Source organism: Bradyrhizobium sp. 18BD, assembly GCF_054185225.1.
Window position 1 is genome coordinate 166,586 of sequence record NZ_JAVAYL010000011.1, and the last position, 56,173, is coordinate 222,758.

The window sequence follows — 56,173 nt, forward strand, 5'->3', positions numbered from 1 at the left end:
GGCGGCTTCACCTCGCCCCGCTTGCGGGGAGAGGTCGGATTGCATCGAAGATGCAATCCGGGTGAGGGGGTACAGCTATCTCGACACTCGCACGCGCAGAGAGAAGCCCCTCACCCCAACCCTCTCCCCGTAAGAACGGGGCGAGGGAGCGCAGCGTCTGTGTGGCGACGGCCTTGTGCTAGCGTGCAGCAACCTTCGACGGCGCCTTCGCCTCCGTCCGTCCCGCCGTCAGCGCCATCGTCGCGACGCTGACGACGCGATCGACCACGTCCTCGACGTCGTCGAGATCGCATTTGCCTTCCGACAGTTTTGTCAGGCGCTCGCTTTCGCGGATGGTGTGGTGCGCCATGGCGAGCGCGAAGTTGAGGCCCCAATAGATGTCGACGTCGCTGCGGTCGGGCAGGGAGCGGCGCATTGCGCCGGCGAATTTCCGTAAGTGGTCGATCTCGCGGTTCTTGATGCGGCGGATCGGCGGCACGGATTCGATCGAGGCGCGGATCATGAAGCGCGCTGCGGTGGAGCGCTGGTTCTCAGGACCTAAGCAGCCGCGCAGCGTCGGCCCGACGAGGGCGCGCAAGATCACCTCGATCGGCGCACGGCCACCGCCTGCTTCCTCCGCCGCCTTCAGTTCGCGCAGACGTTCGCGATTGGTCGCGATCGAGCGGGTGACAAATAATTCCGCGATCAGCTCGTCCTTCGAGCCGAAATGATAGTTCACCGCGGCCAGATTGACATTGGCCTCCGCGACGATGTCGCGCAGCGTCACGTCGCCAAAGCCGCGATCGGCGTAGAGCCGTTCGGCGGCGGCGAGAATGGCAGACCTCGTATGATCGCTGGCCATGGATTGCCCTGGGGAGAGGGGAGTTGCAATTCAAACAGTTGTATGAAACTATCGTTTGAAGGCCGGGAAAAGTCAATCCGCAATCGGGACTCGTTCGCAACTGGCGAAGAGGTTCCGGAGCGCTTCGCAAGCCGCACTCGCGCTTGCGGGCCGCGCGCGGCGGGAGGACGATCCGGCGCAAAACGATCAGCGAGAGAGAAACGAGGAGCGTCCCATGGATTTCGATCTGTCCCCCAAGCAGAAGGAATGGCTCGACCGCGTGCGGTCCTTCATGGCCAAGCATGTGCGTCCGGCGGTGCCCATCTATGACGAGCAGGATCGCACCGGCGAGCGCTGGAAGGTCATCCCGGTGCTCGAGGACCTCAAGAAGAAGGCGAAGGCCGAAGGCCTCTGGAACATGTTCATGCCGCCGTCCGAGCACGAGGACGATGAATTCCGCGGCGCGGGATTGACCAATCTCGAATACGCGCTGCTGTCGGAAGAGATGGGCCGCATCAGCTGGGCCTCGGAAGTGTTCAACTGCTCCGCGCCCGACACCGGCAACATGGAGGTGTTCATCCGCTACGGCTCCAGGGAGCAGAAGCGCAAATGGCTGCGTCCGCTGATGGACGGCGAGATCCGCTCGGCATTTCTGATGACGGAACCGGCGGTGGCCTCGTCCGACGCCACCAACATCGAGACCCGCATCGAGCGCGACGGCGATCACTACGTCATCAACGGCCGCAAATGGTGGTCGTCCGGCGTCGGCGATCCCCGCTGCAAGATCGCGATCCTGATGGGCAAGACCGATTTCAAGGCGGCCAAGCACCAGCAGCAGTCGCAGATCCTGGTTCCGCTCGACACGCCAGGCATCAAGGTCGAGAAGATGCTGCCGGTGTTCGGCTTTGACGATGCGCCGCACGGCCACGCCCAGGTGCTGCTCGAGAACGTGCGTGTGCCGAAGGAGAACATCCTGCTCGGCGAAGGCCGCGGCTTCGAGATCGCGCAGGGCCGCCTTGGACCGGGCCGTATTCATCACTGCATGCGCACCATCGGCAAGGCCGAGGAGGCGCTGGAGAAGATGGTGAAGCGGCTCACCTCGCGCACCGCCTTCGGCAAGAAGATCGTCGAGCACTCTGTGTGGGAGCAGCGCATCGGCGAGGCCCGCACCAACATCGAGATGACGCGTCTTCTCTGCCTCAAGGCCGCCGACATGATGGACAAGGTCGGCAACAAGACCGCGCAGGCCGAGATCGCCATGATCAAGGTCGCGGCGCCCAACATGGCGCTGAAGATCATCGACGAGGCGATCCAGTCCTTTGGCGGCGCCGGTGTCTCCGATGACGCAGGCCTTGCCAAGGACTATGCCCACATCCGTACCCTCCGTCTCGCCGACGGTCCGGACGAGGTGCACAATCGCGCCATTGCAAGGCTCGAAGTTCGGAAGTATGCAAACTCTCCCAGTCATTGATAGGGAGGGTCGCACGACGCTCCCGATTTGAAGAAACGACAGGGCGTGGTCCCATTCGGAATGACCGCTTGACGCAAGTGCGTCAGCGGTTACCGATTAGGATCATGCTCGACCTGCACAAGGTCAGGACTGAAGAGGGAGCGTCACCGTGGCTGACGGCGTCAGGAAAGACGAAGAGTTCTCGGGCACCAAGCCGGTCGAGGAGCGTCATCGCTTCGACGAGCTGCGCCTCGAGGCGTGGATGCGCGACAATGTCGAAGGCTATGAGGGCCCACTGGTCGTGCTCCAGTTCAAGGGCGGCCAATCCAATCCGACCTACAGGCTCAACACGCCGAAGCGCTCCTATGTGATGCGCAGAAAGCCGTTCGGCAAATTGCTGCCGTCGGCGCATGCGGTCGATCGCGAATACCGCGTCATCGCGGCCCTTGGAAAACAGGGCTTTCCGGTCGCGCGCGCCTATGCGCTGTGCCAGGACGACAGCATCATCGGTGCTGCTTTCTACATCATGTCGATGGAAGAGGGCCGGGTGTTCTGGGATCCGACGCTGCCGAGCCAGGACAACGACGCGCGCCGCAAAATCTTCACCAGCAAGATCGAGACGCTGGCCAAACTCCACATGTACGATCCGGTCGCAATCGGCCTCGGCGATTTCGGCAAGCCCGGCAATTATTTCGCGCGGCAGATCGATCGCTGGACCAAGCAGTACCGCGCGTCCGAGACGCAGCACATTCCCGAGTTCGAGAAGGTCGCCGAATGGCTGCCGAAGACCGTGCCGGAACAGGCGCGCGTCTCGATCGTTCACGGCGACTATCGCCTCGACAACATGATTTTCCACGCGACGGAACCGCGCGTGCAGGCCGTGCTCGACTGGGAGCTGTCGACGCTCGGCGACCCCATGGCCGACTTCACCTATCTGTTGATGCAGTGGATCATGCCGGGGCTCGATGGCGTCGACCTCAAGGCGCTCAACATCCCGAGCGTCGAGGAAGCCGCGCAGATCTATTGCAACGTCACCAAGATGACGGTGCCCGATCTCAACTGGTACTTCGCCTACAATCTGTTCCGCCTCGCCGGCATCACCCAAGGCATCGCCGGCCGCGTCCGCGACGGCACCGCCGCGAATGCAAAAGCGCTGGAGTCCGCCAAGCGCACCGTGCCGCTGTCGAAAGCATCATGGGAATACGCGCAGAAGGCGGGCGCGGTGTAGGAACGTAGCTTCGTAGCCCGGGTGAGCGCAGCGATACCCGGGACGGCGGCCCCGCATGTCGCTACGCTCATGCGGGCTACGGGACTTCACCACACGCGCCGTCATTGCCCGCGAAAGCGGGCAATCCAGTATTCCAGAGACGCCAGTGCTTGAATCGAGAAGCCGCGGCGTACTGGGCTGCCCCGGTCAAGCCGGGGCATGACAGCGGTGATGAGGTGAGCTCGCACCATCGTCATTGCGAGCGAAGCGAAGCAATCCAGAGAGTCTCCGCGGCGTCAGTCTGGATTGCTTCGTCGCTTCGCTCCTCGCAATGACGAGGAAGAGCGCGTGTGGCTTGTCCGGCCACCAAGCTTGACCATATCTCCTTTGCAAGGAGACGGTCATGATCCAGCAACTGCGCATCTACGAAATCTTCGAGACAAACAAGGCCGCATTCCACGCCCGGTTTCGCGACCACGCCGCGCGCATCATGCAGGCCAAATACGGCTTTGAAATCGTGGCGATGTGGGAGACGAAATTCGGCGATCGGACCGAGTTCGCCTATCTGCTGCAGTGGCCAGATGAAGCGGCGAAGACGTCCGCGTGGGCTGCCTTCATGGCGGACGCCGAGTGGAGCGAGATCAAGCGTGTGACCCATGCCGAGCACGGCCTGATGGTCGGCCAGATCGAGGACCGCCTGCTTGTGCCGGTCGACTATTCACCGTCGCTCAGCCCGTCACACTAATTCGCCCTCGGGACCACGCACATGACCGATCACACGACTCTCATCACCTACATCCTTCGTGCTCGGTTTCGTTTTCATTCCGGGCCCGGCAACGCTGCTCACCATGGCGCGGGCGGCGAGTTCGGGAACGCGAGTCGGCATCGCGACCGGGGCGGGGATCGCGGCCGGCGACGTGATCCACACCAGCATGGCGATCGTCGGCTTGTCGGCGATCATCGTCACGTCGGCGCTGTTGTTCAGCGTCGTCAAATATGCGGGCGCAGCGTTCCTGATCTACCTCGGCATTCGCGCCATGCTCGACAAGGCGCCGATCGAGTTGAACGGCGCGCCGGCGATCAGCGCTGGCCGCGCCTTCCGGCAAGCCGTGCTGACCGAGGTGCTCAACCCCAAGACGGCGCTGTTTTTCCTGGCGTTCCTGCCTCAGTTTGTCCGGCCGGAGCACGGCTCGACGGCACTTCAGCTCGCCACTCTCGGTGCTGTCTTCGTGCTGCTCGGACTCGTCAGTACGGTCGTATTCGCAGTCGGCGCCGGCCGTCTCGGCAATCTGCTGCGCCGCCATCCCGCTGTGGTGAAGTGGCAGGGGAAGGTGGTCGGGACCATCTACTGTGCCGTCGGCGTGCGACTCGCGTTGCAGGAGAGGTGAGGCGCAGCCCGCTCGCCCGGATGCCAGCTCTCGTAGGGTGGGCAAAAGCGCGTAGCGCTGTGCCCACCATGTTCGTTCGGCGATCGCGGTGAAAATGGTGGGCACGCTTTCGCTTTGCCCACCCTACGGCGCCTACGACGCCGCCTTGGCGCAATACGCGATCAGCTTCTCCACGAAGCCCGCGCATTTCTCCAGCTCCGCCATCTCCACGAACTCGTCCGGCGTGTGCGCCTGCGCGATCGAGCCCGGGCCGATCACCACCGAGGGGATATCGGCCATGCTGGCGAACAGGCTGGCTTCGGTGCCGAAGGCGACCTTGGCGTGCTCGTTGCGGCCGGCGAGGCTCTTGGCGAGCGTGACGATCGCGTCATCGGCTTTCGTGTCGAGCGCGGGGTAGTCGAGGATCTCCTCGAAATCGATGCCGCATTCGGGATGTCTCGCCTTCATCGCGGGCTCGAGCTCGGCTTTCGCCCAGGCGACGATCGCATCCGTCACCTCCCTGGACTCCGTGATGCCGATGCCGCGGCATTCGAAATCCACTGTGCAGGTGTCGGGCACGATGTTCAGCGCGGCGCCGCCATGCACGATGCTGGTGAGCAGCGTCGAATGCGGCACGTCGTAGAGGCTGTTGCGTTCGGCCTGGCCTGCGAGCTTCACCGCGCGGCGGCGGATCTCGATGATCAACTCGGCGGCATATTCGATCGCGTTGACGCCGTCGGGCGCGATCGAGGAGTGGCGGGCGAGGCCCTGGAACGTCGCGCGCACGCCGTGCTTGCCCTTGTGGCCGATGATGACCTTCATCTCGGTCGGCTCGCCGATGAAGGCGCCGAGCGGTTTGATCCGTTTCTTCGCGACCTCGTGCAGCATCGGGCGTACGCCGACGCAGCCGATCTCCTCGTCATAGGAGATCGCGAGATGGATCGGCGTGGTCAGCTTCGCCTCCAGCATCTCCGGCACCATGGCGAGGCACACGGCGACAAAGCCCTTCATGTCGGTGGTGCCGCGGCCATACAGCTTGCCGTCGCGCTCGACCAGCTTGAACGGATCGTGGCTCCAGTCCTGGCCGACGACAGGCACGACGTCGGTGTGGCCCGACAGCACGAGGCCCGGCCGGTCTTCCGGCCCGATCGTGACCCACAGCGAGGCCTTCTGCCCTGTTACGTCGACGATGCGCTCTCCTTTGACGCCGAGGAAAGCGAGATAGCTCTCGATGTGGGTGATCAGGGGCAGGTTGGTGCGATCGCTGATCGTGTCGAAGCCGACGAGGTCGGCGAGGAGGTGGCGGATGCGATCGGGTCTGGAACTCGGGAAGATCGGGTTTGGCATTGTCTTTTCTGTCGGAGATTGCAGAGGCTGAGGTTGCTTGCACGAACCATACCAACGCGGGGGCAGGTGGCGCAAATCAACACAGGCCCGTAGCCCGGGTGAGCGAAGCGACACCCGGGACCGCTCGTACCGCGAATCCCGGATGTCGCTTCGCTCATCCGGGCTACGAGACCTTGCGTTGCCCGACGGGCAAAACACCCCATCCATTGGTCGAGGCTGCCCGCCAAAAATATTCCACTTTACCGAAATTCGGAAACGGCGTATGTGTCGCGACAACCCGGCCCAAGGAAGAGGGGCGTATCGCGATCGTCACGAACGCGGGCCGGGCGGCGGTGGACGTGGGCCACATCGGCGCGAAAAAGCTTCGCAGGGCGGGCAACCGTGAGCGAAGACCTCGCGCCAACGACAGATGCGCTCCGCGTACGGCAAAATCGTGTGGTCCTGACGCCCGGGGTCTGTGCGTCAAGCCTTGTGGTGATGCGGGCTGTCCAACCGGATATGCGCATCAGCCATCGGCAAGGCGACGGGGGCAATAGTGCATCGCTCCCCGGGGAGCGCACGACATAAGCCGTTCCAACCATCGCGCAGGGAAGGCCGGGATGCTCCGGCTGCCCTGTTTCCCGCTGTGCATTGTAGCGCAACCTACTTTGGGCATGGCGGTCAATGGGAGCCAGCCGGCTCCCGGCCTTCCCTGCGCCCTCTTTCAATAGGGGGTGAGGCGACGAAGCAAAGCTCGGGCGAGATCAGCCGCGAGGATGCGAAGGTGTGTCCATAGTTGACGATCGAATGCGGATGTTGTCGCGAGCAACAATCTATCACCGTCACCCTGAGGTGCCGGAGCGAAGCGGAGGCCTCGAAGGGCGACGGCCCCGCTGCATCCGGGCCGCTCATCCTTCGAGGCTCCCCACGGGACGCGTTGCGTCCCGTGGCTCGCACCTCAGGATGACGGGGCCTTAGTGAAGGCGCCGCTAAACCGGCTTGCCCGTATACGGCATCGACGCGGTCAGGCCGCCGTCCACCGGGAACGCCTGGCCGTTCACATACGACGCCTCGTCGCTGGCCAAGAACAGTCCCATCGCGGCGAGCTCGTGCGGCTGGCCGGGGCGCTTGAGGGGATTGAGCTGGCCGATCTTGTCCTGGGTGCCGCGCTCCTTGGCGCGGTCGAAGATCGGCTTGGTCATGCCGGTTTCGATCAGGCCGGGGCACACTGCGTTGATGCGCACGCCGGTGCCGGTGAGCGAATACGCCGTGGTCTGCACCAGGCTGATCACGCCGGCCTTGCTTGCGGCATAGGGATGTCCGCTCGCGCCGGCCTTGAGGCCCGCGACCGATGCGGTCAGCACGATCGCGCCGGACTGCTGCTTCACCATGTGCGGCATCGCATGCTTCACCGCGAGGAACGGCCCGATCAGATTGACGCGCAGCACCTCCTGCCACTGTTCCACGGTCTGCTCGCCGAGCGGAACGAGCCCGCCGGAGACGCCGGCATTGGCCCAGATCACGTCGAGCCGTCCGTGCGTCTTCACCGCCTTGTCGATCACGGCGATGACGTCCTTCTCGGAGCCGGCATCGGCGATCATCGCTTCCGCAATGCCGCCGGCCTTCTTCACCTTGTCGACGGTCTCCTTCACCGCCTCGGTGCGGTCGACCGCGATCAGCTTTGCGCCTTCCCTGGTGAACAGCAGCGCGGCCGCACGGCCGATGCCGCTGCCGGCGCCGGTGATGATGACGGATTTGCCTTGCAGACGGCCCATGCGTTTCTCCCTTTGGTTCGTCGCGACGCTTGCCGCGCGACGGAATTTCAAACAGAATTTCAAACGGTAAAGTGTCTTGAGACACGTTCACACCTGACGTACAGCGACATCACACGGGATGGAAGAGGCTCATGACAACCGCAGACAAGCCGAAAGTGGTCACGACACGGTGGTGGTGGGTTCGTCATGCGCCGGTGCGCAATGACGGCGGCAACATCTACGGACAGAGCGATCTCGCCTGTGACACCAGTGATACCTACGTGTTCAACGCTGTTGCCAAGGTGCTGCCACGCAAGGCGGTCTGGTATTCGAGCAATCTGATGCGCACGCATCAAACGGCCGAAGCGATCTGGGATGCGGGCTATCCGCGGCCGGCGTCGATGAAATGGGAGGCGGATCTCGCCGAGCAGAATCTCGGCCGCTGGCAGGGCATGAACCGCGCCGAATTCATCGCCAGCCGTCCCGTCGGCTCGAGCTGGTTCGCCGACATCAACGAGCCCGCGCCCGGCGGCGAGAGTTTCATGGATCTCTACAACCGCACACGCCGTACCGTAGAGCGGATCAACAATGAGGCGGCCGGGCAGGACGTGATCGCGGTCGCGCATGGCGGCACCATCAAGGCGGCGATCGGCCTCGCACTCGACGGCCAGGTGGAGCGGGCGCTGTCGTTCGACATCGACAACGTGTCGATCACGCGGCTCGATTATTTCACAAGCCCCGAGCGCTCGGTCTGGCGGCTGCCGATGGTGAACCAGCAGCCCTGGATCGCCGATGATGCGCACGCGGAGATGCATCAGCCGGCGGGGCCGGAAGTCAAGAAGCTCGCCTAGAGCCACTGTCCGCGCGCGCGGACGCGGCGTAAGGTTCAAGCAATCAAATCATACTCTGGGAGAGAAACATGACCTTGTTCGACATGAAGGGGAAAGTCGCCGTCATCACCGGCTCGACGCGCGGCATCGGGCTTGCGATCGCCGAGCGCATGGCCGAGCACGGCGCCAAGGTCGTGATCTCCTCGCGCAAGGCTGACGTGTGCGAGCAGGTCGCGAAGGACATCAACGACAAGTTCGGCAAGGGCACCGCGGTCGCGGTCGCCGCCAACATCTCGTCGAAGGAAAATCTGCAGAACCTCGTCGACGAAAGCAACCGCGCCTTCGGCAAGATCGACGTGCTGGTCTGCAACGCTGCGTCGAACCCGTATTACGGTCCGCTCGCCGGCATCTCCGACGATCAGTTCCGCAAGATCCTCGACAACAACATCGTCGCCAACAACTGGCTGATCTCGATGGTGGTGCCGCAAATGATCGAGCGCAAGGACGGCTCGGTCATCATCGTCTCCTCGATCGGCGGATTGAAAGGCTCGACCATCCTCGGCGCCTACGCGATCTCGAAGGCCGCCGACATGCAGCTCGCGCGCAACCTCGCCTGCGAGTACGGCAAGCATAACATCCGCGTGAACTGCATCGCGCCCGGCCTGATCAAGACCGACTTCGCCAAAGCGCTGTGGGACAATCCGGATAATTTGAAGGCCTCGACCTCGCGCTCGCCGCTGCTGCGCATCGGCATCCCCGACGAGATCGCGGGCGCCGCGGTGTTCCTGGGCTCGAAGGCCGGCGACTTCATGACCGGCCAGACCATGGTGATCGACGGCGGCGCGACGATTAGTTGACGGTCTCGTGTCCCGGACGCAGTGCGGTGCGTAGTACCGCACTGCTGAGCCGGGACCCAGAAAGCCGAGTGTAAAGCGGAGACATGGGCCCCGGCTCTGCGACGCACCGCTACGCGCTGCGTCGCGTCCGGGGCACGCAAGATCAATCCACCGCCGCGTAAACCAGATCCCGCACCAAGGTCCGCGTAAAATCACGTTGTCCCGGGCCCTGCGTCATGAACACCGTGAACAGATCCTCCTTCGGATCGATCCAGAAGAACGTCCCCGCAATGCCGCTCCAGAAATACTGGCCGACGCTGCCGGGGAAGGGCGCGATGCCGGCCTCGCGGCGCACCGCAAAGCCGAGACCGAAGCCGTGGCCGGGTGACAGCAGCGTGCCGTTGGTCACGACGTCAGGTCCGAGGTGATCGGACGCCATCAGCTCCAGCGTCTTGCGGCCGATGATCCTGTTACTGTCGAGCGTGCCGCCGTTGCGCAGCATCAGCGCGAAGCGGGCATAGTCCATTGTTGTCGAGACCAGACCGCCGCCGCCGGACTCCATGATCGGCTGCTCAAGCATGTTGAAGAGGGCGACCTTGTCACCGGTCCAGGGATCGGCTTCGAACGGCTGGGCGAGCCTGTTGGCATTGGCTTCGCTGGTGGAGAAGCCGGTCTCGGTCATCTGCAGCGGCGCGAGGACGCGCTCGGTGAGGAAGGCGCCGAGCGACTTGCCGCTGACGACCTCGATGATGCGGCCGAGGATGTCGGTGGAGCGGCTGTAGTTGAACTCCTCGCCGGGATGGCAGACCAGCGGGAAGCTCGCCACCAGCGCGGCGTGCTCGGCATTGGTGATCTTGCGGCTGCGGACGCGGGACTCCTGATAGAGCTTGTGCACCGGGCCGTCGCCCTGGTGCTCATAGGTCAGGCCCGAGGTGTGGCGGAGCAGGTCCTGCACCGTCATCGGCCGCTTCGGCGGAACCAGTTCCAGCCTGCCGCCGCTGACGACGCCGACCTTCTGGTCTGCGAACTCCGGGATGAACTTGGCGACGGGATCGCCAAGCACGAGATGGCCGTCTTCGACCAGCGCCATGATCCCGACCGAGACGATCGGCTTGGTCATCGAGAAGATCCGGAAGATCGAATCAAGCGCCATCGCCGGCCCCGCCGGGCCCTGCTTGCCGAGCGCCTCGAACCAGCCGACCTGGCCGCGCCGGGCCACCAGCACGGTCACCCCGGGCACGGTTCCCCTGTCGATCTCGCGCTTGAAGGCGTCCGACATCGCCTGGAGGCGGGGGCGCGACAGGCCCAGCGTTTCGGGCTTGGCTTCGGGGAGGAGCGGGGTTTTCGGCGCGGTCGAGGGGCGGGTGGCGGTGGCGGTCGTCGCTTGGGCAGTCATGGGGCTCCCGATTGTTCTTGATTGTCGGGAAGGGACTGTGGCCCAGAAGCCGTTGCACAAACAAGCGAAGCCAGCGCGCTTCACCCTTGCAATCCGGCCGTCCCCTGTGCTTGAAAGCGCCGTGACCCATGGCGACGCGGGTCCGTAGGAGTGTAGCTCAATTGGTAGAGCACCGGTCTCCAAAACCGGGGGTCGCAGGTTCGAGCCCTGCCACTCCTGCCACCTTGTTTCTTTCCTCATATTTTTCAATTACTTAGTGAAGGTGCGATTCCGGTGCGATTCAGCCTGTTCGTCTTCTGGGTGAATTCACGAGAACTGAAAGCTAGATTTGTCGATTTTGCAGCCTTTTTTCGGGCTGAACGGCGCTTTTTCGACTAACAAGTCTCAGTTCGCGTCGCACGACTCGGACGTGGAAAACGCAGTAGTCCTCGAACCCCGTCGGCACTCATGGACGAGGTCAATTGCAACCCGAAGCGGACATGACTGAACGGCGCACCATCGAATTATCGTGATGGATTAAGGCGGCGCATTCGTCTTGGACGAAAAGGCGAACCGATAAACGCATTCTCCCAACTAGATTAGCTCAGCCTCGCGCTATCAGCCGATGGAAAGCGCAGACTGTAGATATTGCAGTTGCACCCCCTCGTTGACACTATCTCTGAACAAGAGAGGGCGGCGGGGCACATGACAATTTCAATCGCTTGGATTCGAAAATCAGGAATGTCGCGCGAGCTGATTGTGGCGAGCGACAGCAGACTTACGAGCGTTGGCCATGTCGATATCTGTCAAAAGGTTTTTCCTTTGCCGAGGGGCGATGCGTTCTTGGCGTTCTGCGGCGAAACAATTCTCGCATTTCCGTTTTTATTTCAGGTTGAATCCGCCATCGAGGATTTCCATAAGTCGTCCGACCGCAGTCAGGATGTAACAGCTCTCCTCGGCAGGGTGCTGGAGCTATTAAATTTGTATAGAAATGCTTGGCGCGATACTGACGTTGCGGACTTTGAGCAGGGAATAAAAACAACTCGCTTTCTCTTCGGAGGCTGGTCGTGGAGGTTCAAACGCTTCTTCATTTACCCGATCCACTTCAGCAAACACACGCAGCGGTTTCAAACTTTCACTCACTCCAAACAGAAGCGACGACTCAAGCTGCCTGTGGGTGAGACATGCGTCTGTATCGGAAACTATACCGCCGAATTTCGAGAACGGTTGGGCGCAATAATCGCTGAGGGCAAGCTGAAGTCCCTCAACTACGAGCCTCTCGATGTGCTTTGCGGCATGCTGGGCGATGAGAAGTTTACCGACAGACGCCGGGGTGGGCCGTTTTATGGCAGATTTGACAAACTCGGCGCGATAGGCGGTGCCCCTCAAGCGATAAAGATATATGAGCACTCAAACACGAAGCCGATCGCGATACGATGGCGAGTGAACCGCGAGCAACGAGTGACTCTCTTTGGCAGGCCGCTCTTCGACTGGGAACACACGTTCAACCCGATCTACAATCCAGAGGATCGCGATTTTTTTTATCCGTTGGCGACCATCACAGATCGAGGCAACTAGCCGAATGCGGGCACTGTGATCGCTGAAAAGCCGTCCTCATCAGTGGTTTAGAGGTTTCGGACCTAGAACAATCTACCCTGTGTTGGCTCTACGGGAGCATTGTAGTTGACCACCAGCTTCTCACACTTGCTGACATTCTTGCAGAGACTGGCGAGATATTCGTTCTGGTGATTGGCCTCTAAATAGCTAGCGACCCTTTTGAATGTCGGGGCTACAAGCTTCCGACCCGCCTCTATGAGCAGGGACTCTGATGCGGCGTCGTGCAGCAGTGGTTTTATTTCCGACGCTTGAAAGACGAGATGCAAGATCACTCGGTTCATATGAATTGCGACCATATCAGCTCTTGGCGATGGCGACGTTCGCAATTTCAATAACTCTTCATCGACCGCCCGCATGACCTGAACGAGCCGCCATACTCGCGTGCTCGAAAGATTGTCGTGAAATATCTCGGTATATGGCGCGGCATCCGTATCGGCCCAAAGGGCTCCGATCTCTCGCTTCGCCTGAACAGCCAATGCGGCAGACTGAGCGCAGGCTAGGGCTTGAGTCGCCTCAACAATGCTGCAGCCCTCGTTCCCCTTCGGATCAGCTTCTCCCGCCTTGTAGACGTACTTCCGGCGATCAAGTGCAAAGTCGGTGGCAAGTCTGTGTTGCACCGGGTCCATCGCAGCAAACTCTCGATTGCCGACTGCGTTTTGAAGATTTGCGGCCCGAGTTATGCGGCGCACAAACTCCGGTGGGCCTCGTTCAAGGGAGACGATCCTCACTTGAACCCAAATTTGGGGAACATCCGGATCGGTCGTGTCCGGTATCCTCACGCCCGCATTACCAATCGTTCCGACGGTTTGTGCGCCATTTACAATGTTGGCGTTCTCACAGGTAAAAAGCCCGAGCTTGTGCGCCGGTGACCCTGCGAGATTCTTCCCTATCGTGTCGCAGACAATGGTTATGCCGTTGTTGAAGTACCAGAAGCTTTCGGGGTCCGATTTCAGTGTGTCCTGCAGAGCATTGTTCACATCGGAGTTGAACTTGAACAGACGCAAATTCTGACTGAAGAGTGCGTTGCCATGATCGTTCCACCATTTGGCGACCTCGGCAACGTGAACACGTCCATAGAAAGCAAGGAATGGACGGTCGATTTGGCCCCAGTCGTTCAGCGGTATTTGCAGTTTGATTTTGGGCGGCTGAGATTCGGCAGTAATCAACCCGTACACACCAGACTGATCAAAGTGATCAACCCTCGCTATTGGGACCGGGTCGTTCAACTCGGTGATCAGGTCGTCGAGTTTTCGCGTGACGTGGAGGGGGGTCGGCTGGACAGCCGTATGCGCCGTAATCAGCCTCAGTTTGATCGGCCGGTCGGAATACAGAACGGCTCTTACCTCGGCCTCTTTCGCGCGAATCTTTTCATTGAAGCGCTCAAACTTGCCTTGCAACAGATCGCGGATGCCCGCCACAAAAGCAGATGCGCCATCTTGGTCCATCGGCTTGTTGCCATTTTGGCTCCATTTGGATTGAACCAGCAGAAGAGTGTCGGTGTTCTGGTCGAAGCAAATCGCGTCCAACCCACCGTCTCCAAAGCCGTCAGTTACAGCCGTTGAAGCAACCGCTGGCGGAACACTGGCAAAGCTTTTGATACAGAGAGCGGCCAAGGCGCGCGTTAGAAACTGGGTCTGCTTATCTTCTGGCGATCCGCCCCTCACATCTGAAAGGTCGATTAAATTCTGAAACTGGCTTTCAAGAACATGAGTAATGCGAGAAATAGTTAGTTGACTCATCTACTCCTCATCCGTCGGCATTGAGTATCGTATTGGAACCGGCGCTCTCGTGTTGGCACCAAGATAAACCTCATTGTTATACTGGACTGGAACTTCGCGAGATAGTTGTGGAATGGCCTTGTGGTGCGATACTACTCTTAGGCCATGGCGCGTGCCTGTCCCGGACTGTCGCGAGATGGGCAAAAATGTCGGGGCTCGAACCCACCGAAGGTGCGATTCAGGTGTCGAATTCCTCGGGTATTCTTCGGGGTTCGATCTTCAAAAAAGTGAATCGCACCCGTTGATATTGTTGAGAAACCGAAACCCTGCCACTCCTGCCAGCGTCGCTTTATCCCATTGATTTAATGCCGGCATTGTTGGTGCGACAAGCTTCGTTGCGCCATCGCGCGAGATGTTGCGGACAGCCGCTTGGAAGCCCAGCGACCGTGGGCGCCGGGAGCGGAGGGCCGCGAAACCATTCCAGCGCGCGTACGACATGGTCCCGAAACACATGCCTTCAATAATCGCCGGTAGGCGCTGGGGGATTTGATCATGAAGCGGATGCTGTAAGTGCGCCGCTTGCAAGCCTGAAGCGCGGCCGTCGAAAGTTGCCCCGCCGACGTTACCTCGCGGCGGGCTCGAAAGTGTCCATGCCGCCTTCCCGTTCTATTCCCACCACGAATTATTTTGGAGGTTCAATGAAGCTTCGTGTTTGCCTATTCGCACTTGCCTTCTCACTCGCCGCTGTCTGCAATTCTTCGGCAGCACCACTCGCCTACGGCAACTATTACGACGAGTCCGCCACGATGTTTTGCAGTTCCGCTGCGACTTGTCAGCTCGTTTTCGGTCAAACCCCGTCAGACAAGCTCGTCATGATCCGCAATGTGAATTGCGCGATTCGTTCCGGGATTCCCGTGAATTCGGGCTACCTGTTGATCTCGACGACAGTTGGCGGTGCTACAATCTCGCGTTGGTTGCCACTGCCAATCCCGTCTCCCATTGTTGCTGGTAATAGTTACGCCACGAATCTCGAGTCCGGCGGTCGTTTGCTAATAGGTCCGGGGCGATTCCCGACCCTGTCTTTTAATGCCACCGCTGCAACGGATATTTCCCTCATCTGTACCATCAGCGGAGATCTCATCGCCCCAGTTCAGTAGCGATTGATCCTGCCCGTAAACGGTTGACGAGGCCCGGCCCTAACCAGTCCGAGCCTCGTTTTGATTTGGTCGCGCTCGGTGCGGCCCTTGTTGATCATGCCGCCCTGGCGATGTCCCCCTGTCTGCACCAACGGCCGCCACGGACGGGAGCGGGGGAAGCGCGTATGGAGCTCTTCGTCCGGGTCAGATAAACCCTTGATCCTGATCGGCTCTCGCGGGCCTGCCGTGGAGCCGGGCGGGTCGGGGGCCGACCGCTCGCACCTTGACCTTTGGCCCCATCCGCAGTAGATACCCCGCACTCGCAGCCGGCCCGTTAAACGCGGATTTCCGGCGCGGCTTTGAAATCCCCCCGAACAATCGAGCCCGGTTTTCCGGCTCATCCTTCGAGACAGAGGGCTGGGCCACAGGCGGCTGTTCGGATCCCTGAAATCCTTAATGGCGTCTCAAACGATGGCAGTCAGCCCGTTCAAGTTCTTGCAGGAAGTGCGCTCGGAGACCGCCAAGGTCACCTGGCCGACCCGTCGTGAGACCACGATCACCACCATCATGGTGTTCGTGATGGTCGCCGTGGCCTCGGTCTTCTTCTTCGCCGCCGACCAGATCATCCGTTACCTCATCACCTTCCTTTTGGGCATTCACTGATGGCTACAGCAACGGCTCAACTGTCCGACAAGCGCTGGTACATCGTCCACGCCTACTCGAACTTCGAGAAAAAGGTCGCCGAATCGATCCGCGAGCAGGCCAAGCAGCGTGGGCTCGAGGAGCTGTTCGAGCTGGTGCTGGTTCCGACCGAGAAGGTCACAGAAGTGCGCCGCGGCCGCAAGATCGACGCCGAGCGCAAGTTCTTCCCGGGTTACGTGCTGGTGAAGATGAAGCTGACCGACGAGGCGTTTCATCTGATCAAGAACACGCCGAAGGTTACGGGCTTCCTCGGCGCCGAGAACAAGCCGATGCCGATCTCGGAAGCCGAAGCCATGCGCATCCTGCACCAGGTGCAGGAGGGCGTGGAACGGCCGAAGGCGTCGGTGTCGTTCGAGATCGGCGAGAACGTGCGCGTGGCCGACGGCCCGTTCGCCTCGTTCTCGGGTGTGGTCGAGGAAATCGACGAGGCGCGCTCGCGCGTGAAGGTCGCAGTGTCGATCTTCGGCCGCGCCACGCCGGTCGAGCTGGAATTCGGTCAGGTCGAGAAGGTCTGACCGGGTAACGCGGGAAGCCGAGAGGCTTCCGGCAAAGAGAGGCCGTGGGAGGGAGAGGGCGGTTGCCAGCCGCATCCGACCCAGACCACGAACCTGAAACCGCCGGCAATCGCCGGCACAACAGGAGTGATACATGGCAAAGAAAGTGACCGGATACCTGAAGCTTCAGGTCCCGGCCGGTGCGGCGAATCCCTCGCCCCCGATCGGTCCCGCGCTCGGTCAGCGCGGTCTCAACATCATGGAGTTCTGCAAGGCGTTCAACGCCCAGACCCAGAAGGAAGAGAAGAACACCCCGATTCCCGTCGTGATCACGATCTACGCCGATCGTTCATTCACCTTCGAGATGAAGACCCCCCCGATGTCCTTCTTCCTCAAGCAGGCTGCCAAGATCCAGTCCGGCTCGAAGGCGCCGGGCCGTGACAAGGCCGGCAAGGTGACCAAGGCGCAAGTGCGCGAGATCGCCGAGAAGAAGATGAAGGATCTCAATTGCGACACCATCGAATCGGCCATGAAGATGGTCGAGGGCTCTGCCCGTTCGATGGGTCTGGAAGTGGCGGGGTAAGCGGTCATGGCAATCGGAAAGCGTTTGAACAAAGCCCGCGAAGGTGTTGACCGCGAAAAGCTTTACCCGCTCGCGGACGCCATCAAGATGGTCAAGGAACGCGCGAAAGCGAAGTTCGACGAGACCATCGAGGTCGCGATCAATCTCGGCGTCGATCCGCGTCACGCCGACCAGATGGTCCGCGGTGTCGTGACCCTGCCGAACGGCACCGGCCGTACGCTGCGCGTCGGTGTGTTCGCCCGTGGCGCCAAGGCTGACGAGGCCAAGGCTGCAGGTGCCGACGTCGTCGGTGCCGAGGACCTGGTCGAGAAGGTGCAGAACGGCTCGATCGATTTCGACCGCTGCATCGCCACTCCCGACATGATGCCGCTGGTCGGCCGTCTCGGTAAGGTGCTGGGCCCGCGCGGCCTGATGCCGAACCCGAAGATCGGCACCGTGACCATGGACGTCACCGGTGCGGTGAAGGGTGCCAAGGGCGGCTCGGTCGAGTTCCGTGTCGAGAAGGCCGGCATCCTGCAGGCCGGCGTCGGCAAGGCCTCGTTCTCCGAGGACAAGCTGGTCGAGAACATCAAGGCTCTGGCTGACGCTGTCACTAAGGCGAAGCCGGCTGGTTCCAAGGGCACCTACATCCAGCGCGTTGCGGTGTCCTCGACGATGGGCCCGGGCGTGAAGGTCGAGCCGGGCACCATTCTCGGCTAAGGTTTGGAAATTGCATGAGGCGAGGGGCGGAATTGGGCAACCGATTCCGCCCCTCGTCGTTTGTGGCGGCGCTTACCGGAAACAAGAACAATGGCTGACAAGGTCCTGATCTATTCGCGCTTTCCCAAGACGATGATGGCGCGCTTCGCCGAGCGGTTCGAGCTGCTCGACACCGGTGGCAAGCCTGCTCATGAGGTGTTTTCGGCGGACGAGCTCGGCGGCATTCGCGCGATGCTGACCGCAGGCGGCTCGCCGCTGGGGGCCGAGGCGATGGACCTGTTTCCAAAGCTCGGCGCCATCGTCTGCTACGGCACCGGCTATGACGGCGTCGACCTCAGGGCCGCCGTCGCCCGCAACATCGCGGTCGGCCACAGCCCAGGCGCCAATGCGGCCTCGGTTGCCGACATCGCGATGACACTGATGCTGGCGACGACCCGCCGGATCCTGGTCGCCGACCAATATGTCCGCAGCGGTGATTGGGCCGCCTCAAAGCAGTCGCCGATGATGCGCCCGCAGGCCGGCATGCCCGGCCGCCGCATCGGCGTCTACGGCATGGGCGAGATCGGCCGCAAGATCGCCGCCCGCTGCGCCGCCTTCGAAAGCGAGGTCGGCTATTTCAGCCGCACCAAATACGATTTGCCCTATCAGTATTTCTCCTCGCTGGAGGCGCTGGCCGACTGGTGCAGCGTGCTGATGATCGCGGTCCGGGCAGGGGCGGACACCCAGCACGTCGTCAGCGCCGATATCCTGAAGCGCCTCGGCGCGGACGGCTATGTCGTCAACATCTCGCGCGGCTCGGTCATCGACGAGAAGGCCCTGGTCGCGGCCTTGACCGACAAGGCCATCGCAGGTGCCGGCCTCGACGTGTTCGAGAAGGAACCGCACACCCCCGACGCGCTGACCGCGCTCCCGAACGTGGTGTTCGCCCCCCATATCGGCGGCCACACGCTCGAATCGCACGTCGCCATGCAGAACTGCGTGCTGGCGAACCTGAGCGCGTTTTTCGAGGGCAAGCCGCTGCCCCATGGGGTCAAATCGGCCTGAATCGGCCCTTATCGGGCGGCCTCAAGCCCCGCCGGCAACGAATTGGAACTGGTGCGAATTTTGCTCTTGGCAAGCCGGCGGAGAGCGGTTAAAGAACCGCTTCCGGACGCGCCGGCCTCGGCTGGCGCGTTCGTGCACGCATTCCGAAAACCCGACACGACAGGAGATCATTCCTTTTCAGGACGTCCGTAAGGATTTGCCGGAAAAGGAAGGAAAATCCGTCGGCCGGTTGGGATGCGGGCAGGGGTCGGGCGGTTCGCCGGCTGACCTTGTCCTGTCCAAGACTGCAGGCGCCTGCGGGGAATTTCGATTTCTCAACGGCTTAATCGCATGGCCTGCATAGACGGGTGAAGACCGGATTTCACTTCGCACCCAGCTCTAAAGGCTGGTTTCGCGAAATTGGTCTGGTTCGGACCTCGACACGCCGTGGGCCCCAAACGGGCTCCCGGAGGGCAGGCTTTGAATTGTCGTCTCGCCCGGCGCGTGTCCGATGGGTTTTGACCCTGAGGTTCAGGTTTTGGGTGGGACGATGGGTGCAACCCGGCGGTCCCGCTTTCGCGATGACCGCCAACCGGAAAGAGCTTGCTGTGGAACGAGCGGCAAAAAAAGACGCGGTCGAACAGCTCAATGGGGTCTTCAAGACCACGAGCGTCGCGATCGTTGCTCAATATTCCGGCCTGACCGTTGCCCAGATGCAGAAGCTGCGCATGCAGATGAAGCAGGCTGGCGCCTCGGTGAAGGTCTCGAAGAACCGTCTCGCCAAAATTGCTCTTGAAGGCACTGACGTCGTTGCCATCGGCCCCATGCTGAAGGGACCGACCGTGATCGCCACTTCGAGCGATCCGGTAGCGGCGCCAAAGGTCGCCGTCGAATTCGCCAAGGCGAACGAAAAGTTCGTCATCATTGGCGGCTCGATGGGAAAGACCGTCCTGAATGTCGACAGCGTGAAGGCGCTTGCCTCGCTGCCGTCGCTTGACGAACTGCGCGGCAAGATCGTCGGCCTCATCGTGGCCCCGGCGACCAAGCTGGCTCAGCTCGCCAACGCGCCCGCGGGCAAGCTCGCGCGCGTCATCCAGGCTCATGCCTCAAAGGGCGAAGCGGCCTGACGCCCTTCGCAAAACTCAAACCCGAACCAGACTTACACCTAAGGAAACTGAACAATGGCTGACTTGCAGAAGATCGTTGACGACCTCTCGAGCCTCACCGTGCTCGAAGCCGCTGAACTCGCGAAGCTCCTCGAAGAGAAGTGGGGCGTTTCGGCTGCCGCGGCTGTCGCCGTGGCCGGCCCGGCTGGCGGTGGCGCTGCCGCTGCTCCGGCGGAAGAGAAGACCGAGTTCACGGTCGTTCTCGCCTCGGCTGGCGACAAGAAGATCGAGGTCATCAAGGAAGTCCGCGCCATCACCGGTCTCGGCCTGAAGGAAGCGAAGGACCTCGTCGAGGGTGCTCCGAAGCCGCTGAAGGAAGGCGTGAACAAGGAAGAAGCCGAGAAGATCAAGGCCCAGATCGAGAAGGCTGGCGCCAAGGTCGAGCTCAAGTAAGCACCGCTTACTGGTACGAGATCCCGGGCGCGCTTCAGGCGGTGCCCGGGATCTTGGTCCCCTCGAGAGGGCGGGCCGGATGCAAAAGGCGTGCGACGGAACCTCCCGACGTAGGCCGAACACGAAAAAGTGTGGGGATTTGAGGGTTTGACCCTCGAATCTGCACTATTGTCGCCCCATATCGGGTCGACAGCACGAAAGCGCGGTGGGCAGGGAGGCCGGATTTCCCTGTAAGCCGTTGGGAGAGCAGGCTATTTCGGGCTTTTGCAGTCCGTGAAGACGATCGTTGTGACGGGCGGGCGCGCCTATGCGCCCCGCGCGTCGTTTTGCGTTTTGAAGGTCTGAAGAACAGATTCAGGACATTCCCGCCTGAGACTGAGCCTCCGGCCCCCAAAGCGGGTTCGAAAAATTCAACCCGGGGAGCGGCGGCAGCCGCGTTCCGGACGGTGCGCCCAGAGCGGGCGACGAAAATGAGAGGCCACGATGGCGCAGCAGACATTCACCGGTCGCAAACGTGTTCGCAAGTTCTTCGGACACATCAAGGAAGTCGCCGAGATGCCGAACCTCATCGAGGTTCAGAAGGCGTCCTATGACCAGTTCCTGATGGTGGATGAGCCCACCGGCGGCCGTCTCGACGAGGGTCTGCAGGCGGTGTTCCGCTCGGTGTTCCCGATCTCCGACTTCTCGGGCACCTCAATGCTGGAATTCGTCCGTTACGAGTTCGAGCAGCCGAAATACGACGTCGACGAGTGCCGCCAGCGCGGCATGACCTTCGCGGCTCCCCTCAAGGTGACGCTGCGCCTCATCGTGTTCGATATCGACGAGGAAACCGGCGCGAAGTCGGTGAAGGACATCAAGGAGCAGGACGTCTACATGGGCGACATCCCGCTCATGACAATGAACGGCACCTTCATCGTCAACGGCACCGAGCGCGTCATCGTCTCGCAGATGCACCGTTCGCCCGGCGTGTTCTTCGACCACGACAAGGGCAAGACTCATTCCTCGGGCAAGCTGCTGTTCGCCGCCCGCGTGATCCCGTATCGCGGCTCCTGGCTCGACATCGAGTTCGACGCCAAAGACATCGTCTATGCGCGTATCGACCGTCGCCGCAAGCTTCCGGTGACGTCGCTGATGTTCGCCCTCGGCCTCGACGGCGAGGCGATCCTGTCCACGTTCTACAAGAAGATCCTCTACAAGCGGACCAAGGAAGGCTGGCGCGTTCCGTTCGATGCCAACCGTTTCCGCGGCTACTCGACCGTCAACGATCTGATCGATGCCGATACCGGCAAGGTCGTGCTCGAGGCCGGCAAGAAGCTCACTGTCCGTGCCGCCCGCCAGCTCCAGGAGAAGGGGCTGAAGGCGCTGCGTCTGTCGGATGAGGAGCTCGTCGGCAACTATCTCGCCGAGGACCTCGTCAACCCGAAGACCGGTGAGATCCACGCCGAAGCCGGTGAGGAAATCACCGACAAGAACATGAAGGCGCTCAACGAGCAGGGCTACAAGGAGCTGCCGCTGCTCGACATCGACCACGTCAATGTCGGCCCCTACATCCGCAACACGCTCTCGGCCGACAAGAACATGACGCGCGAGGACGCGCTGTTCGACATCTACCGCGTGATGCGTCCGGGTGAGCCGCCGACGCTGGATTCGGCGCAGGCCATGTTCCAGTCGCTGTTCTTCGACGCCGAGCGTTACGACCTCTCCGCGGTCGGCCGCGTCAAGATGAACATGCGCCTCGACCTCGATGCGCCCGACACCCAGCGTACGCTGCGCAAGGAAGACATCCTCTCCGTCATCAAGACGCTGGTGGACCTGCGCGACGGCAAGGGCGAGATCGACGACATCGACCATCTCGGCAACCGCCGTGTGCGCTCGGTCGGCGAGCTCATGGAGAACCAGTACCGCATCGGCCTCCTGCGTATGGAGCGCGCGATCAAGGAGCGCATGTCCTCGGTCGACATCGACACGGTCATGCCGCAGGACCTGATCAACGCGAAGCCGGCGGCTGCCGCCGTGCGCGAGTTCTTCGGCTCCTCGCAGCTCTCGCAGTTCATGGACCAGACCAACCCGCTGTCGGAGATCACCCACAAGCGCCGCCTGTCGGCGCTTGGACCGGGCGGTCTGACCCGCGAGCGCGCCGGCTTCGAAGTGCGCGACGTGCATCCGACCCATTACGGCCGTATCTGCCCGATCGAGACGCCGGAAGGTCCGAACATCGGTCTGATCAACTCGCTCGCGACCTTCGCGCGCGTGAACAAGTACGGCTTCGTCGAGACGCCTTATCGCAAGGTGAAGGACGGCCGCGTCACCGACGAGGTCGTGTACCTCTCGGCGATGGAAGAGGGCCGCTACACGGTCGCGCAGGCCAACGTGCCGCTCGATCCGAAGGGCCGCTTCACCGAAGACCTCGTGGTCTGCCGTCACGCCGGCGAAGTCTTGCCGGTGACGCCGGACAAGGTCGACTACATGGACGTGTCGCCGAAGCAGCTCGTTTCGGTCGCCGCGGCGCTGATCCCGTTCCTCGAGAACGACGACGCCAACCGCGCGCTGATGGGCTCGAACATGCAGCGCCAGGCGGTGCCGCTGGTTCGCGCCGAGGCGCCGTTCGTCGGCACCGGCATGGAAGGCGTGGTTGCGCGTGACTCGGGCGCTGCGATTGCGGCGCGCCGTTCGGGCGTGATCGACCAGATCGACGCGACCCGCGTCGTCATTCGCGCCACGGAAGATCTCGATCCGACCAAGTCGGGCGTCGATATCTACCGTCTGATGAAGTACCAGCGCTCCAACCAGTCGACCTGCATCAACCAGCGTCCGCTGGTGAAGGTCGGCGACATCGTCAAGAAGGGCGATATCATCGCCGACGGTCCCTCGACCGATCTCGGCGAACTCGCGCTCGGCCGGAACGTGCTCGTCGCGTTCATGCCCTGGAACGGCTACAACTTCGAAGACTCGATCCTGCTCTCCGAGCGGATCGTGAAGGAAGACGTCTTCACCTCGATCCACATCGAGGAGTTCGAGGTGATGGCCCGCGACACCAAGCTCGGGCCTGAGGAAATCACCCGCGACATTCCGAACGTCTCGGAAGAAGCGCTGAAGAACCTCGACGAAGCCGGTATCGTCTACATCGGCGCGGAAGTGCGCGCCGGCGACATCCTGGTCGGCAAGATCACGCCGAAGGGCGAAAGCCCGATGACGCCGGAAGAAAAGCTCCTGCGCGCCATCTTCGGCGAAAAGGCCTCCGACGTTCGCGACACCTCGCTGCGCGTTCCCCCGGGGGTGCAGGGCACGATCGTGGAAGTCCGCGTGTTCAACCGCCACGGCGTCGACAAGGACGAGCGTGCGCTGGCGATCGAGCGGGAAGAGATCGAGCGTCTGGCCAAGGACCGCGACGACGAGCAGGCGATCCTGGACCGCAACGTCTACAACCGTCTTGCCGAGCTGCTCGAAGGGCGGCAGGGCATTGCCGGTCCGAAGGGCTTCAAGAAGGACACCAAGATCACCCGTGCGGTGCTCGAGGAGTACCCGAAGTCGCAGTGGTGGCTGTTCGCCTCGCCGAACGACAAGCTGATGGCCGAGATCGAGGCCATGCGGAAGCAGTACGACGAGTCGAAGAAGGGGCTTGAGCAGCGCTTCCTCGACAAGGTCGAGAAGCTTCAGCGCGGTGACGAATTGCCGCCCGGCGTGATGAAGATGGTCAAGGTCTTCGTCGCGGTGAAGCGCAAGATCCAGCCCGGCGACAAGATGGCCGGCCGTCACGGCAACAAGGGCGTGGTGTCGAAGATCGTGCCGATCGAGGACATGCCGTTCCTCGAAGACGGTACGCACGCCGACATCGTGCTCAATCCGCTGGGCGTGCCCTCGCGCATGAACGTCGGACAGATCCTCGAGACCCATCTCGGCTGGGCCTGCGCCGGCCTCGGCAAGCGTATCGGCCAGACGGTCGATGCCTATTTGTCGAAGCAGGACATCAAGCCGCTGAAGGAAACCTTGAAGAAGGTCTACGGCGAGGACGAGACCATCAAGACGCTCAACGACAACGAGCTGCTTGAACTCGGTCACAACCTCAGCCGCGGTGTTCCGATCGCGACGCCGGTGTTCGACGGCGCCAAGGAAGCCGACATCGAGGAGATGCTGAAGCTTGCCGGTCTCGACGCTTCGGGTCAGTCGACCGTCTATGACGGCCGCACCGGCGATGCCTTCGATCGCAAGGTGACGGTGGGCTACATCTACATGCTCAAGCTGCACCATCTCGTCGACGACAAGATCCATGCGCGTTCGATCGGTCCGTACTCGCTCGTCACTCAGCAACCGCTGGGCGGCAAGGCGCAGTTCGGCGGCCAGCGCTTCGGCGAAATGGAGGTGTGGGCGCTCGAGGCTTACGGCGCGGCGTACACGCTCCAGGAAATGCTGACGGTGAAGTCGGACGACGTCGCCGGCCGTACCAAGGTGTACGAGGCGATCGTGCGCGGCGACGACACGTTCGAGGCCGGTATTCCGGAATCGTTCAACGTGCTGGTCAAGGAAATGCGCTCGCTCGGCCTCAACGTCGACCTGCACAACTCCAAGGTGGGACCGGCGCCGACGTCGGAAGCCGCCGAGTAATACGACCTTTCATGCCCGGCCCTCTCACGGCCGGGCATTGGCGCCCTTCCCGAGGCCTTGAGGGCAGGGCGCCCCGCTAAGTGATTTTCGAATTTGCGGCCGGAGGCGACCGGCACGCGAGGAGAAGACGATGAACCAAGAAATTATGAATCTCTTCAACCCGACGACGCCGGCTCAGGTCTTCGACCAGATCCGGATCTCGATCGCGTCCCCAGAGAAGATTCTGTCCTGGTCCTACGGCGAGATCAAGAAGCCGGAGACCATCAACTACCGTACCTTCAAGCCCGAGCGCGACGGCCTGTTCTGCGCCCGCATCTTCGGACCGATCAAGGACTATGAGTGCTTGTGCGGCAAGTACAAGCGCATGAAGTACAAGGGCATCATCTGCGAGAAGTGCTCGGTCGAGGTCACGCTGTCGCGCGTCCGGCGCGAGCGCATGGGCCATATCGAGCTCGCGGCCCCCGTTGCCCACATCTGGTTCCTGAAGTCGCTGCCCTCGCGCATCGGCCTTCTGCTGGACATGACGCTGAAGGATCTCGAGCGGATCCTCTACTTCGAATATTACGTCGTTCTCGAGCCGGGTCTCACCGCGCTCAAGGACCGTCAGCTGCTGTCGGAAGACGAGTATCTGAAGGCGCAGGACGAGTACGGCCAGGACAGCTTCACCGCCATGATCGGCGCCGAAGCGATCCGCGAGCTGCTCAAGGGCATGGACCTCGAGAAGCTCGAAGCTTCCTTGCGCATCGAGATGCAGGAGACCGACTCCGACATCAAGCACAAGAAGCTCGCCAAGCGCCTGAAGATTGTGGAAGCGTTCCGCCACTCCGGCAACAAGCCGGAATGGATGATCATGACCGTGGTTCCGGTGATTCCGCCGGACCTGCGTCCGCTGGTGCCGCTCGACGGCGGCCGCTTCGCGACCTCGGACCTCAACGACCTCTACCGCCGCGTCATCAACCGCAACAACCGCTTGAAGCGGCTGATGGAGCTGCGCGCGCCTGACATCATCATCCGCAACGAGAAGCGCATGCTTCAGGAAGCGGTCGATGCGCTGTTCGACAACGGCCGCCGCGGCCGCGTCATCACCGGCGCCAACAAGCGCCCGCTGAAGTCGCTCGCCGACATGCTCAAGGGCAAGCAGGGCCGGTTCCGTCAGAACCTGCTCGGCAAGCGCGTCGACTATTCGGGCCGTTCGGTGATCGTGGTCGGTCCCGAGCTGCGCCTGCATCAGTGCGGCCTGCCGAAGAAGATGGCGCTCGAGCTGTTCAAGCCGTTCATCTATTCGCGGCTTGACGCTAAGGGCCTGTCCACCACGGTGAAGCAGGCCAAGAAGCTGGTCGAGAAGGAGCGGCCCGAGGTCTGGGACATCCTGGACGAGGTCATCCGCGAGCATCCGGTGCTGCTGAACCGCGCGCCGACGCTGCATCGCCTCGGCATCCAGGCGTTCGAGCCCGTGCTGATCGAGGGTAAGGCGATCCAGCTTCACCCGCTGGTCTGCTCCGCGTTCAACGCCGACTTCGACGGCGACCAGATGGCCGTGCACGTCCCGCTGTCGCTCGAAGCGCAGCTGGAAGCGCGCGTGCTGATGATGTCGACCAACAACATCCTGCATCCGGCGAACGGTCAGCCGATCATCGTGCCGTCGCAGGACATCGTGCTCGGTCTCTACTACGTCTCGATCATGCGCGAAGGCCTGCCCGGCGAGGGCAAGGTGTTCGGCGACATGGCCGAGCTCGAGCACGCGCTGCACGCGAAGGTCATCCACCTCCACACCAAGATCAAGTACCGGTGGGAAGGCATGGACGAGACCGGCAAGGTCTCCAAGCGCTGGATCGAGACCACCGCCGGCCGCGTCATGCTCGGCAATCTGCTGCCGAAGAACCCGCGCGTCACGTACGAGATCATCAACAAGCTGATGACCAAGCGCGAGATCTCGGGCGTCATCGACCAGGTCTACCGTCACTGCGGTCAGAAGGAGACTGTGATCTTCTGCGACCGCATCATGGCGCTCGGCTTCTACAACGCGTTCAAGGCCGGCATCTCGTTCGGCAAGGACGACATGGTCGTGCCGAACTCCAAGTGGAAGATCGTCGACACCACCCGTACGCTGGCGAAGGATTTCGAGCAGCAGTACAACGACGGTCTGATCACCCATGGCGAGAAGTACAACAAGGTCGTCGACGCCTGGTCGAAGGCCACGGAAGAAATCGCCAAGGCGATGATGAAGGAGATCTCCTCCACCAAGAAGACGGCGAGTGGAGCGGATGCCGACATCAACTCGATCTACATGATGGCTCACTCCGGTGCCCGCGGTTCGCCGGCCCAGATGCGCCAGCTCGCCGGCATGCGCGGCCTGATGGCCAAGCCGTCGGGTGAGATCATCGAGACGCCGATCATCTCGAACTTCAAGGAAGGCCTCTCGGTTCTCGAGTACTTCAACTCGACCCACGGCGCCCGTAAGGGCCTCGCGGACACCGCGTTGAAGACCGCGAACTCGGGTTACCTGACCCGTCGTCTGGTCGACGTCGCGCAGGACTGCATCATCACGCAGTCGGACTGCGGCACCAAGCTCGGCATCAAGATGCGCGCCATCGTCGATGCCGGCACCGTGGTCGCTTCGCTCGGCTCGCGCATCCTCGGACGCACGGCCTGCGAAGACATCCGTGACAGCTCCGGCAAGGTGATCATCAAGCGCGACACGCTGATGGAGGAAAGCCATCTGGACGCCATCCAGCAGGGTGGTGTGCAGGAGGTGAAGATCCGCTCGGCACTGACCTGCGAACTCGTCAACGGCATCTGCGGCAAGTGCTACGGCCGCGACCTCGCCCGCGGCACGCCGGTCAACCACGGCGAAGCGGTCGGCGTCATCGCGGCGCAGTCGATCGGCGAGCCGGGCACCCAGCTCACCATGCGCACCTTCCACATCGGTGGTGCGGCGCAGCTCAACGAGCAGTCCTTCGTCGAAGCCAATTTCGACGGCAAGATCGTGATCAGGAACAAGGCCATCGCCCGCAACAGCGAAGGTCACCTGGTGGCGATGGTGCGCAACATGGTGGTGGCGATCGTCGATGCCGACGGCACCGAGCGTGCGACGCACCGCGTCCAGTACGGCTCGCGTCTGCATGTCGACGAGGGCGACATGGTCAAGCGCGGCCAGCGCGTCGTCGAGTGGGATCCCTACACCCGTCCGCTCCTCACCGAAGTCGAAGGAACCATCGGCTTCGAGGATCTGGTCGAGGGGCAGTCGATCTCGGAAACGCTCGACGAGGCCACCGGTATCGCCAAGCGCGTGGTCATCGACTGGCGCTCGACCCGCGGCGGCTCGGACCTGCGTCCGGCCATCGTGGTCAAGGGCAAGGACGGCAAGGTGCTCAAGCTCGCCCGTGGCGGCGATGCCCGCTACATGCTGTCGGTCGACGCCATTCTCTCGGTCGACGTCGGAGCCAAGGTCAATCCGGGCGACATCCTCGCCCGTGTCTCGACCGAAAGCGCCAAGACGCGTGACATCACCGGCGGTCTGCCGCGGGTGGCGGAACTGTTCGAGGCACGGCGTCCGAAGGATGCGGCGATCATCGCCGAAATCGCGGGCACCATCCGGTTCGGGCGCGACTACAAGAACAAGCGTCGCATCTCGATTGAGCCGATGGACAAGACCGAGGAGCCGCGCGAGTACCTGATCCCGAAGGGCAAGCACATCCACCTTCAGGACGGCGACGTCGTCGAAAAGGGCGACTTCATCGTTGAAGGCAACCCGGCGCCGCACGACATCCTTGCGGTCAAGGGCATCGAGGAGCTTGCGGCCTACCTGGTCAACGAAATCCAGGAGGTCTACCGGCTCCAGGGCGTGCTCATCAACGACAAGCACATCGAGGTGATTGTCCGTCAGATGCTCCAGAAGGTGGAAGTCACCGACCAGGGCGACACGGACATGATCTCCGGCGAGCAGGTCGACAAGATCGAGTTCGACGCGCTGAACGAGAAGGCCAAGGAAGAGGGCAAGAAGCCCGCCACGGGAACGCCGGTTCTGCTCGGCATCACCAAGGCGAGCCTGCAGACCCGCTCGTTCTTCTCGGCGGCTTCGTTCCAGGAGACCACCCGCGTCCTCACGGAAGCGGCGGTCAACGGCAAGGTCGATCCGCTCGAGGGCCTCAAGGAGAACGTCATCGTCGGCCGGCTGATCCCGGCGGGCACTGGCGCCTCCATGGCCAAGATCCGCGAAGTCGCGATGAAGCGCGACAAGCTGATCCTGGACGAGCGCGAGAAGCAGGCGGCCGTCGTGCCGCCGGCCGCGCCGGAAGCCGAGCCCATGGCACTGCCGCCCGCGGAATAATGGTTCATCCGTAGGAATACGAGGACAACGAAAAGGCCGGCGAAAGCCGGCCTTTTTGCTGCTTTGTTTGCCTGTTGCGGTGCAGGATCAACCTTTGTTCATCTTTCCTTCAGACGCAAAAGCGCTTCTGCTAGGGGAGCTTAGACCGGTGGATCCCGTGACGGGGGCAGGGCCGGAGACCACGGAACTGATATGCTTGATCTCGCAATCGTAGGCGGCGGCCCCGGCGGGCTGATGAGTGCCTGGTACCTGAAGCGTAAGCTCGGCGACCTCTGCCGCATCACCATCTATGAAGCGTCCGACCGGCTCGGCGGCAAGATCGTCACTCGCAAATTCGATTCGGCGCCCGCGATGTACGAGGCCGGCGTTGCCGAGATCTACGACTACTCGATGACGGGTCCCGATCCGCTGCGCGAGCTGATCCAGCATTTCGGCCTGCAGACGATTCCGATGGACGCCGAGCAGGTGCAGTTCGGCGGCGAGCTGCTCAACGACGTTCCGGGCATGCGCCGCAAATACGGCGCCAAGACCGCGGATGCGATCGAGTCGTTCCGCAAGCGCTGCGCCGAGGCGATGTCGCCGATCGAATATTACGAAGGCGTCGGCGCCCACGACAACGAGAATCCCTGGGCCTACAAGACCGCCGAGCAGGTGCTCGACGAGGAGGTCGAGGACGAGACCGCCAAGCGATTCTTCAAGGTGATGGCGCGCTCGGACATCGCGACCGAGAGCCACAACACCAACGGCCTCAACGCGCTCAAGAACTACCTGATGGATGTCGACGGCTATATCGGCCTCTATTCCATCCAGAACGGCAACGAGCAGCTGGTTGAGTGCCTGCAGTCGGAAGTGAATGCCGACATCCAGCTCAATCATCGCGTGCTCACCGTCGGCAAGGCGCCGACCGGCCGCTACCAGCTCAAGATGATGAACGGCAAGGGGCCGGAGACGCGCGATTTCGATCTCGTGCTGGTCTGCCTGCCGCATTCCTGGCTCGCCACGCTCGGCTGGGAAGGCGAGCAGCTGCGCAAGTCGATGGTCAAGCACGTCTCCTATTTCGACCGTCCGGCGCACTATTTGCGCGTCTCGATCCTGTTCGATACCCCGTTCTGGGGCGAGAAGATTCCCGGCGCCTGGTTCATGTCGGAAGCCTTCGGCGGCTGCTGCGTCTACAACGAGGGCGCGCGCCACGACGTCGGCAAGCACGGCGTGCTGAACTGGCTCATTCCCGGCTCCGACGCGCTGGCCTTCGCGAACCTGACGGACCAGGAGCTGATCGACGCCGCGCTGAAATCGCTGCCGGCCTCGCTCGGCGATGCACGTGCGCATTTTCTGGAAGGCAAGATCCACCGCTGGCTGTCGTCGGTGAACGCGCTGCCGGGCGGTCTGCCCGTGCGCGACGTCATGACCAACCACCGGCCCGAGCCGAAGGAACATCCCGGCATCGTCGTGGTCGGCGACTATCTGTTCGATTCGACACTGAACGGTCTGCTCGACTCCTCTGATGCGGCGACCGACATCATCCTCACCGAGATGATGCGCCTGCGCCGCGAGCGCGCGCAGGAGGAGGGGGAGGTCTCGGACAAGATCGACCGCGACTATTTCGAGAATTATCGCGGCCTCGGCCCCTATAGTGAGGTGTGGAAGCAGTTCACCGATCCCGATTACCTCAGCGAGCTGATCGGCATCGTCTGGGGCAAGGCCAAGGGCGCCAAGCTGCTGGTCGCGGGCTCGGCCAGCGGCGAGCTGGTCGGCGCGCTGCGCGATCGCGGCATCGACGCCTGGGGCATCGAGAACAACCGCGCCATCCACGCCAAAACGCCGAAGGCGCTGAAGAAGTACAACAAGCTCGGCTCGATCACCGACATGCCGTTCAAGGACGGCTCCTTCGACTTCGTGTTCGAGACCAGCCTCTGCCACATTTCCCCGAAGCAGGTGGTCCGCGCAATCCGCGAGCTCAACCGCGTGGTCAAGACCGGCCTCGTGTTCGGCTCGATCACCTCGGACATGGCATCGGTGGTGATCGACCGCTACGACCTGCTGCGCGGGGTCAAGAAGCTCGGCACCTGGTGGGAATGGTCGGAACTGTTCTTCGGCAACGGCTTCGACCTGTCGATGCACCGCAAGGACTGCACAGATGCGCTCTGGGAGGCGACGCTCGCCGCGGGCAAGGGCCCGGGCCAGTGGTACGCCGACGCCGATAGTCTGCGCTATTCCTTCTTCGACAAGGTCGAAGACGAGGACGACGACTAGTCGCAAGGGTCGGGTGAATTCGCCAATTGCTTTGCCGAATTCATCCTGATCGCATAGAATCGGTGCGATAGCGGTTGCCGCTATTTCCTGCGTTCTCTGCGGTCATGCCGGCCGTCAACATCGGTTGGTTTCATGGCGTCCAAGCCTCTCTCGCCCGACAAACAGAAGCTCGCCGCCGACGAGGCGGCCGAGCTCGACGACAAGCTCGCCGTCGCCAAGCCCGATCTCGAAGACGACGAGGACGACGAAGACGAGGAGGACGACGAGCTGGAGATCGATGACGACGATGAGGATGAGGACCTCGTCGTCTTTACCGCACGCGAGGCCGCCGGCGCGCTTGCGACGATCCTGGGTTTCGTCAAGCCGTTCCTCGCCGACTACAAGCGGATGCTGTCATTCGTGGCGTTCGGCGTCGTCGTCGAGACGCTGTTCAACGTCATCATGCCGCTCAGCCTGAAGTACCTGATCGACGATGCGCTCGGCGAGGAGGACTTCCATGCGCTCTACAAGATCCTCGGCGTGCTCGCGGTCGCCGGCATCTTCACCTCGATCATCGCGGTCTGGTACGAGCGTTGGGACGCGCGGCTGGCCGCCTGCATCATTTCCGACGTCCGCAAGCGCCTGTTCGAGCACGTCCAGGATCTGCCGGCGGCCTATTTCGGCCGCACCAAGCGCGGCGAGATCCTGTCGCGTTTCTCGGTCGACCTCTCGGCGTTCGAAGGCTCGGTGAAGACCTTCGCCAACAGCGCGGCGCTGCCGTTCCTGGAACTGATCGCCGGCATCATCCTGATGTTTTTTTTGAACTGGCAGCTCGCGGTCGTCGCGCTGCTGGTGTTCCCGATCACGCTGATCGGCCCGCGCATCCTCACCCCGAAGGCGGTGCAGGCCAATTACGAGCAGAAGCAGAACGAGAGCGCGCTGCTCGGCATGGTGCAGGAGAACGTCGCGGCGCAGGCGGTGATCAAGGCGTTCAGCCTGCAGCGCAAGATGTTCGGCTTCTTCCGCTTCCGCAACGACGAGACCCGCAACAAGATCGCCTCGGCGGCGTTCCTGTCGACCATGGTGGAGCGCACCGTCACCATCTCGGTGCTGATGCTGCACCTCGTGGTGCTCGCGATCGGCGCGTATCTGGCGACCAAGGGCCAGATCACCATCGGCACCTTCGTCACCTTCGAGAGCGCGTTCTGGGAGGTGTCCTACAACATCGCCCATGTGATGCATTTCATCCCGGTGTCGATCTCCTCGGCCGCCGCGATCCGCCACATCCAGGAACTGCTGGACGAGCCGACCCGCGGCGCCGATCGTCCCGGCGCGCCCGATCTGCCGCGCATCACCAACGACATCACCTTCGACCACGTCACCTTCCAGTACGAAAACAGTCAGACGCCGGTGCTGGACAATCTCAGCCTCAAGCTCAAAGTCGGCAAGAGCATCGCCGTCGTCGGCCCCTCGGGCTCCGGCAAGAGCACGCTGCTCAACCTGATCCTGCGGCTCTACGTGCCCGACGAGGGGCGCGTCACGATCGACGGCGTCGACGTGCGCAAGGTGACGCTGGATTCGCTGCGCCGGAGCATGGCGGTGGTGTTCCAGGAGAACATGCTGTTCAACATGTCGATCCGCGAGAACATCCGGCTCGGCAAGGAAGGCGCGACCGACGAGGAGGTGGAGGAGGCCGCCAAGAAGGCCGAGATCCACCGCTACATCATGAGCCTGCCGCAGCGCTACGACACGCCGGTCGGCGAGCGCGGCGATACGCTGTCGGGCGGCCAGCGTCAGCGCATCGCGATCGCGCGCGCGATCATCCGCAATCCGTCGGTGCTGCTGCTTGACGAGGCCACCTCGGCGCTCGACCAGACCACGGAAGCTGCGATCAACCGCACGCTGCTGAAGGTCGCGAAGGGCCGCACCATGATCTGGTCCACCCACCGCCTGACCTCGGTGGTCGAAATGGACGAGATCATCGTGATCTCAGGGGGCAGGGCGATCGAGCGCGGCTCGCATGCCGAGCTTCTCGCCAAGAACGGCACCTATCGCAGGCTGTGGAACGACCAGATCCACCAGCCGCATGGCGCGGCGGCTCAGGCCGACGACGACAGCGACGATGATGACGACGAGGAAGAGGACGACCTCGACGAGGATGATGAGGACGAGGACGACGAGGAGGAGTGACCGAGGAAGTTCGGCTCCAGATGGAAGGCTCCTCCAAGCGGCCGCAAGAGTCCCTGAACCGACCAGGCCATGAAGCGCGCCCAGCGTTGCGCCGTCCAATAGGGGCTCGTGTCGATCGAGACCGAGCGGAAGGCGAATGCCTTCGCCGCCGACCATTCGTCGCAATCCCGCTTGACCGGATCGGCGTAGAAGCCAGCGATCTTGCCCGCATCCATGCCGTCGGACGCGAGCCATTGCGGGATATGGACGTTACAGAGCCGCTCGACGTCGGTGAAAACCTTGTCGCAGCCGGTGCCGGCGGCGGGGCAGGAGGTCGCGAACGCATCGCCCACCAAAACGAGGCCCGGCTGGCCGCTTGAATCATTCACATAGAGATCGACCGGGCGGATCTTGATCTCGCCGGGAATGTCGAAGGCGCCGGTGATGCGCTTGAGCCGGGGCAGGGCGGCGTTCAGCGTCTCGCTTGGGGCACGACGCAGCTCGCGCAGCCAGGAATCGTCGAAGCCGCGGTACACGAACAGATTGGCGCGCATCCGTGTGCCGATCGGAAACAGCGTGATGTAGGGGATGCGGTCGCTCGGCCGCTCCGAGAAATAGGTCAGCGCCGGGAAATCGAAGGCATTCCGCCCGGCCGGCAAGACGTCGAACCCGACCGAGATCGAATGGCAGGCGCTGACGACCTTTCGCGCGATGCCGAGCTGGTGGCGCAGGCTGACATTGAGGCCGTTGGCGAGCACGACCAGGCGGGCAGAGATCGTCTCGTCATTGGAGAGGGTGATCCTCTGCCGCTCGGGGCTCGTCTCCACCGCGATCGCCTTCGCGCAGATGCGCGCGACGCTTGCAGGGATTTCGTCGCGGATGGCGTTCACCAGGGAATCGTAGAGGATGTTGAACTGCCGGCTCGGTGCCTTGTCGAGCAGGCGGCCGAAGCGGGCGATCCAGTTCTCGCCGGCAAAGGTTGCGCGGCGCAGCACCGATTCTCCGATTCCGGTCTTCAGGAATCGCTCGACCTGCAGCTGGCCACTGAGTTTTTCGACCCGAAAGTCCGCCGGATAGCTCTCATGCGGATCGATGAGCACTGCCGAAATGCCGGCGCGGCCGAGCATCGCGGCGGCGGTCGAGCCGGATAATCCTCCGCCGATAATGGCAATGTCGGTGTACCGCATGGCGCAAATCTCTGCCGAAGGTGGCAGATTGACGCATCAACAGGAAAAAAAGCCTTAGCAAGAGATATAAAAGTATATTTCTCCCGGGTATAAATTGGTCGGAGGGTAGCGGAACACGGCGGGGGTGCCCATATCGGGGAGGCGCGATGAGTTCGGTAAACGTCGATTTCGGCAGGCGCGGGAAGCGTTTTGAGACTGTCGTTTCACCTTGACTTGACCGATTCTCACTTATAGAAAGCGCCTCACTTAACGACAGGCGGTGAGCATCGCCAAACGTCGGAACGGGCCACCCGTTGACCCTCAGGGATCAAATCCCAAGGGTTGTTGTAAACGGGCACCAACCTCGACGAATGCCGCTCAAACGCTGTCGCTCATAGCTAGGCAATGCCAGTGCGATTCTAGTTCTCTTGAGCTTGTTCTCTTGAGATCGAATTCGGATGCATGACCTCAGTGCGCGGCCCGCGGCTTCAAGCTGACCGGCCTCGATACTGCGGTCCTCTGTGGCGTCGAAGCGCTTTCTGCTCTGCAATGGAGCGGATGGCGCGATTTCGCTTTGTGCGGATTGTTCCGCGGAAGGTGGCCTCGTCGAGCGGGTGGCTCGAAAAGAATTTGCGGTCCCGGCAACGGGCCGCGGCAAAGACAGCGGACCTGACAGGGGCCGCGGCAGAACAAAGGGTAAGGCCAGGATGCCGACGATCAACCAGCTGATCGCTCAACCGCGTGAAGTGCAGAAGTCGCGCAAGAAGGTGCCGGCGCTGCAGCAGTCGCCGCAGAAGCGTGGTGTTTGCACCCGCGTCTACACGACGACCCCGAAGAAGCCGAACTCGGCGCTTCGTAAGGTCGCCAAGGTGCGCCTGACCAACGGCTTCGAGGTGATCGGCTACATCCCCGGCGAAGGTCATAACCTCCAGGAGCACTCGGTGGTCATGATCCGCGGCGGCCGCGTCAAGGACTTGCCCGGCGTGCGCTACCACATCCTCCGCGGCGTTCTGGATACCCAGGGCGTCAAGAACCGTAAGCAGCGTCGTTCGAAGTACGGCGCCAAGCGTCCGAAGTAAGCGGGAACCAAGCCTATGTCTCGTCGCCACTCAGCGGAAAAGCGCGAAGTTCTCCCGGATCCGAAGTTCGGGAACATCATCGTCACCAAGTTCATGAACTCGGTGATGTACGCCGGCAAGAAGTCGGTCGCCGAAGGCATCGTCTATGGTGCGTTTGGTATCATCGAATCCAAGACCAAGCAGAATCCGCTCGGCGTGTTCGAGCAGGCACTCGAGAACGTCATGCCGACGATCGAAGTGCGCTCCCGCCGCGTCGGCGGCGCGACCTACCAGGTTCCGGTCGAGGTTCGTTCGACCCGCCGTCAGGCGCTGGGCATCCGCTGGCTGATCTCGGCTGCGCGCGAGCGCAACGAGAAGACGATGACCGAGCGGCTCTCGGCTGAGCTCCTGGACGCATCGAACAACCGTGGCAACGCCGTCAAGAAGCGTGAAGACGTGCACCGGATGGCGGAAGCCAACCGCGCCTTCTCGCACTATCGCTGGTAACGGCGAAACAAACGGACTCGCAAGGAACACCCCATGCCCCGCCAACATGCCATCGAAGACTACCGTAACTTCGGTATCATGGCGCATATCGACGCCGGCAAGACGACGACGACCGAGCGCATCCTCTATTACACCGGCAAGAGCCACAAGATCGGCGAAGTGCACGAAGGTGCCGCGACGATGGACTGGATGGAGCAGGAGCAGGAGCGTGGCATCACGATCACCTCGGCTGCGACCACCGCCTTCTGGGCCGGCAAGCGCCTGAACATCATCGACACCCCCGGCCACGTCGACTTCACCATCGAAGTCGAGCGTTCGCTGCGCGTGCTCGACGGCGCCGTCTGCGTGCTCGACTCGAACCAGGGCGTCGAGCCCCAGACCGAGACCGTCTGGCGCCAGGGCGACAAGTACAAGGTTCCGCGCATCGTCTTCGCCAACAAGATGGACAAGACCGGCGCCGACTTCTTCAAGTGCCTGTCCGATATCGTTGATCGCCTCGGCGCCAAGCCGATCGCGATCCAGCTTCCGATCGGTGCCGAGAACAACTTCAAGGGTCTCGTCGACCTCGTGAAGATGAAGGGCATTGTCTGGAACGACGAGTCGCTCGGCGCGAAGTTCGACTATGTCGACATTCCGGAAGACATGGTCGACCAGGCCAAGGAATATCGCGAGAAGATGGTGGAAGCCGCCGTCGAGCTCGACGACGACGCCATGGCCGCTTATCTCGACGGCAAGGAGCCGGATGAGGCGACCCTGAAGCGTCTGCTCCGCAAGGCGGTGCTGACCGGTGCGTTCTATCCCGTGCTCTGTGGCTCGGCCTTCAAGAACAAGGGCGTGCAGCCGCTGCTCGACGCCGTCGTCGATTACCTGCCGTCGCCGATCGACGTGCCCGCGATCAAGGGCACCGACGATGCCGGCAACGAAGTCGTGCGCAAGGCGGACGACAAGGAGCCGCTCGCGCTGCTCGCGTTCAAGATCATGGACGACCCGTTCGTCGGCACCATCACCTTCTGCCGCATCTACTCCGGTATCCTGCAGAGCGGCACCGGCGTCGTGAACTCGACCCGCGAGAAGAAGGAGCGCATCGGGCGCATGCTCTTGATGCATGCGAACAACCGCGAAGACATCAAGGAAGCCTATGCCGGCGACATCGTCGCGCTGGCTGGCCTGAAGGAAGCGCGCACCGGTGACACGCTGTGCGATCCCGACAAGCAGGTGATCCTCGAGAAGATGGAATTCCCCGAGCCGGTCATCGAGATCGCGATCGAGCCGAAGTCCAAGGCCGACCAGGAAAAGCTGGGCGTGGCGCTGGCCAAGCTCGCTGCGGAGGATCCGTCCTTCCGCGTGTCGACCGACCAGGAGTCCGGCCAGACCATCCTCAAGGGCATGGGCGAACTCCATCTCGACATCAAGGTCGACATCCTCAAGCGCACCTACAAGGTCGACGCCAACATCGGCGCGCCGCAGGTTGCGTTCCGTGAGCGCGTCACCAAGAAGGCCGAGGTCAAGTACACCCACAAGAAGCAGACCGGCGGTACCGGTCAGTTCGCGGAAGTGTCGATCGTGGTCGAGCCGAACGAGCCCGGCAAGGGCTACGAGTTCGAGTCCAAGATCGTCGGCGGTGCGGTTCCGAAGGAATACATCCCCGGCGTCGAAAAGGGCCTCAACAGCGTGATGAGTTCTGGCGTGGTCGCGGGCTTCCCCGTGGTCGACGTCAAGGTTCAGCTCGTCGACGGCAAGTATCACGACGTCGACTCGTCGGCACTCGCCTTCGAAATCGCATCGCGCGCGGCGTTCCGCGAAGCGCTGCAGAAGGGCAAGTCCGTCCTGCTCGAGCCGATCATGAAGGTCGAAGTGGTGACCCCGGAAGACTACACCGGCTCGGTCATCGGCGACCTGAATTCCCGGCGCGGTCAGATCCAGGGTCAAGACATGCGCGGCAATGCCAACGTCATCAACGCGATGGTGCCGCTCATGAACATGTTCGGTTACGTGAACAACCTGCGCTCGATGAGCCAGGGTCGCGCGACCTTCACCATGCAGTTCGACCACTACGCAGAAGCGCCGGCCAACGTGTCGGCAGAAGTCCAGAAGAAGTTTGCCTGATTGTCGTCGGTCAAGAACTGACGATTGAACGGAGAGTCAAATGGCCAAAGCAAAGTTTGAACGTAACAAGCCGCACTGCAACATCGGCACCATCGGTCACGTCGACCATGGCAAGACGTCGCTGACCGCGGCGATCACCAAGGTTCTCGCCGAAGCCGGCGGTGCGACGTTCACCGCGTACGACCAGATCGACAAGGCGCCGGAAGAGAAGGCGCGCGGCATCACCATCTCGACCGCGCACGTCGAGTACGAGACGCCGAACCGCCACTACGCGCACGTCGACTGCCCCGGCCACGCCGACTACGTGAAGAACATGATCACCGGCGCCGCCCAGATGGACGGTGCGATCCTGGTCGTGTCGGCCGCTGACGGCCCGATGCCGCAGACCCGCGAGCACATCCTGCTCGCCCGCCAGGTCGGCGTGCCCGCGCTCGTCGTGTTCCTCAACAAGTGCGACATGGTCGACGATCCGGAGCTCCTCGAGCTCGTCGAGCTCGAAGTTCGCGAGCTGCTCTCCAAGTACGAATTCCCGGGCGACAAGATCCCGATCATCAAGGGTTCGGCGCTGGCCGCTCTCGAAGATTCGGACAAGAAGCTCGGCCACGACGCCATCCTCGAGCTGATGAAGAACGTCGACGAGTACATCCCGCAGCCGGAGCGTCCGATCGACCAGCCGTTCCTGATGCCGGTTGAAGACGTGTTCTCGATCTCGGGCCGCGGCACCGTCGTGACCGGCCGTGTCGAGCGCGGCATCGTCAAGGTCGGCGAGGAAATCGAGATCGTCGGTCTCCGTGCCACTCAGAAGACCACCGTCACCGGCGTCGAAATGTTCCGCAAGCTGCTCGATCAGGGCCAGGCCGGCGACAACATCGGTGCGCTGCTCCGCGGTACCAAGCGTGAAGACGTCGAGCGCGGTCAGGTTCTGGCCAAGCCGGGTTCGGTCAAGCCGCACACCAAGTTCAAGGCTGAGGCTTACATCCTCACCAAGGAAGAGGGCGGTCGCCACACCCCGTTCTTCACCAACTACCGTCCGCAGTTCTACTTCCGCACCACCGACGTGACCGGTGTCGTGCACCTGCCGGAAGGCACCGAGATGGTGATGCCGGGCGACAACATCGCGATGGAAGTGCACCTGATCGTGCCGATCGCGATGGAAGAAAAGCTCCGCTTTGCGATCCGCGAAGGCGGCCGCACCGTCGGCGCCGGCGTCGTCGCCTCGATCATCGAGTAAACAAGCGAATAGGGAATGGTGAGTGGCGAATAGGGAATTCTATTCGCTACTCGCTACTCGCCACTCACTAAAGAAAGCACGGCAATGAACGGCCAAAACATTCGTATCCGTCTCAAGGCGTTCGACCATCGTATCCTCGATACGTCGACCCGCGAGATCGTGAACACGGCGAAGCGCACCGGCGCGCAGGTCCGCGGACCCATTCCGCTGCCCACCCGCATCGAGAAGTTCACCGTCAACCGTTCGCCCCACGTCGACAAGAAGAGCCGCGAACAGTTCGAGATGCGCACTCACAAGCGCCTGCTCGACATCGTCGATCCGACCCCGCAGACCGTCGATGCTTTGATGAAGCTCGACCTGGCCGCCGGTGTCGACGTCGAGATCAAGCTCTAAGATTTTTGGATCCCGTTCGCGCAAGCGGACAGAAAGAACAGGAAGCAAGCCGATGCGCTCCGGAGTGATCGCACAAAAGGTCGGGATGACGCGGGTCTTTACGGAGGCCGGCGAACATATCCCCGTGACCGTGCTGAAGCTCGGCAATTGCCAGGTCGTAGGCCACCGCACCGAAGAGAAGAACGGTTACGTCGCGCTCCAGCTTGGTTCTGGCGCCCGCAAGACCGTTTACATGCCCAAGGCAGAGCGCGGCCAGTTCGCGGTCGCCAAGGTCGAGCCGAAGCGCCGGGTCGAGGAGTTCCGCGTCACCGCGGACGCCATGATCCCGGTCGGCGCGGAGATCCAGGCCGATCACTTCGTCGTCGGCCAGTTCGTCGACGTCACCGGCACCTCGGTCGGTAAGGGCTTCGCCGGCGGTATGAAGCGCTGGAACTTCGGTGGTCTGCGCGCCACGCACGGTGTGTCGATCTCGCACCGTTCGATCGGTTCGACCGGTGGTCGTCAGGATCCCGGCAAGACCTGGAAGAACAAGAAGATGCCCGGCCACATGGGTGTCGACCGCATCACCACGCTCAACCTCCGCGTCGTTCAGCTCGATGTCGAGCGCGGCCTGATCCTCGTCGAAGGCGCCGTTCCCGGCTCCAAGGGCGGCTGGATCCGCGTGCGCGACGCCGTCAAGAAGCCGCTGCCTAAGGAAGCTCCGAAGCCCGGCAAGTTCAAGGTTGCTGGCGACGCGGAAGCCGCCCCGGCTGCGCAGGAGGCGTGAGATGGAATTGAAGGTCACCACTCTCGAAGGTAAGGAAGCCGGCTCGGTCCAGCTCTCCGACGCCATTTTCGGCCTCGAGCCGCGCGCAGACATCATTGCACGTTGCGTGCAGTGGCAGCTCAACAAGCGCCAGGCCGGCACGCACAAGGCCAAGGGCCGCGCCGAGATCTGGCGCACCGGCAAGAAGATGTACAAGCAGAAGGGCACCGGCGGTGCTCGTCACGGCTCGGCCCGCGTGCCGCAGTTCCGTGGCGGTGGCCGTGCCTTCGGTCCGGTGGTGCGTTCGCACGCCACCGACCTGCCGAAGAAGGTCCGCGCGCTCGCTCTCAAGCATGCGCTCTCGGCCAAGGCCAAGGACGGCGATCTCGTCGTGATCGAGAAGGCCGCGCTGGAAGCCGCCAAGACCAAGGCGCTGCTCGGTCACTTCTCGGGCCTGGGCTTGACCAACGCGCTGATCATCGACGGCGCCGAGCTCAACAACGGCTTTGCCGCCGCGGCCCGCAACATCCCGAACATGGACGTGCTGCCGATCCAGGGCATCAACGTCTATGACATCCTGCGCCGTCAGAAGCTCGTTCTGACCAAGGCCGCCATCGATGCGCTGGAGGCGCGCTTCAAATGAGCAAGAACATCGAGCCTCGCCACTACGACGTGATCCTGTCGCCGGTCGTGACCGAAAAGGCGACGATCGCCTCGGAGCACAACAAGGTGCTGTTCAAGGTGGCCGCCAAGGCGACCAAGCCGCAGATCAAGGAAGCGATCGAGAAGCTGTTCGACGTCAAGGTCAAGAGCGTCAACACGCTGGTCCGCAAGGGCAAGACCAAGGTCTTCCGCGGCAACCTCGGTTCGCAGTCGAACACCAAGCGCGCGATCGTGACCCTCGAAGAGGGCCACCGGATCGACGTCACCACCGGTCTGTAAGGTCGTACGACGATGGCACTGAAGACATTCAATCCCACGACGCCGGGCCAGCGCCAGCTGGTCATGGTCGATCGTTCGGCCCTGTACAAGGGCAAGCCGCTGAAGGCGCTCACCGAGGGCAAGAAGTCCTCGGGCGGTCGCAACAACACCGGCCGCATCACCGTGCGCTTCCGCGGCGGCGGTCACAAGCAGACGCTGCGTACCGTCGACTTCAAGCGCGAGAAGGTCGACGTTCCCGCGACCGTCGAGCGGCTGGAGTACGATCCGAACCGCACCGGCTTCATCGCCCTGATCAAGTATCAGGACGGCGAGCAGGCCTACATCCTGGCGCCGCAGCGCCTCGCCGTGGGTGATACCATCGTCGCCGGCAACTACGTCGACGTGAAGCCGGGCAACGTCATGCCGCTCGGCAACATGCCGGTCGGCACGATCATCCACAACATCGAGGTCAAGATCGGGAAGGGCGGCCAGCTCGCCCGTTCCGCCGGCACCTACGCCCAGCTCGTCGGTCGCGACCAGGACTACGTGATCATCCGCCTGAACTCGGGTGAGCAGCGTCTGGTGCACGGCCGTTGCCGCGGCACGATCGGCGCGGTGTCGAACCCGGATCACATGAACACCTCGATCGGCAAGGCCGGTCGCAAGCGTTGGATGGGCCGTCGCCCGCACAACCGCGGTGTCGCAATGAACCCGATCGACCATCCGCACGGCGGTGGTGAAGGTCGTACCTCGGGCGGTCGTCACCCGGTCACCCCGTGGGGCAAGCCGACCAAGGGCAAGAAGACCCGCACCAACAAGTCGACCAACAAATTCATTCTCCTAAGCCGCCACAAGCGGAAGAAGTAAGGAACGACGGACATGGTTCGTTCAGTCTGGAAAGGCCCGTTCGTCGAGGGTTCTCTGCTCAAGAAGGCAGATGCCGCGCGCGCGTCCGGCCGTCACGACGTCATCAAGATCTGGAGCCGTCGCTCGACGATCCTGCCGCAGTTCGTCGGCCTGACCTTCGGCGTCTACAACGGTCAGAAGCACGTGCCGGTGGCCGTCAACGAGGAAATGGTGGGTCACAAGTTCGGCGAGTTCTCGCCGACCCGGACCTTCCATGGCCACTCCGGCGACAAGAAAGCCAAGAAGGCTTGAGGATTAAACGATGAGCAAACCTAAGCGCGAACGGAGCCTCGCCGAGAACGAGGCCAAGGCGGTCGCCCGGATGCTGCGGGTGAGCCCGCAGAAGCTCAACCTGGTCGCCCAGCTCATTCGCGGGCGGAAGGCGGCTGCTGCGCTCGCCGACCTGCAGTTTTCGCGCAAGCGGATCGCGGTTGACGTGAAGAAGTGCCTGGAATCGGCTATCGCCAACGCCGAGAACAATCACGACCTCGACGTCGACGATCTCGTCGTGGCGCAGGCCTTCGTCGGCAACGGCCTCGTGATGAAGCGCTTTGCCGCCCGCGGCCGTGGCCGCTCGGGCCGTGTCTACAAACCATTTTCGCAGCTGACGATCATCGTTCGTCAGGTCGAAGCCGAAGCAGCGGCTTAAGGGCGCAGGAGAACACGATGGGTCAAAAGATCAATCCGATCGGTCTGCGTCTCGGCATCAACCGGACCTGGGATTCCCGCTGGTTCGCCGGCAAGCAGGAATACGGCAAGCTCCTGCACGAGGACGTCAAGATCCGCGAGATCCTGCACAAGGAGCTCAAGCAGGCGGCCGTCGCCCGCATCGTGATCGAGCGTCCGCACAAGAAGTGCCGCGTCACCATCCACTCGGCCCGTCCGGGCGTGGTGATCGGCAAGAAGGGCGCCGACATCGACAAGCTGCGCAAGAAGGTCGCGGACATCACGTCGTCCGACGTCGTCATCAACATCGTCGAAATCCGCAAGCCGGAGCTCGATGCGACGCTGGTGGCCGAGTCGATCGCGCAGCAGCTGGAGCGCCGCGTGGCGTTCCGCCGCGCCATGAAGCGCGCCGTGCAGTCGGCGATGCGTCTCGGCGCGGAAGGCATCCGCATCAACTGCTCGGGTCGCCTGGGCGGTGCGGAAATCGCGCGCATGGAGTGGTACCGCGAAGGTCGCGTGCCGCTGCACACGCTGCGCGCCGACATCGACTACGGCGTTGCGACCGCGTTCACGACCTTCGGCACCTGCGGCGTCAAGGTCTGGATCTTCAAGGGCGAGATCCTCGAGCACGATCCGATGGCCCAGGACAAGAGAATGGCCGAAGGCGAGACGGGCGGCAGCAGCGATCGTGGTGGCCGTGGGCGCCGCGATACGGCCGCAGCCTGATCCAGCACAGGAATTTGAGGGCTTAAAGCCATGATGCAACCTAAGAAAACGAAGTTCCGGAAGGCGCATAAGGGCCGCATCCACGGCGTTGCGTCTTCGGGCGCGACGTTGGCGTTCGGCCAGTTCGGCCTGAAGGCGACCGAGCCGGAGCGCGTCACTGCGCGCCAGATCGAAGCCGCCCGCCGCGCGCTGACCCGTCACATGAAGCGCGCCGGCCGCGTCTGGATCCGCGTGTTCCCCGACGTTCCGGTGTCGAAGAAGCCGGCCGAAGTCCGCATGGGCTCCGGCAAGGGTTCGCCGGAATTGTGGGTGGCCCGCGTCAAGCCGGGCAGGGTGCTGTTCGAGATCGACGGCGTCAACACCCAGACCGCGCGCGAGGCGCTGACCCTGGCGGCCGCCAAGCTGCCGATCAAGACGCGCTTCGTCGAGCGCATTGCGGAGTAATGGCCATGGCCCAGATGAAGATCGAAGACATCCGCGCGATGAGCCCCGACCAGCAGGATGACGCCATCCTGAACCTGAAGAAGGAGCGCTTCAACCTGCGCTTCCAGCGCGCCACCGGGCAGCTCGAGAACACCTCGCGCCTGCGCGAGGCTCGCCGTGACATCGCCCGCATCAAGACCGTCGCCGCGCAGAAGCGCGCGAAAGAGAAGTAAGGGGCTTACGAATATGCCGAAACGTACTTTGCAAGGCGTGGTCGTCAGCGACAAGACTGCCAAGACCGTCGTTGTGCGCGTCGATCGCCGCTTCACGCACCCGATCTACAAGAAGACGATCCGCCGTTCGAAGAACTATCACGCGCACGACGAGAACAATCAGTTCAAGCCGGGCGACATGGTGTGGATCGAGGAATCGAAGCCGATTTCGAAGTTGAAGCGCTGGGTCGTGATCCGGGGCGAACACAAGAAAAGCGCCTGATCTGTTGGCTTTAGCCGACTGACTTCAGGGAAATGTTGAGCGCCGGCTGGGCTGGCGCAATTAGAAAGAGGACGAGGTGCATCAATGATTCAGATGCAGACCAACCTCGACGTGGCCGACAATTCTGGCGCACGCCGTGTCATGTGTATCAAGGTGCTCGGGGGTTCCAAGCGCCGCTATGCCACCATCGGCGACATCATCGTCGTCTCGATCAAGGAAGCAATTCCGCGTGGCAAGGTGAAGAAGGGCGACGTGATGAAGGCCGTCGTGGTGCGCGTCCGCAAGGACATCCGCCGCGCCGACGGTTCGGTCATCCGCTTCGACCGCAACGCCGCCGTTCTGATCAACAACCAGTCCGAGCCGGTCGGCACCCGTATCTTCGGGCCCGTGCCGCGCGAACTGCGTGCGAAGAACCACATGAAGATCATCTCGCTCGCGCCGGAGGTGCTGTAATGGCTGCGAAGATCCGCAAGGGCGACAAGGTCGTCGTGCTGACCGGCCGCGACAAGGGCCGGACCGGCGAAGTGTTCGAGGTCCGCCCGGACGCAGGCACCGCGCTGGTGCGCGGCATCAACATGGTCAAGCGTCACCAGAAGCAGACGCAGGCCCAGGAGGGCGGCATCATCTCGAAGGAGTCGCCGATCCAACTGTCCAATATCGCGTATGTCGGCAAGGACGGAAAGCCGACCCGCGTCGGATTCAAGATTCTGGCGGACGGCAAGAAGGTCCGCATCGCCAAGAGCTCGGGAGCTGAGATCGATGGCTGAGGCCGCTTACACCCCGCGCCTGCGCGCGGAATACGATGCGAAGATCCGCACCGCCATGACCGAGAAGTTCGGTTATGAGAACGTGATGCAGGTTCCGCGCCTGGACAAGGTCGTGCTGAACATGGGCGTTGGCGATTCCGTCAACGACCGCAAGAAGGCCGAGACCGCCGCTGCCGAGCTGACCCAGATCGCCGGCCAGAAGGCGATCGTGACCTACTCGCGTATCGCGATCGCGACCTTCAAGCTGCGTGAAAACCAGCCGATCGGCTGCAAGGTCACGCTGCGCAAGGCCCGCATGTACGAGTTCATCGATCGCCTGGTGACGGTCGCGCTGCCGCGCGTCCGCGACTTCCGCGGCCTGAACCCGAAGAGCTTTGACGGCCGCGGCAACTACTCGCTCGGCATCAAGGAGCACATCATTTTCCCCGAGATCGACTTCGACAAGGTCACGGAAGCCCGCGGTATGGACATCACCGTCTGCACCACGGCCAAGACCGACGAAGAGGCGAGGGCCTTGTTGACCGCTTTCAATTTCCCGTTCCGGCAGTGAGACGCTGACCTAAAGCCTCTCAAACGCGGATACCCAGGAGCCAAGCATGGCAAAGAAGAGTTCAGTCGAGAAGAACAACCGGCGCAAGCGGATGGTGAAGAACGCCGCCCCGAAGCGCGAACGGTTGAAGGCGATCATCGCCGACAAGACGCTGCCGATGGAGGAGCGGTTCGCCGCCACCCTGAAGCTTGCGGAAATGCCGCGCAATTCGTCGGCAACCCGCATCCGTCTGCGTTGCGAGCTGTCGGGGCGCCCGCGCTCGAACTATCGCAAGAACAAGCTGTCCCGTATCGCGCTCCGCGACCTTGGCTCCAAGGGCATGGTCCCGGGCCTGGTCAAGTCGAGCTGGTAAGGAGGGTCGTTTAGATGTCTACGCACGATCCAATCAGCGATCTGATCACCCGCATCCGCAACGCGCAGATGCGTTCGAAGAGCAAGGTCTCCACGCCTGGCTCGAAGATGCGCGAGAACGTGCTCGAGGTCCTCAAGACCGAAGGCTACATCCGCGGCTATGCCACGCTCGAGCACTCCTCGGGCCGCAGCGAGATCGAGATCGAGCTGAAGTATTTCGATGGCGAGCCCGTCATCCGCGAGATCGAACGTGTTTCCAAGCCCGGGCGTCGTGTTTACGCCTCGGTGAAGAACCTGCCGCGGGTCAACAACGGACTCGGCATTTCGGTGTTGTCGACGCCGAAGGGGATCATGGCCGACCACAGCGCGCGCGACGCGAATGTGGGCGGTGAAGTCCTCTTCACGGTGTTCTGAGAAGGATTTTTCATCCATGTCACGAGTTGGCAAAAGGCCTGTGGCGGTTCCGTCGGGTGTGACCGCGACCGTCGATGGGCAGACCGTCAAGATGAAGGGGCCGAAGGGCCAGCTTCAGTTCGTCGTCCATGACGACGTCGAGGTGAAGCTCGAGAGCGGCCAGATCAAGGTCAAGCCGAAGACCGAGACCAACCGCGCCCGCGCGCTGTACGGTACCGCTCGCGCCCAGGTCGCGAATCTGGTCGAAGGCGTCACCAAGGGCTTCGAGAAGAAGCTCGAGATCACCGGCGTCGGTTACCGCGCCGCGATGCAGGGCAAGAACCTGCAGCTCGCGCTCGGCTACAGCCACGACGTGATCTACACGATCCCGGAAGGGATCACGATCACCGTGCCGAAGCCCACCGAGATCACGGTGACGGGCAGCGACATCCAGCGCGTCGGCCAGGTCGCCGCCGAGATCCGCTCCTATCGTCCGCCGGAGCCCTACAAGGGCAAGGGCGTGAAGTATGTGGGCGAATTCATCTTCCGCAAGGAAGGCAAGAAGAAGTAACGGAGCCGGTCATGTCCAAAGCCAAGGTTACGAATGCCCGGCGCAAGCGGAGTGTGCGGCTGAAGCTGCGCCGCTCCGGTGGTGGCCGTCCGCGTCTGTCGGTGTTCCGCTCGTCCAAGCACATCTACGCCCAGGTCATCGACGATCTGAAGGGCGAGACGCTGGCCTCTGCCTCTTCGCTCGAGAAGTCGATGCGCGACGGCGGCAAGACCGGCGCCGACATCGATGCGGCGAAGGCGGTCGGCAAGCTGCTGGCCGAGCGCGCCGCCGAGAAGGGCGTCAAGGAAGTCGTGTTCGATCGCGGCAGCTACCTCTACCACGGGCGCGTCAAGGCTCTCGCCGACGCAGCGCGTGAGAGCGGGCTGAGCTTCTAACAGAATTTGAGGATTGAGGCGCAAGCCTCTGAAGGATTGGAAAAATGGCAGAACGCGAACAACGTGGTGGACGCGATCAACGCGGCGGCGGACGTGAACGCAAGGAGCGCGAGGAGCGCGACAGCGAGTTCGTCGACAAGCTGGTCCACATCAACCGCGTGGCCAAGGTCGTCAAGGGCGGCAAGCGCTTCGGTTTCGCAGCGCTGGTCGTGATCGGCGATCAGAAGGGCCGCGCCGGCTTCGGTCACGGCAAGGCGCGCGAAGTGCCTGAGGCGATCCGCAAGGCCACCGAGTCCGCCAAGCGCAACCTGACCCGCGTCTCGCTGCGCGAGGGCCGCACGCTCCATCACGACATCGCCGGCCGTCATGGCGCGGGCCGTGTCTATCTGCGTGCAGCTCCGGCCGGTACCGGCATCATCGCCGGCGGCCCGATGCGCGCCGTGTTCGAGACGCTCGGCGTCCAGGACGTGGTCGCCAAGTCGATCGGCTCGTCGAACCCCTACAACATGGTTCGCGCGACCTTCGACGCGCTGAAGCATCAGGATTCGCCGCGTTCGGTCGCAGCCCGCCGCAACATCAAGGTGTCCACTCTGCAGTCGCGCCGTATCGGTGGCGATGCCGAGGCGGCTGCCGACTAACGGAAGCTCTGGAGTAGACTCCCATGGCCAAGGCCAGCAAGACGATCAAGCTCGAGCAGATCGGCAGCACGATCCGCCGCCATCACTCGCAGCGCTCGACGCTGATCGGACTCAAGCTCAACAAGATCGGTCGCACCAGCGAACTGCAGGATACCCCGGCGGTCCGCGGCATGATCGAGAAGGTTCACCATCTCGTTCGCATCGTCGACGAGAAGTAAGAAGCGGCGTGCGACCCCGAGAGCGGGCTATCCGTTTTCGGTGAAGATCGTGCGCAAGACACAAGGAGAAGGGCGATGAAGCTCAGCGATATCGCCGACAACGCCGGCTCGCGCAAGAAGCGTATGCGCGTCGGCCGCGGCATCGGTTCGGGCAAGGGCAAGCAGTCCGGCCGCGGCGGCAAGGGCCAGACCGCGCGTTCGGGCGTCCGCATCAAGGGTTTCGAAGGCGGCCAGATGCCGATGCATCGCCGTCTGCCCAAGCGCGGCTTCAACAACATCTTCCGCGTCGAGTTCGCCGAGATCAATCTCGACCGGCTCCAGGAAGCGGTCGATGCCAAGAAGATCGACGCCGGCAGCGTCGTGAACGTCGAGGCCCTGGTGAAGGGCGGCGTGCTGCGCCGCGCCAAGGCCGGCCTGCGGCTGCTCGGACGCGGCGAGCTCAAGTCGAAGCTCAACATTGAAGTGCACGGCGCCACCAAGACCGCGATCGCGGCGGTCGAGAAGGCCGGCGGTTCGGTGAAGATCCTCGCCCCTGCCAAGGAAGAAGGCGAGGCGGCGTAACAACTGCGTCATTGGCCCGCGCCCCGCGGGCCTTTACGCATGCGGGACGTGGACTTATCGAAGCCGAGCCCCAGATAATGTCCGGCGTCCGCTCTAATGTAGCCCGGCCGCGGGCATGACGGCGCAATAGGCGGCGGGAGAAAGTCCAAGATGGTCTCTGCAGCGGAACAACTGGCAGCCAATCTCAATTTCGGCGCGTTTGCCAAGGCCGACGAACTGAAGAAGCGCATCTGGTTCACCCTGGGTGCGCTGCTCGTTTATCGGCTCGGGACCTACATCCCGCTGCCCGGCATCGATCCCAACATCTGGGAGCAGGTGTTCCGTTCCCAGGCGGGCGGCATTCTCGGCATGTTCAACATGTTCGCCGGCGGCGGCATCCACCGCATGGCGATCTTCGCGCTGAACATCATGCCGTACATCTCGGCATCGATCATCATCCAGCTCCTGACCACCGTCTCGCCGCAGCTCGAGGCGCTGAAGAAGGAAGGCGAGGCCGGCCGCAAGACGCTGAACCAGTACACCCGCTACCTGACGGTGATCCTGGCCGCGTTCCAGTCCTACGGCATCGCGGTGGGTCTCGAAGGCGCCGGCAACGTCGTCAGCGACCCCGGCATGTTCTTCCGCCTGTCCACGGCGATCACGCTGACCGGCGGCACCATGTTCCTGATGTGGCTGGGCGAGCAGATCACCTCGCGTGGCATCGGCAACGGCATCTCGCTGATCATTCTCTCCGGCATCGTCGCCGAGCTGCCCGCGGCGCTCGCCAACATGCTCGAGCTCGGCCGTCAGGGCGCGATGTCGACCGGCCTGATCCTGGTCGTGATCATCATGGCGGTCGCCGTGATCGCCTTCATCGTGTTCATGGAGCGCGCCCAGCGCCGGCTCCTGATCCAGTATCCGAAGCGCCAGGTCGGCAACAAGATGTTCGAGGGCCAGTCCTCGCATCTGCCGCTCAAGCTGAACACCTCGGGCGTGATCCCGCCGATCTTCGCGTCCTCGCTCCTGCTGCTGCCGACCACGGTTGCGAACTTCAATGCCGGCAGCGGGCCGGAATGGTTCCAGTGGATCACCACCCAGCTCGGCCACGGCCGTCCGCTGTTCCTGATCCTCTATCTCGCGCTGATTGTGTTCTTCGCCTTCTTCTACACCGCGATCGTATTCAACCCGACCGAGACCGCGGACAATCTGAAGAAGCATGGCGGCTTCATTCCGGGCATCCGCCCGGGCGAGCGCACCGCCGAATATATCGACTACGTGCTGTCGCGCATTACCGTGCTCGGTGCGATCTATCTGGCGATCGTCTGCTTGATCCCGGAAATCCTGATCTCCTACGCCTCGGTGCCGTTCTATTTCGGCGGCACCTCGCTGCTGATCGTGGTCAGCGTCACCATGGATACCGTGGCGCAGGTGCAGGGCTATCTGCTGGCCCATCAGTATGAAGGCCTGATCCGGAAGTCGAAGCTGCGCGGCCGCCGTAGATGAGCAGGGAGCTCGCGCGCCGAATCGCTTTCACGATCGGCGCGCTGCTCCTTTTCAGGCTCGGCGCGCAGATCCCGATCGCGGGACTGGATGTTTCGCGCCTCGCGTCGTTGCCCAATTTCAACGTCCGCCTTTCGCTGTTTTCGCTCGGCCTCATTCCCTATCTGACTGCGGCGATCTTTGTCCGGTTGCTGTCTGTGGTGTGGCGCGGCCTGAATTCGCTCGAGCGCTCGGGCGAGGACGGCCGACGCAAGGTCGCCCGCGCCACGCTCGGACTCACGCTGGCGCTTGCTGCCTTTCAAGCCTACGGCATCGCCTCCGCGTTGATGTCCATTCCGGAGCTCGTCAGGAATCCTGACGGCTGGTTCGTCGCGACGGCTACGGCCTCGATGGTTGGTGGCGTCTTCGTACTGGTGTGGCTCAGCGAACAGATCACCCGCTACGGCATCGGCAACGGCCTGGCGCTGATCCTGAGTGTCGGCATGCTCGTCACCCTGCCGCGAGACGTCGCCGGCATCGCAGATGTCGTGCGGAGCGGGGCGGTCTCGAGCAATCTCGCACTCATCCACGCTGTGTTCTGGATCGTGACCGTCGCTGTGATCGTGCTTGTCGAGGGCGCGCGGCGAAATGTCCGGGTCGAGTTCGGCGCGCTCAATGTCGGCGCGCGACAATTGCCGGCGCGCGCCGGCGTGCTGCCGATCAAGCTCAACAGCGCCGGCTTCCTGATTCCCGTTACCGTGGCGCCGTGGATCTTCTTTCTCCCGCTTGCCTTTGCGGGCTTCATCCTGGGCGGCGATCATCCCCTGGTCGCCGCGGCCTACCGGCATCTCCAACTGGGGCAGCCGGCGCACATGATCCTCGTGTCGATCGCCGTCTTCGTGCTCGCCTTCGTCTACACGGCTTATGTTGTCGACCCCGAAGACACGGCCAAATCGCTGGCGCAGCGTGATGGCACAATTCCCGGTGTCGCGCCGGGTGAGGCGACGGCCGACTATCTCGATCGCGTCGTGTCATTGACGACGGTCGTCGGAGCCGTCTACCTGACTGTGTTGCAGTTGATTCCGGAGGTGTTCGAGCTTTACGGGATCGGTCTGCCTTATAGTATGGTCGTCAATGGTGGTGCGGCGCTGGTTGTGGTTTGCACTGTCCTTGATATCAAAACACAGGTGCGCGACGTATCGCTCACCAATCCGGGGGGCGTACGCCGATGAGAATTATACTTCTGGGACCGCCGGGATCGGGCAAGGGGACCCAGGCGCAGCTGCTGGTGCAGCGCTATGGCATCGTCCAGCTCTCGACCGGTGAAATGCTGCGCGCGGCCGTGGCAGCGGGAACGCCGGTCGGGCTGAAGGCCAAGGAGATCATGGCCGGCGGCGGCCTCGTCCCCGACGAGGTCGTGGTGGGAATCATCTCTGACCGCATCGATCAGCCGGACGCCAGGAACGGCTTCATCCTCGACGGCTTCCCGCGCACTGTGGGGCAGGCCGAGGCGCTGGATGAACTGCTCAAGCACAAGCATCTCAAGCTCGATGCGGTGATCGAGCTCCGGGTCAACGAGAGCGCGCTTCTGAGCCGCGTCGAGACTCGCGTCGCCCAGATGCGGGAGCGCGGGGAGGAGGTCCGGGTCGACGACACCCCGGAGGTCCTGACCAAGCGCCTCGCCAGCTACCGCAGCCAGACGGAGCCGCTGATTCACTACTATTCCGAGCGGCGGAAGCTCTCGACGATCGACGGCATGATGGCCATCGACGAGGTGACCCGCGCCATTCACCGCCAGCTCCTGGCGCTCGGGGCGGTGGAACCGAAGACCCATGCCCGCAGCGCGGCCAAGGCGTCGCCGGCCAAGAAGGCCAAGGCAGCGAAGAAATCGGCCAAAAAACCGGCGAAAGCGGCTAAAAAGGCCGCCAAATCGGGCAAAACCGCCAAAAAGGCTGTGAAGGGTGCCAAGAAGGCCGCCAAGAAAACGGCGAAGAAAACGACCAAAAAGGTAGCCAAGAAAGCCGCCAAGAAGACCGTCAAAAAAGGTTCGAAGAAGGGACCAAAAAAGGTCACGAAAAAGCGAGCCAAGCGCTAGCAGCGGTTGACGAAAGCCCCCGGAATCCCCTAATAAGCCCCGCATCCAAGTCGGATAGTTTCAGACGATGCCGGGCCCCAGGAAGACCGGGGGTGGGCGTCGTGTTCGCGTTTGTGAACACCTGCCCGAGAACGCAAGCACTTAAAGCCCGATTCCTGACGAGGGGTCGGCAACAGGAGAGAAGGCCGTGGCCCGTATTGCCGGCGTGAACATTCCCACCAACAAGCGCGTGCTGATCGCGCTCCAGTACATCCATGGCATCGGCCCGAAGATCGCCGGTGACATCATCGAGAAGGTGAAGATCGCGGAGGATCGTCGCGTCAATCAGCTCAGCGACGCCGAAGTGCTCCAGATCCGCGAAGTGATCGACCGCGACTATCTCGTCGAGGGCGACCTGCGTCGTGAGGTCGGCATCAACATCAAGCGTCTGATGGACCTCGGCTGCTATCGCGGCCTGCGTCATCGTCGCGGTCTGCCGGTGCGCGGTCAGCGGACCCACACCAATGCGCGTACGCGCAAGGGTCCGGCCAAGGCCATCGCCGGCAAGAAGAAGTAAACTGGCGAATCGGGAGTGGCGAATGGCGAGTAGGGGAGTTTCCCTATTCGCCATTCGCTACTCGCTATTCGCTTTCACAGGTGTAGCCGCTGGCATTACGGCGGCGTTTGAGATCTCCAGGAAAGGTCATCAATGGGCAAGGAAGCCACCCGCGTTCGCCGTCGTGAGCGCAAGAACATCGCCTCCGGCGTTGCGCACGTGAACTCGTCGTTCAACAACACGACCATCACCATCACCGACGCGCAGGGCAACACGATTGCCTGGTCCTCCGCCGGCACGATGGGCTTCAAGGGTTCGCGCAAGTCGACCCCGTATGCTGCGCAGGTTGCCGCCGAAGACGTGTCGAAGAAGGCGCAGGAGCACGGCATGCGCACGCTGGAAGTCGAAGTCGCCGGTCCCGGTTCGGGCCGCGAGTCGGCGCTCCGCGCACTGCAGGCCGCGGGCTTCACCGTCACCTCGATCCGCGACGTGACCACGATCCCGCACAACGGTTGCCGTCCCCGCAAGCGTCGGCGCGTTTGATACCAAGTTGCGGGCGCATCGGCGCCCGCAATGACTTTTGCAAGAAGCCGCGGGTGCGACCTGCGGCCTTTCTCCAACGCCAGTGTCTGCAACGGCAGTTCGACTGGCCTGTATGGGTGAAACAGTGACGATCCAGAAAAATTGGCAAGAACTGATTCGGCCGAACAAGCTCCAGATTCAGCCCGGTAGCGATTCGAACCGCTTTGCGACCATCGTCGCCGAGCCGCTCGAGCGTGGCTTCGGCCAGACCCTCGGCAACGCGCTGCGCCGCATCCTGCTCTCCTCGCTCCAAGGCGCGGCGGTGCAGTCGGTGCACATCGACGGCGTGCTGCACGAGTTCTCCTCGATCGCTGGCGTCCGTGAGGACGTCACCGACATCGTGCTCAACATCAAGGACATCTCGATCAAGATGCAGGGCGAAGGCCCCAAGCGCATGGTCGTGAAGAAGCAGGGCCCGGGCGTCGTCACCGCCGGCGACATCCAGACCGTGGGCGATGTCGTGGTGCTCAATCCGGACCTCCAGATCTGCACGCTCGACGAGGGCGCCGAGATCCGCATGGAGTTCACGGTTTCCACCGGCAAGGGCTACGTGCCCGCCGAGCGCAATCGCCCCGAGGACGCGCCGATCGGCCTGATCCCGGTCGACAGCCTGTACTCGCCGGTCCGCAAGGTCTCCTACAAGGTCGAGAACACCCGCGAGGGCCAGATCCTCGACTACGACAAGCTGACCATGACGATCGAGACCAACGGCGCGCTGACGCCGGATGACTCGGTGGCTTACGCCGCCCGCATCCTGCAGGATCAGCTCAACGTGTTCGTCAACTTCGAAGAGCCGCGCAAGGAAGTGGCCCAGGAGATCATCCCGGACCTCGCCTTCAACCCGGCCTTCCTCAAGAAGGTGGACGAGCTCGAGCTGTCGGTGCGTTCGGCCAACTGCCTGAAGAACGACAACATCGTCTACATCGGCGACCTCGTGCAGAAGTCGGAAGCCGAAATGCTCCGCACTCCGAACTTCGGCCGCAAGTCGCTGAACGAGATCAAGGAAGTGCTGGCCCAGATGGGTCTGCATCTCGGCATGGAAGTGCCGGGCTGGCCGCCGGAGAACATCGACGAGCTCGCCAAGCGCTTCGAAGATCACTACTGAGTTCGGCGAATAGGGAGTGGCGAATAGCGAATGACAATTCGCTAGTCGCCATTCGCTACTCACCATCTGGGCGAACGCAGGAAGCCCACCTGAGCAACTGATCCGACGAACCATCGCGGCAGTTCATACATAAGGAATAGATACATGCGTCACGGCAAGGTTCATCGGAAGCTCAATCGCACTGCCGAGCATCGCCGCGCGATGTTCGCCAACATGTGCGCCGCGCTGATCAAGCACGAGCAGATCGTCACGACGCTCCCGAAGGCCAAGGAATTGCGCCCGATCGTGGAGAAGCTGATCACCCTCGGCAAGAAGGGCGGGTTGGCCATGCGCCGCCAGGCCATCTCCGAGATGCGCGACAAGGATCAGGTCAAGAAGCTGTTCGACACCCTCGCGCCCCGCTACAAGGACCGCCAGGGCGGCTACACCCGCATCATCAAGGCCGGCTTCCGCTACGGCGACAACGCCGCGATGGCCGTGATCGAGTTCGTCGATCGCGACGTCGATGCCAAGGGCCAGGATTCGGGCCCGGTGCAGGAGAAGGAAGCCGAGGCGGCGTAAGCCGACCGGTACTAGGATTTCAGAAAGCGGCGCCCCTGGGCGCCGTTTTTTTTGTATGGCGCGGCGATTTCTCAGGCTGCGCACGATGATTTTGCAGGTGCGAATTTGTTTGGGGGAGATTCGATGAGGACCACGATTGCCATTGCACTCGCGCTGCTGACGTCGCCGGCCATGGGCGAGACGCTGGCCGAGCGTGGCGCCTATCTCGTCAACAGCGTTATGGTCTGCCACAACTGCCACAC

Annotated in this window: 57 protein-coding genes, 1 tRNA gene and 1 pseudogene (1 of these 59 only partly in view); 53 read left to right on the top strand and 6 right to left on the bottom strand. The window is 62.6% G+C overall.

Annotated elements, in window-relative coordinates; all coding sequences use genetic code 11:
- Positions 1-178 precede the first annotated feature (178 nt).
- Positions 179-841 (bottom strand): TetR/AcrR family transcriptional regulator, encoded by a 663-nt coding sequence (locus RAD16_RS21105; RefSeq protein WP_458159814.1) that lies wholly within the window; start codon positions 839-841, stop codon positions 179-181.
- Between the two features lie 214 nt (positions 842-1,055).
- Here RAD16_RS21105 and RAD16_RS21110 point away from each other — a divergent pair, with 214 nt between their 5' ends.
- The 4 genes and pseudogenes from RAD16_RS21110 to RAD16_RS21125 all read left to right on the top strand — a co-directional run bounded on the left by RAD16_RS21110 (position 1,056) and on the right by RAD16_RS21125 (position 4,865).
- Complete coding sequence (locus RAD16_RS21110; protein WP_458159815.1) at positions 1,056-2,291, top strand: acyl-CoA dehydrogenase family protein; 1,236 nt, start codon at positions 1,056-1,058, stop codon at positions 2,289-2,291.
- A gap of 148 nt (positions 2,292-2,439) precedes the next feature.
- On the top strand, positions 2,440-3,498 hold the full coding sequence (locus RAD16_RS21115) for a phosphotransferase family protein (protein ID WP_458159816.1): 1,059 nt from the start codon (positions 2,440-2,442) through the stop codon (positions 3,496-3,498).
- Positions 3,499-3,880: 382 nt separating this feature from the next.
- Positions 3,881-4,222: an NIPSNAP family protein gene (locus RAD16_RS21120; RefSeq protein WP_458159817.1), complete on the top strand. Its 342-nt coding sequence runs from the start codon at positions 3,881-3,883 to the stop codon at positions 4,220-4,222.
- Between the two features lie 21 nt (positions 4,223-4,243).
- Positions 4,244-4,865, top strand: a pseudogene (locus tag RAD16_RS21125) (LysE family translocator).
- 132 nt (positions 4,866-4,997) lie between these two features.
- Here RAD16_RS21125 and argE read toward each other — a convergent pair.
- On the bottom strand, positions 4,998-6,191 hold the full coding sequence (gene argE, locus RAD16_RS21130) for an acetylornithine deacetylase (RefSeq protein WP_458159818.1): 1,194 nt from the start codon (positions 6,189-6,191) through the stop codon (positions 4,998-5,000).
- A gap of 968 nt (positions 6,192-7,159) precedes the next feature.
- Positions 7,160-7,945 (bottom strand): SDR family NAD(P)-dependent oxidoreductase, encoded by a 786-nt coding sequence (locus RAD16_RS21135; protein WP_458159819.1) that lies wholly within the window; start codon positions 7,943-7,945, stop codon positions 7,160-7,162.
- A 131-nt stretch (positions 7,946-8,076) separates the two neighbouring features.
- Between RAD16_RS21135 and RAD16_RS21140 the strand changes: the two genes are divergently transcribed.
- Entirely contained in the window at positions 8,077-8,775 is a 699-nt protein-coding gene (locus RAD16_RS21140; protein ID WP_458159820.1) for a histidine phosphatase family protein, read from the top strand.
- Positions 8,776-8,843: 68 nt separating this feature from the next.
- The gene (locus RAD16_RS21145) at positions 8,844-9,611 is read left to right on the top strand and encodes an SDR family NAD(P)-dependent oxidoreductase (protein ID WP_458159821.1); all 768 of its coding nucleotides are present in this window, start codon (positions 8,844-8,846) and stop codon (positions 9,609-9,611) included.
- 142 nt (positions 9,612-9,753) lie between these two features.
- Here the strand turns inward: RAD16_RS21145 and RAD16_RS21150 are convergent, their stop codons facing one another.
- Entirely contained in the window at positions 9,754-10,986 is a 1,233-nt protein-coding gene (locus RAD16_RS21150) for a serine hydrolase domain-containing protein (RefSeq protein WP_458159822.1), read from the bottom strand.
- Positions 10,987-11,132: 146 nt separating this feature from the next.
- Between RAD16_RS21150 and RAD16_RS21155 the strand changes: the two genes are divergently transcribed.
- Positions 11,133-11,208 (top strand) — tRNA-Trp (locus RAD16_RS21155).
- A 462-nt stretch (positions 11,209-11,670) separates the two neighbouring features.
- Positions 11,671-12,543 carry a hypothetical protein gene (locus RAD16_RS21160; RefSeq protein ID WP_458159823.1) on the top strand — a complete coding sequence of 291 codons (873 nt, stop codon included), beginning with the start codon at positions 11,671-11,673 and terminating at the stop codon, positions 12,541-12,543.
- A gap of 62 nt (positions 12,544-12,605) precedes the next feature.
- Here the strand turns inward: RAD16_RS21160 and RAD16_RS21165 are convergent, their stop codons facing one another.
- Positions 12,606-14,321 carry an AIPR family protein gene (locus RAD16_RS21165; protein WP_458159824.1) on the bottom strand — a complete coding sequence of 572 codons (1,716 nt, stop codon included), beginning with the start codon at positions 14,319-14,321 and terminating at the stop codon, positions 12,606-12,608.
- A 677-nt stretch (positions 14,322-14,998) separates the two neighbouring features.
- Between RAD16_RS21165 and RAD16_RS21170 the strand changes: the two genes are divergently transcribed.
- The 12 genes from RAD16_RS21170 to RAD16_RS21225 all read left to right on the top strand — a co-directional run bounded on the left by RAD16_RS21170 (position 14,999) and on the right by RAD16_RS21225 (position 33,850).
- Positions 14,999-15,457, top strand: coding sequence for a hypothetical protein (locus RAD16_RS21170; protein WP_458159825.1), 459 nt, complete (start codon positions 14,999-15,001; stop codon positions 15,455-15,457).
- Positions 15,458-15,907: 450 nt separating this feature from the next.
- Positions 15,908-16,099: a preprotein translocase subunit SecE gene (secE, locus tag RAD16_RS21175; RefSeq protein ID WP_027564420.1), complete on the top strand. Its 192-nt coding sequence runs from the start codon at positions 15,908-15,910 to the stop codon at positions 16,097-16,099.
- Entirely contained in the window at positions 16,099-16,653 is a 555-nt protein-coding gene (gene nusG, locus RAD16_RS21180; RefSeq protein WP_007602985.1) for a transcription termination/antitermination protein NusG, read from the top strand. Before secE ends, nusG begins: the two co-directional genes overlap by 1 nt.
- A gap of 133 nt (positions 16,654-16,786) precedes the next feature.
- A complete protein-coding gene (gene rplK / locus RAD16_RS21185; protein WP_008136439.1) occupies positions 16,787-17,215 on the top strand; it encodes a 50S ribosomal protein L11 in 429 nt (142 codons plus the stop codon).
- Positions 17,216-17,221: 6 nt separating this feature from the next.
- Entirely contained in the window at positions 17,222-17,914 is a 693-nt protein-coding gene (rplA, locus tag RAD16_RS21190) for a 50S ribosomal protein L1 (protein WP_326900376.1), read from the top strand.
- A gap of 90 nt (positions 17,915-18,004) precedes the next feature.
- Positions 18,005-18,958: a 2-hydroxyacid dehydrogenase gene (locus RAD16_RS21195; RefSeq protein WP_458159826.1), complete on the top strand. Its 954-nt coding sequence runs from the start codon at positions 18,005-18,007 to the stop codon at positions 18,956-18,958.
- 587 nt (positions 18,959-19,545) lie between these two features.
- Positions 19,546-20,064, top strand: a complete 519-nt coding sequence (gene rplJ, locus RAD16_RS21200; RefSeq protein ID WP_458159890.1) for a 50S ribosomal protein L10 — start codon at positions 19,546-19,548, stop codon at positions 20,062-20,064.
- 54 nt (positions 20,065-20,118) lie between these two features.
- Positions 20,119-20,496: a 50S ribosomal protein L7/L12 gene (rplL, locus tag RAD16_RS21205; RefSeq protein ID WP_061026886.1), complete on the top strand. Its 378-nt coding sequence runs from the start codon at positions 20,119-20,121 to the stop codon at positions 20,494-20,496.
- Between the two features lie 483 nt (positions 20,497-20,979).
- Positions 20,980-25,098, top strand: a complete 4,119-nt coding sequence (gene rpoB / locus RAD16_RS21210; RefSeq protein ID WP_458159827.1) for a DNA-directed RNA polymerase subunit beta — start codon at positions 20,980-20,982, stop codon at positions 25,096-25,098.
- A gap of 130 nt (positions 25,099-25,228) precedes the next feature.
- A complete protein-coding gene (gene rpoC, locus RAD16_RS21215; RefSeq protein WP_326900383.1) occupies positions 25,229-29,428 on the top strand; it encodes a DNA-directed RNA polymerase subunit beta' in 4,200 nt (1,399 codons plus the stop codon).
- 192 nt (positions 29,429-29,620) lie between these two features.
- Positions 29,621-31,681, top strand: a complete 2,061-nt coding sequence (locus RAD16_RS21220; protein WP_458159828.1) for an FAD-dependent oxidoreductase — start codon at positions 29,621-29,623, stop codon at positions 31,679-31,681.
- A gap of 132 nt (positions 31,682-31,813) precedes the next feature.
- Positions 31,814-33,850, top strand: coding sequence for an ABC transporter ATP-binding protein (locus RAD16_RS21225; protein ID WP_458159829.1), 2,037 nt, complete (start codon positions 31,814-31,816; stop codon positions 33,848-33,850).
- Here the strand turns inward: RAD16_RS21225 and RAD16_RS21230 are convergent.
- Positions 33,760-35,016: an FAD-dependent oxidoreductase gene (locus tag RAD16_RS21230; protein ID WP_458159830.1), complete on the bottom strand. Its 1,257-nt coding sequence runs from the start codon at positions 35,014-35,016 to the stop codon at positions 33,760-33,762. The two genes, RAD16_RS21225 and RAD16_RS21230, sit on opposite strands and share 91 nt — an antisense overlap.
- A 686-nt stretch (positions 35,017-35,702) precedes the next feature.
- Here RAD16_RS21230 and rpsL point away from each other — a divergent pair.
- The 33 genes from rpsL to RAD16_RS21395 form a co-directional block, all read left to right on the top strand.
- A complete protein-coding gene (gene rpsL, locus RAD16_RS21235; protein ID WP_007603006.1) occupies positions 35,703-36,074 on the top strand; it encodes a 30S ribosomal protein S12 in 372 nt (123 codons plus the stop codon).
- A gap of 15 nt (positions 36,075-36,089) precedes the next feature.
- Positions 36,090-36,560, top strand: a complete 471-nt coding sequence (gene rpsG / locus RAD16_RS21240) for a 30S ribosomal protein S7 (protein ID WP_008136420.1) — start codon at positions 36,090-36,092, stop codon at positions 36,558-36,560.
- 33 nt (positions 36,561-36,593) lie between these two features.
- Positions 36,594-38,666 carry an elongation factor G gene (gene fusA, locus RAD16_RS21245; RefSeq protein ID WP_326900409.1) on the top strand — a complete coding sequence of 691 codons (2,073 nt, stop codon included), beginning with the start codon at positions 36,594-36,596 and terminating at the stop codon, positions 38,664-38,666.
- Between the two features lie 40 nt (positions 38,667-38,706).
- Positions 38,707-39,897 (top strand): elongation factor Tu, encoded by a 1,191-nt coding sequence (gene tuf / locus RAD16_RS21250; protein ID WP_200455586.1) that lies wholly within the window; start codon positions 38,707-38,709, stop codon positions 39,895-39,897.
- Positions 39,898-39,981: 84 nt separating this feature from the next.
- Positions 39,982-40,290: a 30S ribosomal protein S10 gene (gene rpsJ / locus RAD16_RS21255; protein WP_002712302.1), complete on the top strand. Its 309-nt coding sequence runs from the start codon at positions 39,982-39,984 to the stop codon at positions 40,288-40,290.
- A gap of 52 nt (positions 40,291-40,342) precedes the next feature.
- Positions 40,343-41,056 carry a 50S ribosomal protein L3 gene (gene rplC / locus RAD16_RS21260; RefSeq protein ID WP_027554153.1) on the top strand — a complete coding sequence of 238 codons (714 nt, stop codon included), beginning with the start codon at positions 40,343-40,345 and terminating at the stop codon, positions 41,054-41,056.
- Position 41,057: 1 nt separating this feature from the next.
- The gene (rplD, locus tag RAD16_RS21265; protein ID WP_458159831.1) at positions 41,058-41,678 is read left to right on the top strand and encodes a 50S ribosomal protein L4; all 621 of its coding nucleotides are present in this window, start codon (positions 41,058-41,060) and stop codon (positions 41,676-41,678) included.
- Entirely contained in the window at positions 41,675-41,977 is a 303-nt protein-coding gene (locus tag RAD16_RS21270; protein ID WP_458159832.1) for a 50S ribosomal protein L23, read from the top strand. The genes rplD and RAD16_RS21270 overlap by 4 nt, the downstream gene beginning before the upstream one ends.
- Positions 41,978-41,989: 12 nt before the next feature.
- Entirely contained in the window at positions 41,990-42,823 is an 834-nt protein-coding gene (gene rplB / locus RAD16_RS21275) for a 50S ribosomal protein L2 (protein WP_188104663.1), read from the top strand.
- A 12-nt stretch (positions 42,824-42,835) separates the two neighbouring features.
- Positions 42,836-43,114, top strand: coding sequence for a 30S ribosomal protein S19 (gene rpsS, locus RAD16_RS21280; RefSeq protein ID WP_008136357.1), 279 nt, complete (start codon positions 42,836-42,838; stop codon positions 43,112-43,114).
- A gap of 10 nt (positions 43,115-43,124) precedes the next feature.
- Complete coding sequence (rplV, locus tag RAD16_RS21285; protein ID WP_008136353.1) at positions 43,125-43,511, top strand: 50S ribosomal protein L22; 387 nt, start codon at positions 43,125-43,127, stop codon at positions 43,509-43,511.
- Positions 43,512-43,528: 17 nt separating this feature from the next.
- Positions 43,529-44,254 (top strand): 30S ribosomal protein S3, encoded by a 726-nt coding sequence (gene rpsC, locus RAD16_RS21290; RefSeq protein WP_254132183.1) that lies wholly within the window; start codon positions 43,529-43,531, stop codon positions 44,252-44,254.
- Positions 44,255-44,284: 30 nt separating this feature from the next.
- Positions 44,285-44,698: a 50S ribosomal protein L16 gene (rplP, locus tag RAD16_RS21295; RefSeq protein ID WP_008136349.1), complete on the top strand. Its 414-nt coding sequence runs from the start codon at positions 44,285-44,287 to the stop codon at positions 44,696-44,698.
- A gap of 5 nt (positions 44,699-44,703) precedes the next feature.
- Positions 44,704-44,910: a 50S ribosomal protein L29 gene (gene rpmC, locus RAD16_RS21300; protein ID WP_008136348.1), complete on the top strand. Its 207-nt coding sequence runs from the start codon at positions 44,704-44,706 to the stop codon at positions 44,908-44,910.
- Between the two features lie 13 nt (positions 44,911-44,923).
- On the top strand, positions 44,924-45,172 hold the full coding sequence (gene rpsQ, locus RAD16_RS21305) for a 30S ribosomal protein S17 (RefSeq protein ID WP_458159833.1): 249 nt from the start codon (positions 44,924-44,926) through the stop codon (positions 45,170-45,172).
- Between the two features lie 84 nt (positions 45,173-45,256).
- The gene (gene rplN / locus RAD16_RS21310) at positions 45,257-45,625 is read left to right on the top strand and encodes a 50S ribosomal protein L14 (RefSeq protein WP_007603030.1); all 369 of its coding nucleotides are present in this window, start codon (positions 45,257-45,259) and stop codon (positions 45,623-45,625) included.
- Positions 45,625-45,939, top strand: coding sequence for a 50S ribosomal protein L24 (gene rplX, locus RAD16_RS21315; RefSeq protein ID WP_007603031.1), 315 nt, complete (start codon positions 45,625-45,627; stop codon positions 45,937-45,939). Before rplN ends, rplX begins: the two co-directional genes overlap by 1 nt.
- Positions 45,932-46,489: a 50S ribosomal protein L5 gene (rplE, locus tag RAD16_RS21320; protein ID WP_011088141.1), complete on the top strand. Its 558-nt coding sequence runs from the start codon at positions 45,932-45,934 to the stop codon at positions 46,487-46,489. Before rplX ends, rplE begins: the two co-directional genes overlap by 8 nt.
- A gap of 46 nt (positions 46,490-46,535) precedes the next feature.
- Positions 46,536-46,841: a 30S ribosomal protein S14 gene (gene rpsN / locus RAD16_RS21325; RefSeq protein ID WP_057745473.1), complete on the top strand. Its 306-nt coding sequence runs from the start codon at positions 46,536-46,538 to the stop codon at positions 46,839-46,841.
- A gap of 14 nt (positions 46,842-46,855) precedes the next feature.
- Positions 46,856-47,254, top strand: coding sequence for a 30S ribosomal protein S8 (gene rpsH / locus RAD16_RS21330; protein WP_028137017.1), 399 nt, complete (start codon positions 46,856-46,858; stop codon positions 47,252-47,254).
- A gap of 16 nt (positions 47,255-47,270) precedes the next feature.
- A complete protein-coding gene (rplF, locus tag RAD16_RS21335; RefSeq protein ID WP_458159834.1) occupies positions 47,271-47,804 on the top strand; it encodes a 50S ribosomal protein L6 in 534 nt (177 codons plus the stop codon).
- An 11-nt stretch (positions 47,805-47,815) separates the two neighbouring features.
- Entirely contained in the window at positions 47,816-48,178 is a 363-nt protein-coding gene (gene rplR, locus RAD16_RS21340; RefSeq protein WP_007603036.1) for a 50S ribosomal protein L18, read from the top strand.
- A 44-nt stretch (positions 48,179-48,222) separates the two neighbouring features.
- Complete coding sequence (rpsE, locus tag RAD16_RS21345) at positions 48,223-48,816, top strand: 30S ribosomal protein S5 (RefSeq protein ID WP_008136332.1); 594 nt, start codon at positions 48,223-48,225, stop codon at positions 48,814-48,816.
- 23 nt (positions 48,817-48,839) lie between these two features.
- Positions 48,840-49,034, top strand: coding sequence for a 50S ribosomal protein L30 (gene rpmD, locus RAD16_RS21350; protein WP_458159835.1), 195 nt, complete (start codon positions 48,840-48,842; stop codon positions 49,032-49,034).
- 75 nt (positions 49,035-49,109) lie between these two features.
- The gene (gene rplO / locus RAD16_RS21355; protein ID WP_018322273.1) at positions 49,110-49,595 is read left to right on the top strand and encodes a 50S ribosomal protein L15; all 486 of its coding nucleotides are present in this window, start codon (positions 49,110-49,112) and stop codon (positions 49,593-49,595) included.
- 150 nt (positions 49,596-49,745) lie between these two features.
- Entirely contained in the window at positions 49,746-51,077 is a 1,332-nt protein-coding gene (gene secY / locus RAD16_RS21360) for a preprotein translocase subunit SecY (protein ID WP_326900481.1), read from the top strand.
- Positions 51,074-52,285 (top strand): preprotein translocase subunit SecY, encoded by a 1,212-nt coding sequence (locus tag RAD16_RS21365; RefSeq protein WP_458159836.1) that lies wholly within the window; start codon positions 51,074-51,076, stop codon positions 52,283-52,285. The genes secY and RAD16_RS21365 overlap by 4 nt, the downstream gene beginning before the upstream one ends.
- Entirely contained in the window at positions 52,282-53,148 is an 867-nt protein-coding gene (locus RAD16_RS21370) for an adenylate kinase (protein ID WP_458159837.1), read from the top strand. The genes RAD16_RS21365 and RAD16_RS21370 overlap by 4 nt, the downstream gene beginning before the upstream one ends.
- Before the next feature lie 187 nt (positions 53,149-53,335).
- Positions 53,336-53,704, top strand: coding sequence for a 30S ribosomal protein S13 (gene rpsM, locus RAD16_RS21375; RefSeq protein ID WP_458159838.1), 369 nt, complete (start codon positions 53,336-53,338; stop codon positions 53,702-53,704).
- 132 nt (positions 53,705-53,836) lie between these two features.
- Positions 53,837-54,226, top strand: a complete 390-nt coding sequence (gene rpsK / locus RAD16_RS21380; protein ID WP_007603045.1) for a 30S ribosomal protein S11 — start codon at positions 53,837-53,839, stop codon at positions 54,224-54,226.
- Between the two features lie 112 nt (positions 54,227-54,338).
- Complete coding sequence (locus RAD16_RS21385; RefSeq protein ID WP_458159839.1) at positions 54,339-55,370, top strand: DNA-directed RNA polymerase subunit alpha; 1,032 nt, start codon at positions 54,339-54,341, stop codon at positions 55,368-55,370.
- Positions 55,371-55,514: 144 nt separating this feature from the next.
- Positions 55,515-55,931 carry a 50S ribosomal protein L17 gene (gene rplQ, locus RAD16_RS21390; RefSeq protein ID WP_008136314.1) on the top strand — a complete coding sequence of 139 codons (417 nt, stop codon included), beginning with the start codon at positions 55,515-55,517 and terminating at the stop codon, positions 55,929-55,931.
- A gap of 123 nt (positions 55,932-56,054) precedes the next feature.
- Positions 56,055-56,173, top strand: partial view of a c-type cytochrome gene (locus RAD16_RS21395; protein ID WP_458159840.1) — the 5' portion only. It continues 709 nt past the right edge of the window; 119 of the gene's 828 nt are visible here — the first part of the coding sequence; the start codon lies at positions 56,055-56,057; its stop codon lies off the right edge, out of view.

Bases quoted from the DNA above. Each gene is read 5' to 3' on its own strand.
- RAD16_RS21105 (WP_458159814.1), bottom strand. From the start codon at position 841: ATGGCCAGCGATCATACGAGGTCTGCCATTCTCGCCGCCGCCGAACGG.
- RAD16_RS21110 (WP_458159815.1), top strand. From the start codon at position 1,056: ATGGATTTCGATCTGTCCCCCAAGCAGAAGGAATGGCTCGACCGCGTG.
- RAD16_RS21120 (WP_458159817.1), top strand. From the start codon at position 3,881: ATGATCCAGCAACTGCGCATCTACGAAATCTTCGAGACAAACAAGGCC.
- argE (WP_458159818.1), bottom strand. From the start codon at position 6,191: ATGCCAAACCCGATCTTCCCGAGTTCCAGACCCGATCGCATCCGCCAC.
- RAD16_RS21135 (WP_458159819.1), bottom strand. From the start codon at position 7,945: ATGGGCCGTCTGCAAGGCAAATCCGTCATCATCACCGGCGCCGGCAGC.
- RAD16_RS21140 (WP_458159820.1), top strand. From the start codon at position 8,077: ATGACAACCGCAGACAAGCCGAAAGTGGTCACGACACGGTGGTGGTGG.
- RAD16_RS21145 (WP_458159821.1), top strand. From the start codon at position 8,844: ATGACCTTGTTCGACATGAAGGGGAAAGTCGCCGTCATCACCGGCTCG.
- RAD16_RS21150 (WP_458159822.1), bottom strand. From the start codon at position 10,986: ATGACTGCCCAAGCGACGACCGCCACCGCCACCCGCCCCTCGACCGCG.
- RAD16_RS21160 (WP_458159823.1), top strand. From the start codon at position 11,671: ATGACAATTTCAATCGCTTGGATTCGAAAATCAGGAATGTCGCGCGAG.
- RAD16_RS21165 (WP_458159824.1), bottom strand. From the start codon at position 14,321: ATGAGTCAACTAACTATTTCTCGCATTACTCATGTTCTTGAAAGCCAG.
- RAD16_RS21170 (WP_458159825.1), top strand. From the start codon at position 14,999: ATGAAGCTTCGTGTTTGCCTATTCGCACTTGCCTTCTCACTCGCCGCT.
- secE (WP_027564420.1), top strand. From the start codon at position 15,908: ATGGCAGTCAGCCCGTTCAAGTTCTTGCAGGAAGTGCGCTCGGAGACC.
- nusG (WP_007602985.1), top strand. From the start codon at position 16,099: ATGGCTACAGCAACGGCTCAACTGTCCGACAAGCGCTGGTACATCGTC.
- rplK (WP_008136439.1), top strand. From the start codon at position 16,787: ATGGCAAAGAAAGTGACCGGATACCTGAAGCTTCAGGTCCCGGCCGGT.
- rplA (WP_326900376.1), top strand. From the start codon at position 17,222: ATGGCAATCGGAAAGCGTTTGAACAAAGCCCGCGAAGGTGTTGACCGC.
- RAD16_RS21195 (WP_458159826.1), top strand. From the start codon at position 18,005: ATGGCTGACAAGGTCCTGATCTATTCGCGCTTTCCCAAGACGATGATG.
- rplL (WP_061026886.1), top strand. From the start codon at position 20,119: ATGGCTGACTTGCAGAAGATCGTTGACGACCTCTCGAGCCTCACCGTG.
- rpoB (WP_458159827.1), top strand. From the start codon at position 20,980: ATGGCGCAGCAGACATTCACCGGTCGCAAACGTGTTCGCAAGTTCTTC.
- rpoC (WP_326900383.1), top strand. From the start codon at position 25,229: ATGAACCAAGAAATTATGAATCTCTTCAACCCGACGACGCCGGCTCAG.
- RAD16_RS21220 (WP_458159828.1), top strand. From the start codon at position 29,621: ATGCTTGATCTCGCAATCGTAGGCGGCGGCCCCGGCGGGCTGATGAGT.
- RAD16_RS21225 (WP_458159829.1), top strand. From the start codon at position 31,814: ATGGCGTCCAAGCCTCTCTCGCCCGACAAACAGAAGCTCGCCGCCGAC.
- RAD16_RS21230 (WP_458159830.1), bottom strand. From the start codon at position 35,016: ATGCGGTACACCGACATTGCCATTATCGGCGGAGGATTATCCGGCTCG.
- rpsL (WP_007603006.1), top strand. From the start codon at position 35,703: ATGCCGACGATCAACCAGCTGATCGCTCAACCGCGTGAAGTGCAGAAG.
- rpsG (WP_008136420.1), top strand. From the start codon at position 36,090: ATGTCTCGTCGCCACTCAGCGGAAAAGCGCGAAGTTCTCCCGGATCCG.
- fusA (WP_326900409.1), top strand. From the start codon at position 36,594: ATGCCCCGCCAACATGCCATCGAAGACTACCGTAACTTCGGTATCATG.
- tuf (WP_200455586.1), top strand. From the start codon at position 38,707: ATGGCCAAAGCAAAGTTTGAACGTAACAAGCCGCACTGCAACATCGGC.
- rpsJ (WP_002712302.1), top strand. From the start codon at position 39,982: ATGAACGGCCAAAACATTCGTATCCGTCTCAAGGCGTTCGACCATCGT.
- rplC (WP_027554153.1), top strand. From the start codon at position 40,343: ATGCGCTCCGGAGTGATCGCACAAAAGGTCGGGATGACGCGGGTCTTT.
- rplD (WP_458159831.1), top strand. From the start codon at position 41,058: ATGGAATTGAAGGTCACCACTCTCGAAGGTAAGGAAGCCGGCTCGGTC.
- RAD16_RS21270 (WP_458159832.1), top strand. From the start codon at position 41,675: ATGAGCAAGAACATCGAGCCTCGCCACTACGACGTGATCCTGTCGCCG.
- rplB (WP_188104663.1), top strand. From the start codon at position 41,990: ATGGCACTGAAGACATTCAATCCCACGACGCCGGGCCAGCGCCAGCTG.
- rpsS (WP_008136357.1), top strand. From the start codon at position 42,836: ATGGTTCGTTCAGTCTGGAAAGGCCCGTTCGTCGAGGGTTCTCTGCTC.
- rplV (WP_008136353.1), top strand. From the start codon at position 43,125: ATGAGCAAACCTAAGCGCGAACGGAGCCTCGCCGAGAACGAGGCCAAG.
- rpsC (WP_254132183.1), top strand. From the start codon at position 43,529: ATGGGTCAAAAGATCAATCCGATCGGTCTGCGTCTCGGCATCAACCGG.
- rplP (WP_008136349.1), top strand. From the start codon at position 44,285: ATGATGCAACCTAAGAAAACGAAGTTCCGGAAGGCGCATAAGGGCCGC.
- rpmC (WP_008136348.1), top strand. From the start codon at position 44,704: ATGGCCCAGATGAAGATCGAAGACATCCGCGCGATGAGCCCCGACCAG.
- rpsQ (WP_458159833.1), top strand. From the start codon at position 44,924: ATGCCGAAACGTACTTTGCAAGGCGTGGTCGTCAGCGACAAGACTGCC.
- rplN (WP_007603030.1), top strand. From the start codon at position 45,257: ATGATTCAGATGCAGACCAACCTCGACGTGGCCGACAATTCTGGCGCA.
- rplX (WP_007603031.1), top strand. From the start codon at position 45,625: ATGGCTGCGAAGATCCGCAAGGGCGACAAGGTCGTCGTGCTGACCGGC.
- rplE (WP_011088141.1), top strand. From the start codon at position 45,932: ATGGCTGAGGCCGCTTACACCCCGCGCCTGCGCGCGGAATACGATGCG.
- rpsN (WP_057745473.1), top strand. From the start codon at position 46,536: ATGGCAAAGAAGAGTTCAGTCGAGAAGAACAACCGGCGCAAGCGGATG.
- rpsH (WP_028137017.1), top strand. From the start codon at position 46,856: ATGTCTACGCACGATCCAATCAGCGATCTGATCACCCGCATCCGCAAC.
- rplF (WP_458159834.1), top strand. From the start codon at position 47,271: ATGTCACGAGTTGGCAAAAGGCCTGTGGCGGTTCCGTCGGGTGTGACC.
- rplR (WP_007603036.1), top strand. From the start codon at position 47,816: ATGTCCAAAGCCAAGGTTACGAATGCCCGGCGCAAGCGGAGTGTGCGG.
- rpsE (WP_008136332.1), top strand. From the start codon at position 48,223: ATGGCAGAACGCGAACAACGTGGTGGACGCGATCAACGCGGCGGCGGA.
- rpmD (WP_458159835.1), top strand. From the start codon at position 48,840: ATGGCCAAGGCCAGCAAGACGATCAAGCTCGAGCAGATCGGCAGCACG.
- rplO (WP_018322273.1), top strand. From the start codon at position 49,110: ATGAAGCTCAGCGATATCGCCGACAACGCCGGCTCGCGCAAGAAGCGT.
- secY (WP_326900481.1), top strand. From the start codon at position 49,746: ATGGTCTCTGCAGCGGAACAACTGGCAGCCAATCTCAATTTCGGCGCG.
- RAD16_RS21365 (WP_458159836.1), top strand. From the start codon at position 51,074: ATGAGCAGGGAGCTCGCGCGCCGAATCGCTTTCACGATCGGCGCGCTG.
- RAD16_RS21370 (WP_458159837.1), top strand. From the start codon at position 52,282: ATGAGAATTATACTTCTGGGACCGCCGGGATCGGGCAAGGGGACCCAG.
- rpsK (WP_007603045.1), top strand. From the start codon at position 53,837: ATGGGCAAGGAAGCCACCCGCGTTCGCCGTCGTGAGCGCAAGAACATC.
- RAD16_RS21385 (WP_458159839.1), top strand. From the start codon at position 54,339: ATGGGTGAAACAGTGACGATCCAGAAAAATTGGCAAGAACTGATTCGG.
- rplQ (WP_008136314.1), top strand. From the start codon at position 55,515: ATGCGTCACGGCAAGGTTCATCGGAAGCTCAATCGCACTGCCGAGCAT.